45 protein-coding genes and 1 pseudogene (1 of these 46 running past the window's edge) are annotated in these 57,671 nt (G+C 64.3%); 28 read left to right on the forward strand and 18 right to left on the reverse strand.

Annotation, left to right across the window (positions count from 1 at the left end; all coding sequences use genetic code 11):
• Positions 1 to 305 (forward strand): aminotransferase class I/II-fold pyridoxal phosphate-dependent enzyme (locus DYI37_RS12125; RefSeq protein WP_116683534.1); only part of this gene is annotated, 305 nt, incomplete at its 5' end.
• Positions 306 to 400: 95 nt separating this feature from the next.
• On the opposite strand, the gene DYI37_RS12130 is transcribed toward DYI37_RS12125, so the two are convergent.
• From DYI37_RS12130 to wrbA, 3 genes are all read right to left on the reverse strand, one after another.
• On the reverse strand, positions 401 to 1,480 hold the full coding sequence (locus tag DYI37_RS12130) for an AbrB family transcriptional regulator (RefSeq protein ID WP_245413893.1): 1,080 nt from the start codon (positions 1,478 to 1,480) through the stop codon (positions 401 to 403).
• Entirely contained in the window at positions 1,459 to 2,628 is a 1,170-nt protein-coding gene (locus DYI37_RS12135) for a pyridoxal phosphate-dependent aminotransferase (protein WP_116683536.1), read from the reverse strand. Before DYI37_RS12135 ends, DYI37_RS12130 begins: the two co-directional genes overlap by 22 nt.
• Before the next feature lie 167 nt (positions 2,629 to 2,795).
• Positions 2,796 to 3,395: an NAD(P)H:quinone oxidoreductase gene (gene wrbA, locus DYI37_RS12140; RefSeq protein ID WP_116683537.1), complete on the reverse strand. Its 600-nt coding sequence runs from the start codon at positions 3,393 to 3,395 to the stop codon at positions 2,796 to 2,798.
• Between the two features lie 202 nt (positions 3,396 to 3,597).
• Here wrbA and DYI37_RS12145 point away from each other — a divergent pair, with 202 nt between their 5' ends.
• The gene (locus DYI37_RS12145) at positions 3,598 to 4,335 is read left to right on the forward strand and encodes a competence/damage-inducible protein A (RefSeq protein WP_245413894.1); all 738 of its coding nucleotides are present in this window, start codon (positions 3,598 to 3,600) and stop codon (positions 4,333 to 4,335) included.
• A gap of 111 nt (positions 4,336 to 4,446) precedes the next feature.
• Positions 4,447 to 4,944 carry a xanthine phosphoribosyltransferase gene (gene gpt / locus DYI37_RS12150; RefSeq protein WP_116683538.1) on the forward strand — a complete coding sequence of 166 codons (498 nt, stop codon included), beginning with the start codon at positions 4,447 to 4,449 and terminating at the stop codon, positions 4,942 to 4,944.
• Positions 4,945 to 4,994: 50 nt separating this feature from the next.
• On the opposite strand, the gene DYI37_RS12155 is transcribed toward gpt, so the two are convergent.
• Positions 4,995 to 6,134 carry a GAF domain-containing protein gene (locus tag DYI37_RS12155; RefSeq protein WP_342634942.1) on the reverse strand — a complete coding sequence of 380 codons (1,140 nt, stop codon included), beginning with the start codon at positions 6,132 to 6,134 and terminating at the stop codon, positions 4,995 to 4,997.
• Positions 6,135 to 6,713: 579 nt separating this feature from the next.
• Here DYI37_RS12155 and DYI37_RS12160 point away from each other — a divergent pair.
• The 3 genes from DYI37_RS12160 (at position 6,714) to DYI37_RS12170 (ending at position 13,883) form a co-directional block, all read left to right on the forward strand.
• Positions 6,714 to 10,697: a vitamin B12-dependent ribonucleotide reductase gene (locus DYI37_RS12160; protein ID WP_116683540.1), complete on the forward strand. Its 3,984-nt coding sequence runs from the start codon at positions 6,714 to 6,716 to the stop codon at positions 10,695 to 10,697.
• A 230-nt stretch (positions 10,698 to 10,927) separates the two neighbouring features.
• Positions 10,928 to 12,124 (forward strand): nucleotidyltransferase domain-containing protein, encoded by a 1,197-nt coding sequence (locus DYI37_RS12165; RefSeq protein ID WP_116683541.1) that lies wholly within the window; start codon positions 10,928 to 10,930, stop codon positions 12,122 to 12,124.
• On the forward strand, positions 12,117 to 13,883 hold the full coding sequence (locus tag DYI37_RS12170) for a ThiF family adenylyltransferase (RefSeq protein WP_116683542.1): 1,767 nt from the start codon (positions 12,117 to 12,119) through the stop codon (positions 13,881 to 13,883). Before DYI37_RS12165 ends, DYI37_RS12170 begins: the two co-directional genes overlap by 8 nt.
• Before the next feature lie 194 nt (positions 13,884 to 14,077).
• On the opposite strand, the gene DYI37_RS12175 is transcribed toward DYI37_RS12170, so the two are convergent.
• The 4 genes from DYI37_RS12175 to DYI37_RS12190 all read right to left on the reverse strand — a co-directional run bounded on the left by DYI37_RS12175 (position 14,078) and on the right by DYI37_RS12190 (position 16,867).
• Positions 14,078 to 14,371 (reverse strand): helix-turn-helix domain-containing protein, encoded by a 294-nt coding sequence (locus DYI37_RS12175; RefSeq protein ID WP_116683543.1) that lies wholly within the window; start codon positions 14,369 to 14,371, stop codon positions 14,078 to 14,080.
• 1 nt (position 14,372) lies between these two features.
• Positions 14,373 to 14,717, reverse strand: coding sequence for a type II toxin-antitoxin system RelE/ParE family toxin (locus DYI37_RS12180; protein WP_116683544.1), 345 nt, complete (start codon positions 14,715 to 14,717; stop codon positions 14,373 to 14,375).
• Between the two features lie 291 nt (positions 14,718 to 15,008).
• Positions 15,009 to 16,142: an SAVED domain-containing protein gene (locus DYI37_RS12185; RefSeq protein WP_116683545.1), complete on the reverse strand. Its 1,134-nt coding sequence runs from the start codon at positions 16,140 to 16,142 to the stop codon at positions 15,009 to 15,011.
• Between the two features lie 143 nt (positions 16,143 to 16,285).
• On the reverse strand, positions 16,286 to 16,867 hold the full coding sequence (locus DYI37_RS12190; protein WP_147307924.1) for a hypothetical protein: 582 nt from the start codon (positions 16,865 to 16,867) through the stop codon (positions 16,286 to 16,288).
• A 72-nt stretch (positions 16,868 to 16,939) separates the two neighbouring features.
• Between DYI37_RS12190 and DYI37_RS20230 the strand changes: the two genes are divergently transcribed.
• From DYI37_RS20230 to DYI37_RS12205, 3 genes are all read left to right on the forward strand, one after another.
• Positions 16,940 to 17,149, forward strand: a complete 210-nt coding sequence (locus DYI37_RS20230; RefSeq protein WP_210209333.1) for a cytidine/deoxycytidylate deaminase family protein — start codon at positions 16,940 to 16,942, stop codon at positions 17,147 to 17,149.
• A 500-nt stretch (positions 17,150 to 17,649) separates the two neighbouring features.
• On the forward strand, positions 17,650 to 17,901 hold the full coding sequence (locus tag DYI37_RS12200; protein ID WP_116683547.1) for a helix-turn-helix domain-containing protein: 252 nt from the start codon (positions 17,650 to 17,652) through the stop codon (positions 17,899 to 17,901).
• Positions 17,898 to 19,328, forward strand: a complete 1,431-nt coding sequence (locus DYI37_RS12205; protein WP_116683548.1) for a type II toxin-antitoxin system HipA family toxin — start codon at positions 17,898 to 17,900, stop codon at positions 19,326 to 19,328. The genes DYI37_RS12200 and DYI37_RS12205 overlap by 4 nt, the downstream gene beginning before the upstream one ends.
• 410 nt (positions 19,329 to 19,738) lie before the next feature.
• On the opposite strand, the gene DYI37_RS12210 is transcribed toward DYI37_RS12205, so the two are convergent.
• Positions 19,739 to 25,351: a DUF3320 domain-containing protein gene (locus DYI37_RS12210; RefSeq protein ID WP_116683549.1), complete on the reverse strand. Its 5,613-nt coding sequence runs from the start codon at positions 25,349 to 25,351 to the stop codon at positions 19,739 to 19,741.
• Between the two features lie 584 nt (positions 25,352 to 25,935).
• On the opposite strand from DYI37_RS12210, the gene DYI37_RS12215 reads away from it, so the two are divergent.
• The 3 genes from DYI37_RS12215 (at position 25,936) to DYI37_RS12225 (ending at position 28,715) form a co-directional block, all read left to right on the forward strand.
• On the forward strand, positions 25,936 to 26,337 hold the full coding sequence (locus DYI37_RS12215; RefSeq protein ID WP_116683550.1) for a hypothetical protein: 402 nt from the start codon (positions 25,936 to 25,938) through the stop codon (positions 26,335 to 26,337).
• Between the two features lie 69 nt (positions 26,338 to 26,406).
• Positions 26,407 to 26,748: a DUF6634 family protein gene (locus DYI37_RS12220; RefSeq protein ID WP_147307925.1), complete on the forward strand. Its 342-nt coding sequence runs from the start codon at positions 26,407 to 26,409 to the stop codon at positions 26,746 to 26,748.
• Positions 26,745 to 28,715: an AAA family ATPase gene (locus DYI37_RS12225; RefSeq protein WP_116683552.1), complete on the forward strand. Its 1,971-nt coding sequence runs from the start codon at positions 26,745 to 26,747 to the stop codon at positions 28,713 to 28,715. Before DYI37_RS12220 ends, DYI37_RS12225 begins: the two co-directional genes overlap by 4 nt.
• 363 nt (positions 28,716 to 29,078) lie before the next feature.
• Here DYI37_RS12225 and DYI37_RS12230 read toward each other — a convergent pair whose 3' ends face one another.
• Positions 29,079 to 29,321 carry a hypothetical protein gene (locus DYI37_RS12230; protein WP_116683553.1) on the reverse strand — a complete coding sequence of 81 codons (243 nt, stop codon included), beginning with the start codon at positions 29,319 to 29,321 and terminating at the stop codon, positions 29,079 to 29,081.
• 232 nt (positions 29,322 to 29,553) lie between these two features.
• On the opposite strand from DYI37_RS12230, the gene DYI37_RS12235 reads away from it, so the two are divergent.
• A complete protein-coding gene (locus DYI37_RS12235; protein ID WP_116683554.1) occupies positions 29,554 to 31,422 on the forward strand; it encodes a DNA cytosine methyltransferase in 1,869 nt (622 codons plus the stop codon).
• A gap of 630 nt (positions 31,423 to 32,052) precedes the next feature.
• Here the strand turns inward: DYI37_RS12235 and DYI37_RS20570 are convergent.
• Complete coding sequence (locus tag DYI37_RS20570) at positions 32,053 to 32,421, reverse strand: helix-turn-helix domain-containing protein (RefSeq protein WP_425365045.1); 369 nt, start codon at positions 32,419 to 32,421, stop codon at positions 32,053 to 32,055.
• Between the two features lie 420 nt (positions 32,422 to 32,841).
• On the opposite strand from DYI37_RS20570, the gene DYI37_RS12245 reads away from it, so the two are divergent.
• From DYI37_RS12245 to mbfA, 8 genes are all read left to right on the forward strand, one after another.
• Positions 32,842 to 33,447, forward strand: a complete 606-nt coding sequence (locus DYI37_RS12245) for a PIN domain-containing protein (protein WP_158555167.1) — start codon at positions 32,842 to 32,844, stop codon at positions 33,445 to 33,447.
• 779 nt (positions 33,448 to 34,226) lie between these two features.
• Complete coding sequence (locus DYI37_RS12250; protein WP_147307926.1) at positions 34,227 to 34,883, forward strand: hypothetical protein; 657 nt, start codon at positions 34,227 to 34,229, stop codon at positions 34,881 to 34,883.
• 62 nt (positions 34,884 to 34,945) lie between these two features.
• A complete protein-coding gene (locus DYI37_RS12255; protein WP_116683557.1) occupies positions 34,946 to 37,141 on the forward strand; it encodes a hypothetical protein in 2,196 nt (731 codons plus the stop codon).
• Positions 37,138 to 38,241, forward strand: a complete 1,104-nt coding sequence (locus DYI37_RS12260; protein WP_116683558.1) for an ATP-binding protein — start codon at positions 37,138 to 37,140, stop codon at positions 38,239 to 38,241. Before DYI37_RS12255 ends, DYI37_RS12260 begins: the two co-directional genes overlap by 4 nt.
• A 56-nt stretch (positions 38,242 to 38,297) precedes the next feature.
• The gene (locus DYI37_RS12265) at positions 38,298 to 40,154 is read left to right on the forward strand and encodes a TniQ family protein (RefSeq protein WP_280987315.1); all 1,857 of its coding nucleotides are present in this window, start codon (positions 38,298 to 38,300) and stop codon (positions 40,152 to 40,154) included.
• 180 nt (positions 40,155 to 40,334) lie between these two features.
• Positions 40,335 to 44,234, forward strand: a complete 3,900-nt coding sequence (locus DYI37_RS12270) for an ATP-binding protein (RefSeq protein WP_116683560.1) — start codon at positions 40,335 to 40,337, stop codon at positions 44,232 to 44,234.
• 485 nt (positions 44,235 to 44,719) lie between these two features.
• A complete protein-coding gene (locus tag DYI37_RS12275) occupies positions 44,720 to 44,917 on the forward strand; it encodes a hypothetical protein (protein WP_147307927.1) in 198 nt (65 codons plus the stop codon).
• Positions 44,918 to 45,186: 269 nt separating this feature from the next.
• Complete coding sequence (gene mbfA / locus DYI37_RS12280) at positions 45,187 to 46,164, forward strand: iron exporter MbfA (RefSeq protein ID WP_116683562.1); 978 nt, start codon at positions 45,187 to 45,189, stop codon at positions 46,162 to 46,164.
• Positions 46,165 to 46,292: 128 nt separating this feature from the next.
• Here mbfA and DYI37_RS20435 read toward each other — a convergent pair.
• A pseudogene (locus DYI37_RS20435) lies at positions 46,293 to 46,406 on the reverse strand (diacylglycerol kinase); the annotation flags it as partial.
• 460 nt (positions 46,407 to 46,866) lie between these two features.
• Between DYI37_RS20435 and DYI37_RS12290 the strand changes: the two are divergent.
• From DYI37_RS12290 to DYI37_RS12310, 5 genes are read left to right on the forward strand one after another with little or no spacing between them, the layout of a single operon-like run.
• A complete protein-coding gene (locus tag DYI37_RS12290; protein ID WP_116683563.1) occupies positions 46,867 to 47,214 on the forward strand; it encodes an ArsR/SmtB family transcription factor in 348 nt (115 codons plus the stop codon).
• Positions 47,215 to 47,227: 13 nt separating this feature from the next.
• The gene (locus DYI37_RS12295; protein ID WP_116683564.1) at positions 47,228 to 47,653 is read left to right on the forward strand and encodes a YeeE/YedE family protein; all 426 of its coding nucleotides are present in this window, start codon (positions 47,228 to 47,230) and stop codon (positions 47,651 to 47,653) included.
• Between the two features lie 3 nt (positions 47,654 to 47,656).
• Positions 47,657 to 48,115, forward strand: coding sequence for a YeeE/YedE family protein (locus DYI37_RS12300; RefSeq protein ID WP_116683565.1), 459 nt, complete (start codon positions 47,657 to 47,659; stop codon positions 48,113 to 48,115).
• The gene (locus tag DYI37_RS12305) at positions 48,112 to 48,912 is read left to right on the forward strand and encodes a sulfite exporter TauE/SafE family protein (protein WP_116683566.1); all 801 of its coding nucleotides are present in this window, start codon (positions 48,112 to 48,114) and stop codon (positions 48,910 to 48,912) included. The genes DYI37_RS12300 and DYI37_RS12305 overlap by 4 nt, the downstream gene beginning before the upstream one ends.
• Before the next feature lie 43 nt (positions 48,913 to 48,955).
• Positions 48,956 to 49,861 carry an MBL fold metallo-hydrolase gene (locus DYI37_RS12310; RefSeq protein WP_116683567.1) on the forward strand — a complete coding sequence of 302 codons (906 nt, stop codon included), beginning with the start codon at positions 48,956 to 48,958 and terminating at the stop codon, positions 49,859 to 49,861.
• An 88-nt stretch (positions 49,862 to 49,949) separates the two neighbouring features.
• Here DYI37_RS12310 and DYI37_RS12315 read toward each other — a convergent pair whose 3' ends face one another.
• The 5 genes from DYI37_RS12315 to DYI37_RS12335 all read right to left on the reverse strand — a co-directional run bounded on the left by DYI37_RS12315 (position 49,950) and on the right by DYI37_RS12335 (position 55,265).
• The gene (locus tag DYI37_RS12315; protein ID WP_116683568.1) at positions 49,950 to 51,335 is read right to left on the reverse strand and encodes a four-carbon acid sugar kinase family protein; all 1,386 of its coding nucleotides are present in this window, start codon (positions 51,333 to 51,335) and stop codon (positions 49,950 to 49,952) included.
• A 37-nt stretch (positions 51,336 to 51,372) separates the two neighbouring features.
• Positions 51,373 to 52,347, reverse strand: a complete 975-nt coding sequence (locus DYI37_RS12320; RefSeq protein WP_116683569.1) for an NAD-dependent epimerase/dehydratase family protein — start codon at positions 52,345 to 52,347, stop codon at positions 51,373 to 51,375.
• A gap of 33 nt (positions 52,348 to 52,380) precedes the next feature.
• Positions 52,381 to 53,673, reverse strand: coding sequence for a TRAP transporter large permease (locus tag DYI37_RS12325; RefSeq protein WP_116683570.1), 1,293 nt, complete (start codon positions 53,671 to 53,673; stop codon positions 52,381 to 52,383).
• Positions 53,670 to 54,197: a TRAP transporter small permease gene (locus DYI37_RS12330; RefSeq protein WP_245413896.1), complete on the reverse strand. Its 528-nt coding sequence runs from the start codon at positions 54,195 to 54,197 to the stop codon at positions 53,670 to 53,672. The genes DYI37_RS12325 and DYI37_RS12330 overlap by 4 nt, the downstream gene beginning before the upstream one ends.
• Positions 54,198 to 54,296: 99 nt before the next feature.
• Positions 54,297 to 55,265, reverse strand: a complete 969-nt coding sequence (locus tag DYI37_RS12335) for a TRAP transporter substrate-binding protein (RefSeq protein WP_245413897.1) — start codon at positions 55,263 to 55,265, stop codon at positions 54,297 to 54,299.
• A 202-nt stretch (positions 55,266 to 55,467) separates the two neighbouring features.
• Here DYI37_RS12335 and DYI37_RS12340 point away from each other — a divergent pair, with 202 nt between their 5' ends.
• Both DYI37_RS12340 and otnC read left to right on the forward strand, forming a co-directional pair.
• Complete coding sequence (locus DYI37_RS12340) at positions 55,468 to 56,166, forward strand: FCD domain-containing protein (RefSeq protein ID WP_245413898.1); 699 nt, start codon at positions 55,468 to 55,470, stop codon at positions 56,164 to 56,166.
• A 142-nt stretch (positions 56,167 to 56,308) separates the two neighbouring features.
• The gene (gene otnC / locus DYI37_RS12345; RefSeq protein WP_116683574.1) at positions 56,309 to 56,959 is read left to right on the forward strand and encodes a 3-oxo-tetronate 4-phosphate decarboxylase; all 651 of its coding nucleotides are present in this window, start codon (positions 56,309 to 56,311) and stop codon (positions 56,957 to 56,959) included.
• Between the two features lie 25 nt (positions 56,960 to 56,984).
• Here the strand turns inward: otnC and DYI37_RS12350 are convergent, their stop codons facing one another.
• On the reverse strand, positions 56,985 to 57,671 hold the 3' portion of the coding sequence (locus tag DYI37_RS12350; protein WP_245413899.1) for a ribulose-bisphosphate carboxylase large subunit family protein. It continues 558 nt past the right edge of the window; 687 of the gene's 1,245 nt are visible here — the last part of the coding sequence; its start codon lies beyond the right edge, outside the window — the gene reads right to left on this strand; it ends in the stop codon at positions 56,985 to 56,987.

Below are 57,671 nucleotides of genomic sequence, written 5' to 3' on the forward strand. Positions count from 1 at the left end.
CCGACACCCATATCGTGCCGGTTCTCGTCGGCGATCCGGACCTGTGCAAACGGGCCTCGGACCATCTTCTCCACCGTCACGGCATCTATATCCAGCCGATCAACTACCCGACCGTCCCGCGCGGCACGGAACGCCTTCGCATCACCCCGACGCCGCTCCACGACGATGCCCGCATCGATCACCTGAAGGCCGCCCTCGTCGAAACCTGGAACGCCATCGGCATCCCGTTCCAATCGGATCGCCCACACGCCCGGGAAGATGTCGTCGACGCCGTGCCGCTCGTGGTCTCCAAGGCCGGCGGCTGACCTGCCGGTCCGAACGACCCTGGAGCCATGGGTGAATCGCAAAAGGGTCTTCGGCCTGCTCTCGCCCGCTCTCAGCCTGACGCCGCCTTTATTGCCTATTGGTCTTCCAGCCTTGCGCGCCTTCGCTTCACGCGACTTGCGAGGAACGGCACGATCAAGGCGATGCCCATGAAGCGCACCACATGGTGGGCTGCGACATAGGCCGGATCGATATCGAACTGGAAGGCGAGGACCGTGAGCGCTTCGAGCGCCCCGGGCGAATAGGCGAGCGCCACCTTTCCCGGCTCCAGCGGCAGGGTCAGGACGGCGAGGAGACCGGCCAGCGCCGAAAAGGCGATCCCGATCAGGAAACAGACGATCGATATCGGCATCAGGGAAAGAAGCGCTTTTCGCTCGATCCCATAAAGACGCGAGCCGATCAGCGTTCCGAGAAGGACGAGGCAGGGCAGTGCGATCGCGCTCGGAACGGCAACCTCCGACACGCCGCTCGCATGGATCGCGGCACTGCCGATGAGGGCTCCGAGCATCAGGCCGCCGGGTATCCGGAGCATCCGTCCGAGAAGCGCGGCGACGAGGCTGACGGCGAAAAGAAGCGCATATTGCGACGGCGAGCCCGGTTCGCCACGTGTCGCCGCCTCCGTGGCCCCACCACCCTCCAGCCAGCCGAGAAATGGCGTCAGCGCTCCGATCAGGAGGAGGAGCCGCGCCGTCTGCACGATGAGCATCCGCTGCATATCGGTGCGGGTATCCTCGGCGGCAGCGACGACGAAAGCGAGCGCTCCGGGCAGGCTCGCGAAGAGGGAGGTCTCGTGGTTCCACTTCAGCCCGAAATGGAGATAGGCATAGGTCGCGAGCGTGATGAGACACACACCCACCATCTGGATCGCGAAGGAGAATGGCCAGATCGCGATCTGGCCGACCACGTCGGGCGTCACGCCGGAGCCGGCCTGAACGCCGAGGACGAAGAAGGCGACCTGGCTGAGCGCATTCGGCAGCCGCGTATCGAGACCTGTCGCACTTGCCACTGCGACCGCCACCATGGGGCCCAGCAGCCAAGCCACGGGAAGCGAGAGTGCGGATGCGAGGAGGCCTCCGGCGCCGGCGATCGCCAGCGTCGCCAGGACCTTTATGGTCTGATACCCGTCGAAACGCATCACGTGTTTCTGACGATCCATTCGGCGATCCGGTCGGCGGCCAGATCCACTTCGTCGAGCCGGCGGTGGAAGCAGGCGCGCAGGAATTGCGGTCCCGCAGGACCGAAGGCCGTTCCGGGCGCAAGACCGACCCCTGCCTCGTCGACGATGCGGAATGCGGCCGCACGGGTGTCGGTGACGCCGTCGATCGAGAAGAACGCGTAGAATGCACCGGCCGGCGGCGTGAGCGAGACCCGATTGGTCGCCATCAACCGCCTCGAGAACCGATCGCGCGCCTCGTGCGCCCGCGCGATCTGCTCCTCGACGAACGATTCTCCCTGCGTGAGCGCCGCGATCGCCGCGCGCTGCATGAAGGCGGCGACGCCGGAGGTCGAATACTGGATGAGATTGGCGAGGACCTCGTCGAGTTCCGCCGGCGCCTCGATCCATCCGACCCGCCAGCCGGTCATCGCCCAGTTCTTGGAGAAGGAGTTGACGAAGAGGACCGTATCGCCGTCCTCCATCACGTCATGAAAGGACGGCGCTCGCCGGCCTGCATAGTAGAAGCGGCTATAGATCTCGTCGGCGATGATCGCCGTATCGCTCTCGCGCGCGATCGCGAGAATGGCCCGCAGTTCCTCTTCGCTCGCCGTCCATCCGGTCGGGTTCGACGGCGAGTTGACGAAGATCGCCCTGGTCTTTGCGCCGACCGCCGAACGCAGCCTGTCGAGATCGAGCCTCCAGGCTCCGTCGACGGGTTCGAGCGGCACCTCGATCGCACGCGCTCCCGCAAGCTCGGACGCCGCCGCGAAATTCGGCCAGGCCGGCCCGAAATACACGACCTCGTCGCCGGCCTGAACGAGAGCCGCGATGGCGATCTGGATCGCCTGCATGCCCGATCCCGTCACGAAGAAGCGATCGGGCGACTGCGGCCGGCCGTAGAGGGTCTGCGTGTAGTCGGCGAGGGCCTGGCGCAGTTCGGGCAGGCCCCGTTGATAGGTATAGAAGGTCTCGCCCTTGGCGAGGCTCGCCGCAGCCGCATCGCTGATGAAGGCGGGCGTCGAGAGATCGCCCTCTCCCGCCCAGAGCGGAACGACACCCTCGCGCCCGAAGGCATGCTGCATGACGGCGACGATGCCGCTCGCGGGCGCGGCAAGAGCTTGGGCGCTGAGGCGGGAGGTGTGCGACATGGAACGATCTCCGGGTGACGGCCGATGGCATGTGGCGAAGCGTCTGCGGCCACGCTCGTGCTTGCTAGCTCAAGAGCCGGCCCACTCCAACGGCAGGATGAACGAAAAGCGGCGCGCCGACCCTGCCGGTCGGCGCGCCGCCTCGATTGCGACGAGAATGACGCAGATCAGTTCGCGAGCTTGGCCGCGATGCCGGCGATCCGCTTGCCCTGGAATCGTGCGCCGCCCAGGTCGATCTCGCTCGGCTGACGCGATCCGTCTCCGCCGGCGAGCGTCGAGGCGCCATAGGGGGTGCCGCCGATGACTTCGTCCATCACGGTCAGCTTGTCGTAGGAATAGGGAAGCCCGACCACGATCAGGCCGTGATGCTGGAGCACCTTCTGAATGGAGATCAGCGTCGTCTCCTGACCGCCGTGCTGGGAGGCCGTGGACGTGAATGCGCCGCCCACCTTGTCGATCAGCTGACCCTTGGCCCAGAGGCCGCCGGTGCGATCCCAGAAGGACTGCATCTGGGAGCTCATATTACCGAAACGGGTCGGCGAGCCGACGATGACCGCGTCGTAATTCGCCAGTTCTTCGACTTCACAGACGGGATGGGACGAGTCCGTCTTGAAGCCGGCCGCTTCGACCACTTCCTTGGGTGCCGTTTCCGGAACGCGCTTGATGTCGACCTCGGCACCGGCTTCGCGGGCGCCCTCGGCGACAGCCTCCGCCATCTTTTCCACATGGCCGTAGCTCGAATAGTAAAGCACCAGAACCTTCGTCATTGCCGTCACCTCTCGGTTGTGTTTTCGGTGTGTTCATGGCCGATCTAGCAGGCCGTCCCGGGCGAGATAAGGTCCGGTCGAGGGAACGCAACGTCACCTTTTCGAGGGCGAATCGAGGCTCGATCCCCTCAACTCCGTGATTGACGTTCGCCCGCCGAAGGCGATCTGTCGTTCCACGTTTCACCGAGCACCGGATCCTTCAATGAGCGACACAGACAGTTTCACCGCCGGCATGGTGGCGATCGGCGACGAGATTCTCTCCGGACGGACCAAGGACAAGAATATCGGTCACTTCGCCGAGGTTGCGACGCTTGCGGGAATCGACCTGATGGAGGTGCGGATCGTTCCCGATGTCGAGGCGCGGATCGTCGAGGCCGTCGACGCCCTGCGCGGGCGCTACGATCTGGTCGTCACCTCCGGCGGTATCGGTCCGACCCACGACGACATCACGGCGGATGCAATCGGCGTGGCGTTCGGCCTGCCCGTCGAGGAACATCCCGAGGCGGTCTCGCGGCTCGAGGCCTATTACGCCGGCCGCGACATGCCGTTCACCGAAGCCCGGCGCCGGATGACCCGGACGCCGAAGGGCGCGCGCCTCATCGACAATCCGGTCTCCACCGCACCCGGCTTCTCCGTCGAGAACGTCCATGTGATGGCGGGCGTGCCCCACGTCTTCCAGGCGATGCTCGACAATCTGATGGCGACTATCCCGCATGGCCGGCCGATCGAGAGCCGTTCGGTGCCCTGCCCTTACGGAGAAGGTGATATCGGCGATGCGCTCGCCCGCATCGCGAAGGCAAGAGACGGCGTCTCGATCGGCTCCTATCCACGCTTTTCCGAGGGACGGTACACGACGGAGATCGTTCTTCGCTCACGCGATCGCGATAAGCTCGACGAGGCCGAGAGCGCCGTGCGTGCGCTTCTCGCCGAAATGGGATGACGTCCGGCATACCGACGAACGGGGTCTTGCAACGGCCACCAAAAGACGACTATCGCTTCGATCTCGTTTTCGGTTCCAGCGAATTTTCAGAGGTCGGGACTTTAGTAAGCCATGTCGACAGTCGAGAAGTCCTTCCCCGTCTCCTGGGAGCAGTTCCACCGCGATGCGCGCGCCCTCGCCTGGCGGCTCGCCGGCATGGAAACCGATTTCAAGGCGATCGTCTGCATCACGCGTGGCGGGCTCGTGCCGGCAGCCATCATCGCGCGTGAACTCGGCGTGCGCATGATCGAAACGGTCTGCGTCGCATCCTATCACGAATACACCGAGCAGGGCCGGCTCCAGGTGCTGAAGGGCGTTTCCGAGGAACTGACCGCGGATGGCGGGCGCAATGTTCTGATCGTCGACGACCTGACCGATACGGGCAAGACCGCCAAGATCGTGCGCGACATGTTGCCCGAGGCTCATTTCGCAGCCGTCTACGCCAAGCCCATGGGCCGTCCGATGGTCGACACCTTCATTACGGAAGTCAGTCAGGACACGTGGATCTTCTTCCCCTGGGATCTCGGCCTCACGTTTCAGGCTCCGATCAGCAAGGACTCCAAGGGGTAACCCGCTCGGTATCCCAAGGAGCATGAGTCCCTGACTTGAGGGTCCCGCAGTCACGCGCTTTCGCGGCTATCCGACTGTTCTGTCGAACTGACGCCGGGTGCCGGCTTGAAGGGCCGCGACAATCTCAGTTCGAGCGCGATCGTCAATCCATCCGGCTTCGCCATCCGCTCGATCGAACCCCTCAGCTGGTTCATCACGAGGATATCCAGAAGTTCGGAGCCGAAGCCGCCGCGAGGCTCGTTCCCGCTCGGCTGCGCCGCCGCCAGATCGAGACCGCTCTCACGCCATTCGAGCGACAGGAGCTTTTCCTCGTCGCCCGGCTCTTTGTCCCAGGACAGATCGAGGCGCCCTTTCGAAGAGCTTCGCAAAGCGCCGTACTTCACGGCGTTTGTTGCCAGCTCATGGATGATCATGGAGAGGAAGACCGCCTCGTTCGCAGTCACCTCGACCGGCGGCCCCCATGCGTCGTAGCGATCCGGGGATGTGAACGGCGCGAGTTCGCGCGCGAGAATGGCGTCGAGGAGGATCGTCCCGCCTTCACTCTCGGCGATGAGTTCCTGGGTCGCCGCGACGCTGGAGATCCGATCGATGATTTCGAGCTTCAGCGATGTCAGCCCGGCATCGCGCATGGAAAGGGAGATGACCGCCTGGAGAATGGAGAAGGCGTTTCGCGAACGGTGCTGGAGTTCGCGCGCGACGAGACGTGTCTCCTCTTCGGCGGCCTTGCGGCGTTCCACCTCCGTGCGGAGCGCCACCTCGCGCATGATGATCTCCGAAAAATCCTGCATCAAGGAGAGGTCGTCCGCCGACCAGTCGCGAACCCGTGTATCCATGGCGCAGAGAGACCCGATCACGTTCCCCGATGAGAGGCGGAGGGGAACACCGATAAAGGCTCGCACGGACATCTCGCCGGTCGCCGGTTCGGCCCGCACCCAGCCGTCCCATGACATGTCCGCGATGACGACGACCTCTCCCGACCGGGTGACGCGCTCGCACAGGGCGCGGTTGGAGGGCGCCTCGAGCATCTGCGACCAGGCCTCCTCGAAACCCGCTTCGGGATCGACCGTCTTCCTCCGGTTTCCGGCAAGGGTGAGATAGGCGACCGGGACATCCAGCAATCGTCGGACGAGAGCCGTGACGCGATCGAACTCCCTCTCCGGTTCGGGTCCGATGATGCTCCAGTCGATCAGTGTCTCGTTCCTTCGTTCGAACCGTCCAGGGCCATCGCTTGGAAGCCCAAACTCTACGAGGAACCGGTTTGTGAATCACTGTTCACGCGAACTGGCCACCAATATGGCAAACCCGCCCTCTTGCGCACCCGCTATGCATTTCGCATCGAGAAGGCTTCTGCGCCGGGCTCGGCGGACGTCTCCCGGTCGCCAAATCGAAAAAGGCTCTTCCGAACCCGAGGCTAGCGCCCGAAGATATCCACAGACTTCTGCATGTCCCGGAAAGACTGGGGACAGTGCGATCTTTCAAATTGTCCGAATCGGCCCGCGAATCTATCCTTCGGGGCAGCTCTACAGGGGTTGTCCTCGTCCGCGATCGGCATTTCGCAGCTCGTGGACCGGAGATCGCCGAGGGTCCGGGGTTCGAGATTCAGACTCGATTAAGCACTCTCGATCTACTATATGTAGCGGCAAGGCCGTGACGACTGGATACATCTTGTAGCATGCCGATATCCCCTCGGCGGAGGGGTCGTCACATGCCGCTTCCTGCCGTTCATACGCCGCCGCCATTACTGAACATCTTAAGGGAATCGAGCCGTCATGGGCATCACTATCGAACGCCGCTACACCAAGGCCGGTGAAAGCGCATATGCGAGCATCGAATTCCGCAAGGCGACGAGCGAGATCAAGAACCCGGACGGATCCGTGGTCTTCAGGCTCGCCGATATCGACGTTCCGGCGCAGTTCAGTCAGGTCGCGTCCGATATCCTCGCCCAGAAATATTTCCGCAAGGCCGGCGTGCCGGCTCGCCTGAAGAAGGTCGAGGAGAACGACGTTCCCTCCTTCCTCTGGCGCTCCGTCGCAGATACCGATGCCCTCGCCGAGCTGCCCGAAGACGAGCGCTACGGCTCGGAGATGGACGGCCGACAGGTCTTCGACCGCCTGGCCGGCACCTGGACCTACTGGGGCTGGAAGGGTGGCTACTTCGCCTCGGAGGAGGATGCCGCCGCATTCCGTGACGAGCTCGCCTTTATGCTGGCCACCCAGAAGGTGGCTCCGAACTCCCCGCAATGGTTCAACACGGGTCTTCACTGGGCCTATGGCATCGACGGTCCCGGCCAGGGCCATCACTATGTCGACTTCCGCACCGGCGAACTGCGCGCGTCCGAATCCGCCTACGAGCACCCGCAGCCCCATGCCTGTTTCATTCAGTCCGTCGCCGACGATCTCGTGAACGAAGGCGGCATCATGGACCTCTGGGTTCGCGAAGCCCGTCTTTTCAAATATGGCTCGGGCACCGGCTCGAATTTCTCGCATCTGCGCGGCGAAGGCGAAAGCCTGTCCGGCGGCGGTCGCTCCTCGGGCCTCATGTCCTTCCTGAAGATCGGTGACCGGGCCGCCGGCGCCATCAAGTCGGGCGGAACGACGCGCCGCGCCGCGAAGATGGTCGTCGTCGACATCGACCATCCGGATATCGAGAAGTACATCTCCTGGAAGGTTCGCGAGGAGGAGAAGGTCGCCGCCCTCGTCACCGGATCGAAGACCGTCTCCAAGCATCTCAAGGCGATCATCGCGGCCTGCGTGAACTGCGAAGGGCCGGAAGGCGACTGCTACGAGCCGGCCAGGAACCCTGCCCTCAAGCGCGCCATCAAGGACGCCAAGAACGCGCAGGTTCCCGAGAACTACGTCAAGCGCGTGATCCAGTTCGCCCGCCAGGGCTATACCGACATCGAATTCCCGGTCTACGACACCGACTGGGACTCCGAGGCCTATCTCACCGTCGCCGGCCAGAACTCCAACAACTCGGTCTCCCTCACGGACGACTTCCTTCGCGCCGTCGAGAACGACGAGGAGTGGCAGCTGATCCGCCGCACCGACGGCAAGGTCGCCAAGACCGTCAAGGCGCGTGAACTGTGGGATCAGATCGGCTACGCCGCCTGGGCGTCCGCCGATCCGGGCCTCCACTTCAACACCACCATGAACGACTGGCACACCTGCCCGGCCGCCGGCTCGATCCGTGCGTCCAATCCGTGCTCGGAATATATGTTCCTGGACGACACGGCCTGCAATCTCGCCTCGCTCAACCTCCTCCAGTTCGTCGAGCGCACCGGCGAGACCAAGCGGTTCGACACGCCGTCCTTCGAGCATGCCACCCGGCTGTGGACGATCGTCCTCGAGATCTCCGTCCTCATGGCGCAGTTCCCGAGCCGCGAGATCGCGCGCCTGTCCTACGACTATCGCACGCTGGGTCTCGGCTTCGCCAATATCGGCGGGCTCCTGATGTCCGGCGGCATTCCCTATGATTCCCGGGAAGGCCGGGCCATCTGCGGCGCCATCTCCGCGCTCATGACCGGTATCGCCTACAAGACCTCGGCCGAGATGGCCGGTGAACTGGGCGCCTTCCCGGACTACGAGCGCAATGCCGAGGCCATGCAGCGCGTCGTGCGCAACCATGCAAGGGCCGCTCAGGGCATCGCCAACGGCTATGAGAAGCTCGCCGTCGACCCGGTCCCGCTCGACCATGCAAACCTTGCCGACAAGCGCCTTTCGGCCCGGGCGAAGGCTGCCTGGAGCGAAGCCGTCGAACTCGGCGAGAAGAACGGCTATCGCAACGCGCAGGTCTCGGTGATCGCTCCGACCGGCACGATCGGTCTCGTGATGGACTGCGACACGACCGGCATCGAACCCGACTTCGCGCTGGTGAAGTTCAAGAAGCTCGCTGGCGGCGGCTACTTCAAGATCATCAACCGCGCCGTGCCGGAGGCCCTTCGCACCCTCGGCTATTCCGAAAGCCAGATCGCCGAGATCGAGGCCTATGCGGTCGGCCACGGCAATCTCAACCAGGCGCCCGCGATCAATCCCGGCTCGCTGAAGGCCAAGGGCTTCACCGATGCGCTGATCGAGACCGTCAACGGCGCGCTGACCTCGGCCTTCGACATCAAGTTCGTCTTCAATCGCTATACGCTCGGCGACGACTTCATGAAGGACGTGCTCGGAGTCTCCGACGAGCAGCTCGCGGACTTCACCTTCGAGCTCCTGCCCTTCCTCGGTTTCTCCCGCAAGGATATCGAGGCCGCGAACGTCCATGTCTGCGGCGCCATGACCCTCGAGGGTGCGCCGCATCTCAAGACCGAGCATCTGCCGGTGTTCGATTGCGCCAATCCCTGCGGCCGTCTGGGCAAGCGCTATCTTTCGGTCGAAAGCCATATCCGCATGATGGCGGCGGCCCAGCCCTTCATCTCGGGCGCGATCTCCAAGACCATCAACATGCCGAACGATGCGACCGTCGAGGACTGCAACGCCGCTTACATGCTCTCGTGGAAGCTCGCGCTGAAGGCCAATGCCCTTTACCGCGACGGCTCCAAGCTCTCCCAGCCCCTCAACGCCTCGCTCATCTCCGATGACGAGGACGAAGACGACACGGTCGAGGAGGTGACCGCCGCGCTGATGGCAGCGCCCCAGCAGGAGCAGGCCGTGCAGATCGCCGAGCGCATCGTCGAGCGCATCGTCGAGAAGGTGGTTCGCGACCGCGAGAAGCTGCCGAACCGGCGCAAAGGCTACACCCAGAAAGCCATCGTCGGCGGTCACAAGGTCTATCTGCGCACGGGCGAGTTCGACGACGGTCGTCTCGGCGAGATCTTCATCGACATGCACAAGGAGGGCGCAGCCTTCCGTGCGATGATGAACAACTTCGCCATCGCCATCTCGCTCGGCCTGCAGTTCGGCGTGCCGCTGGAGGAATATGTGGAGGCCTTCACCTTCACCCGCTTCGAGCCGGCAGGCATGGTCCAGGGCAACGAGGCCATCAAGAACGCCACCTCGATCCTCGACTACATCTTCCGCGAACTCGCCGTCTCCTATCTCGAGCGGCACGATCTCGCCCATGTGCAGCCGGACGATTTCGGAGCCTCCTCGGTCGGCCGGGGCGTGGAAGGCGACAAGCCTGCCCCCTCGCCGATTTCGACCGGAATGGTGCGCGGCCAGACGTCCAAGTTCCGCGTCGTCTCCTCGAACGAGCCTCAAGGCTCGCTGAAGGAGGGCTCGCTGAAGGAGGGCGCGTCCAAGGATGCCGGGCAGGTCCGTCCGCTCGGAGCCCCTGCCCCGACGGCCAAGGCGTCGGCTCCGTCGAATGTCGCGCAGATCGGCACGAAGCCGGGCGCGGTCGCGGCCGCCAAGAGCGCCGGACCGGTTTCGATCGCTTCGGGCACGAAGGGCGGGCAATCGGCAGCGTTCAAGCGCGACTACGAGACGGCCCCCGTCTCCGACCCCGCGCCGATCGCCGACCGCTCGCCGGCCCAGGGTCTCTTCGACCAGCCCCTCGCTTTCGAGGCGACCGCGCGGGACCGTTCCAACCTGTCGGATGCCCCCGTCCGGCCCGCGGCCCGCGACACCTCCGGCGCACCGGCCGAAACCGCCAGCGCCGTCGCGCCGGCGGCTGCCCCCACCGCAGGCGAACGGCGAGCCGTCGCCATGATGAAAGGCTATACCGGCGACAGCTGCACCGAATGCGGCAACTACTCCATGGTCCGCAACGGCACCTGCCTGAAATGCGACACCTGCGGATCGACAAGCGGCTGCTCGTGATCTGTCAGCAGCGTGTCGGAAACACCAAAGTTGTGGAATCGGAACCAAAGTTGTAAGTGGCGTTGAGATGCTAGGAAGAAAAACCTAGTTCGATCAACGCTCGAAAGCGAAGCCTATAGAACAGCTTAACCTGCGCGGCACCTGTCGCGCAGGAATGCATAAAGGAACAAACAGGGATCAATGAAGCGCTGTCGGGGGACCGGCGCATCACGGCAGAAGGCTGAAAAGACATGAACGCCATCATCGGCATCATCACTCCGGAGGCCGAGCGCTTCCTCGAGGCCATGGCCCAGGAGCTCGAGATCCCCCGCTCCCGGTACGAGCATGCGGACTCCCGCTTCCACTCTCTCGGCGACTGGTTCGGCCGGCCCGAGTCGACCATCCGCCATTACGACCCCCAGATCTACGTCCAAGGGTCGTTCCGCCTCGGCACGGCCATCCGCCCTTGGACGGAGGCTGAGGACTACGACGTCGACTCGGTCTGCGTGCTCCGCCTACTCGACAAGGGCTCCCTTACCCAAGAGCAGCTCAAGTGGCTCGTCGGGTATGAGATCGAGCTGTACGCGAAGGCGCACGGGATGGCGAAGCCCGTCCGCGAGGGGCGCCGCTGCTGGGTCCTTGAGTATGCGGACGGCGCGCAGTTCCACATGGACATCGTGCCCGCTGTCCCGGACGAGGCGGACCAGCGCGCCCTGCTCCAGCGCCACATGCTCGACGCGGCCGTTGCCAAGACGGCGATCTCGATTACCGACCGTGAGGACAAGGGCTACCGCATCTTCACGCGTGACTGGCCGAGGTCCAACCCGAAGGCCTACTCGGAATGGTTCCGCGCCAAGGTCGTTGCCGTCGAGGTCAAGCGGCGGAAGGACGGCATCCGCGCCGAGGTCGAGAACATGCCGACGTTCAGGATCAGGACGCCGCTCCAGTCGGCGGTCATGATCCTCAAGCGGCACCGCGACCGGATGTTCGCCAAGCGTCCGGACGAGCGCCCGATCTCCGTGATCATCACGACGCTTGCCGCGCATGCCTACGGCGGCGAACTGACCATCGGCAAGGCGCTCGTCTCCATCCTCTCGCGCATGGACCAGTTCATCGAGACGGTGAACGGCGTCGACTACATCAAGAACCCGACCGACCCTTTGGAGAACTTCGCCGACAAGTGGGGGAAGCATCCGGAGCGCAGGGCGGCGTTCCACGAGTGGCTCAGACAGGCCCGCGCCGACTTCTACAACGCAGCCGTCATGACGGCCAAGCAGGACATGGCCAAGGCGGTCCAAGACGGGGTGGGCGTCGGCCTTGCGGAGAAGGCTAGGGCCCGAGCCGTGGGCATCGGCGCCCCGGCCTTCCTGTCGGGAACGACGATCGGTTCGGCGGCGGCGGCGAGCACCAGGTCGATCCGCGCCGCCGGCGGAGGCCGGAATGCCTGACAGAGCTGTCTTGGCGGAACGAAGGAGTTCCGCGGAAGGGGCGGTCGAAGCGTGGTTGCAGGCGAACTCCGCGGATGTCCGTCGCCTGCGCCCAGACGAGCTGTCGTCGCTTCGGACGAAGCCGGTCGCCGGTTGGCGGCTTCCGATCGAGCTGGCGGACGCGGTCAGGCTGGTGGACGTACTCTTGGGCGCGGGCTTCCCGTTCGATCCCCCGCGGATCCGCTTGGTCGACGAGCCGAAGTTCGGTGCCTGGCCGAACGTCGAGCGTGATGGCTACCTATGCTTGGCCTCCGGCACCACCACGTTCTCGCCGGACGATCCGGTCGGCATGGTGGCGAACGTCCTCGCGCTTGCGCTCGGCGTCGGCCATCTGGTCGGCACGCCAGCCGGCGACGAGGTCCACCGCGAGGACATCCTCTCCTACTGGTCGGCGACCAGGACATTGGGAGGCGTCCGCGTGCTGAGCCTGCTCGATCCGGAGCTGGGCTCGCGATGGGTGCGAGCTTGGAAAGGCCGCCACCTTCTCCTGGCCGAGGACGACGAGACGATCAAGCGCTGGCGGCGCAACCTCTACGGCAAGCCATCGCGCCGCGATGGCGAGACCGGCACTGCGTTCCTCCTGCGGCTGGACCGTCCGCTCGTGCCGGCGGAAATGCCGGATACAGCGGCAGACGTCCTCGCGCTCGCCGAGGAGGCGGGCTGCGGCGAGTTGCTGCGCAAGACGCTTTCGACCCTTCCGGACGCGCTTCCCGTGGCGATCGCGATGCCATCGACCGCGGGGACCGCCATCGCGCTGGTGTCGGTGCGGCGGCCCGACGTCGAACGGGGCCGCGATCCGCTGACCCAGGGCTTCCGACCCGACCGCGTCCCGCAGGCCCTCGCCCTCGGGCGGTACTTCGGCGTCACCCCCGTCCGCAGGATTCGAGCGCAGCGCGCGGATCCCTCCTGGATCCACGGACGGGACGGCGATCCGCGCTTGCGATGGCTGCGGGCCTCGCACGTCGTCGTCCTTGGTTGCGGCTCCGTTGGCGCCCCCGTCGCGGTCCTCCTGGCCCAGGCAGGCGTCGGGCGCCTGACGCTCGTCGACATGGACGTCCTCAAGGCGTCGAACGTCGGGCGGCACCCGCTCGGCATGGGCGAGGTCGACCTGCCAAAGTCCACGGCCCTCGCTGTGAAGCTCGGACGCGACCTGCCCCACCTCGACGTATCCTTCGAAGTTGCACGGAGCGACTGGATTCTTCGGGAGAAGGAGGATCTGCTGCTCGGATGCGATCTTATCGTTTCGGCGATGGGTGACTGGCCAGCGGAGGCGATGCTGGACGAGTGGCACCAAGCTGTGGGCGCCGCCGCTCCACCCGTAGTCTACGGATGGACCGAAGCACATGCCTGCGCGGGACATGCAGTCTGCATAGCCCCGGGTGATGCGCCGTTCAGGGTCGGGCTTGATGTCACGGGCCGCCCTTACGTTCGCGTCACCGAGTGGACGCGTAGCCCGACCGCCAGGCGGGAGCCTGCCTGCGGTGCCGTTTACGAACCGTACGGACCAGTGGAACTTGCGCCCATCAATGCACTGATCGCGGAATGTTCCCTCGACACCCTTCTGGCACCGCCGACACACTCCATTCACCACGTCCGGACCGGGTCCCGGAAGGTGCTAGAGTCGGCGGGGGGAGCGTGGTCGTCCGGGTGGCTGGAACTGGTAGGAGGTAGTGAACCCGGCTCGCGCTCGCTGACGAGGAGATGGGGAACGGGCCATTAGGTGGTCGAAGCCGCCCGGGGTTTGACCAAAGGCTTGGGGACCGCCCGGTGTCTGTCTACGACGTCACCCGTACTACGATCGCGCCGTTAGGCATGCCTTGCCACACGTCGGCAACCGCGTGAGGCGACGCGCAAACCCCAATCAGCACACTCCCGCACCTGACGGCTGAACATCCGGCGGGGCGTATCCACGAGTCAGGCGTCGACCAATTTCAACTCCAGTTTCTTGCCTACGGTACGCGCGGCACGATCAAGCGACTCTACCGAGACGTTCACGTTGGTGGGATCAAGGACACGGGACAACTGGGTTCGGCTCGTTCCCATGGCCGCCGCCATGGCCGCCTTGGTCACACCCTTGGAAACCCGCTCATTCTCGAGCTGCCACGCGATAACTCGCTTTATCGCCTCACCGTACACTTCCTCGTGGATGCCAAGCTCGTCGATAAAACTTTCGAAAGAAGTGTCCTGATGAACTTTAGTATCACTCATCTCATTTCTTCCTGCTTTTATGGGCTTTATGACGCGAAATGGCCAAGTCGATCGCTACGTCCTGGCCGGACTTACCTTCGTGACCGTGCAGGAGGAGCATAACGCCGCCCTCTATGGCGAAGTACACACGCGCCTCCACCTTGCCGGACTTGATCGTAGAACGAACCTCCCGCAGACCGCCACGCACAGGTTTGCAGGTCGGCATACCCACGGGCCAGCCGAACTCGACAGTCGCGATGTCGCGACCCACGATGCAACAGTCGGCCTCGTTCAGACCTTTGAGCCAGTCCCTTACGGGAAGGTTCCCGGCGTCGGTCTCAAAGAATTCTGCCTTGATGCGTTTCACTTGATGCTTTGTACCTTATAAGGTTCACCCAGCGCAAGCGTTCCAACCTGCCCCCGGAAAAGATTTTGCGTTCGCGTCCGCCACCGTACCGATCGACACTCATGCGGGCGCCGGGAACAAAGCATTAACTCCTCAACCCTGAAGGGTTTCCAAAACACGACGCACACGCGGGGACAAGCGGCACCACAAATACGTTGCTCAGCCACGAGTTCCTGTTGCCATGCCGGTCTCACCGTCGGAAATCCGCATCGTTACCGCGCGGAGACGCATTAAGTGCTTCCCAGCCGAACCTCAACGGATCCACAGCGTTGGGATGAATCCTCCGCGCGTCCTGTTCTGGTCCCAGATCCTCATCGGCAGGTCTGCCTTGGGCATCCGGACCCTGCCGAACTCGACCGCCGCCGAGTTCGGCAGGGCCGGGAAGACGTTGATCTCGGCGCCCTCTCCGTGGACAGCCTTGATGCGGTCGAGGAGGTTTCGGACGCGCCGCTTGAACTCCGACAGATCTTTGGGCCGGCGCATGATGTCGTTGTGCGGATCCTCGGCCGTCAGGGACCAGATGGCAACGTCGTCCCCGAGGACGGCTGTAATGCGATCGTCGATCACGGTCGCGCTGAGGGCCAGCTTGAGGGCGACCGGCGAGTGTCCGGCTACGTCCCCGGGCACGGTCTCCAGAAAGGGAATCGCGGGTTGCCCCGGCTGCCACCGCCAAGTCGCGGGTTCGCGGTGGCGCTGATGGACCACGGCGGGCACGATGTCGCCGATCAGACGGCCGAGTTCCATCAGGAGGGGCTGCGGCGCCAGCGCGAAGACGTTGAGGTTGCGGATCTCCTGCATCTCGACGCGTCCCCTGACCTTCGCGTCGAAGTGCCTACGCAGGTTCTCAGCCTGGAAACGCCAGTAGTCCTCCTCGTCGTCCTTGTACGCACACGACACGAGCGAGAGGTCGATGGTCTGCCGCGACGCCGGATGGTGGTCCGGCGGCATCGCGGAGAGGATCGCCTTCGTCGACACGAGGGATTCGCTCCCGCCGATGTCGGCGGCGAAGCGGACGACGTGCGAGGCCCGGTCGGCATCCAGGTCCGCGACGATCGCGATGCGCTCCTCGTGTTCGCGTTTCATCTCGAGGAGAATGTCCTCCGGGTGCTCGTCCACTTCCTCCACGTCGATGAGCTTGTGGTGGGTGGCGCAGAGCAGCATGAGGTTGCCGAGCTCCTTCGCGAGCTGCGGTGACTGCACGGGATCGCCGCGCGGCCCGTTCTCGGAGTCCGCCACGATGTGGGCGACGAAACCGAAGGTGCCGTCCTCGTTGCCCGAGACGAGGTCGCCGACGAGCTCCCGGTTGCAACCTCTGTACTGGCAACGACCCGCCGCGAGGGCCCACAGGGCAGCCTGCTTCTTCGGCCCGACGTTCGTCTTCGCCATCGATCCTCCCGCCCTCGGTCGTCTGAGTCGCCGATGGAGCCCAGAGTGTCAGTCTAACCACCGTTTGTCGACGCCGACGACGGATCGCTGGAGTCTCGTCCCGAGCGCGGCGGCCGGAAACGGCAACGCGGCGGGAACGCCCGTCAGTAGCACGTCGTCGGCGGTTCCGCCGTCTCGCCGCACGCCCGCCACATGCGGGCGTCCCGTTCCTCGATGACCGCCGCGTAGGATGCGGACTCCCTGCCCCGCGCCTCGTTGCGACTGCGTTCGGCGGCGTCCGATGGAATGACGATACCCGGGTTGAGCGAAAGTCGATGCACGTTCCCTGCCCGGAAGAGGGAGTCGTCGGGGACGATCAGCACCCGCAGCAGCGGCAACTCGATGGAAGCCTGCCCGGTCGCGAGCGTGACGTCGGCGGTGAGGTTCACCGTCCGAAGCTCGAAGGCAGTCCTGATCCCGTGCGAGGCGACGTTCGGGGCCACTAGGCCCCGGGCGAGGCGTTCGGCCTGCTCCGGCGTCCCGACGTAGTCCACGACGTACCAGTAGCCGTTCCTGCTCGAAACCAGCGACCAGCTGAAGGAATCGCGCCGGTCGGCGTCCGGGTTTCGGAGGATTTCGACCTCGTGGTCGTCCAGCACGACGCGCCGTGCCTCCCCTTCTCCGCCCGGTCGGTGCCTCGGCTGGTCGTGTCGGCCCAGTCGTCTACGTTCCCTGTCCACGGTCATGCCCGCCTCCCCGTTCATGGCAGGTTTCGGCGACGGCGTGCAACCGACAACATGACGACCGAAAGGGACACGATGATCGACGACCCTGACCAGAAGCATCTCGAACGTTGCGTCGAAGTGGCGTCCGACGCCTTGCGTGCGTGGAACGAACCGTTCGGGTCGGCTCTCGTGTCCAGGGACGGCGGCGTCCTTTTCAAGGCGTTCAACCAAGTCGGGGGCGGCGAGGCCAACCGTCGACACGTCTGGGGAACCCTGTCCGATGTGCTCCGCCGCCCACGCTAGGGTGGGACTGGGGCGGAGCGCCAACTTCTCCTCGGCATCGCAGCTATGGACATGCAGGCGGAACTGGGAGCAGCCCCGTTCCCGATGCGACCGCTCGCGATCAACGAGGTCGCGCCTGGCATCCAAGTGGACGGCCCCGTGGCCGACCTGGCGAATGGCAAGTCGCCGTCTAGGCGGGCCGTGGGGCGGGCTTCTCCCTTACGAGATGTGGCGGGCGGTTCCCCTGCAAGTAGCCGCACAGGAACCGTGACGTCGGCGCTCCCAGCGCCTGCTGCAACAGCTCGAAGGTCTGATAACGGTTGCCCTTTCGCCTGTAATCCTCCTTCCAGGCGAGGTCGTCGACGTACCAGTCGAGATACTTCACCGAGGGGTCATGCGGGACCGAGGAGTCATGCGGGCGGCATTGCGCATGGCGGCGGACGGACCGCCGATGGCGTATCGTTGATCATCGTATCAACTGGGCATTGATGAAACCCCTTCGTTGATTTAATGATCAACCTATGAGCTTGGAATCCACACTCGACACCATCCGCAAGGAAGCGAAGCGCCAAGGCCTGACCGGGTCCGAACTGGCGCGCCGGGCATCTCTCACCAAGGAAGCCTACTCACGCCTCGGCAAGCGCAACGGCGCACGCTTCGACACGATCGAGCGCCTCGCGGCCGCCGTCGGCATGAAAGTGATTCTGGTGCCAGACGACGACTACCTCGAAGCACTTGCCACGGGAACCCTCGGCGTCGGAGAGACCGAATGAGCGACCAGAGCGCGGTCGTCTGGACCGCCGCGTACGGCGAACCCCGAAAGCTAGGCCTGCTGCTGAAGGCGGCCGGCCGGGTCCGGTTCACCTACGATCCAGACAGCGGCGACCTCCCGGGCCTCTCAGTGGTCCACGACACCGCCAAGCTCGCGGGCCGGACGGTCGAGTACGCCTCCACCGACGCCAACCCCCTGCCGCCGATGCTCCAGGCGCTCGTGCCGCCGCGCGCGGAGGGCAACCTCCAGCGACGGGTGCTGACGCGCATCCTCGAGCGCGACGGCGCGGTCGTGGGAAGCGCCGCCGACGTCGAGTGGCGCATGCTCGTCATGGCCGGCCGGAACGGCATCGGGCACCTCGACGTCTTCGCCAGCGACGAGGCGGCTGCGGCGCATTACGGCACCCCGTCCGAGGGCCTCACCATGGAGCAGCTCGCCGACCGTTCGGTCGTCCGCCTCGTCTTGGAGGCGACGGCGCCGACTGCCGACGCCATCGCCATCGAGAAGGTCGCCGAGGTCATCAAGGAGCAGCCGAGCGTCATGGGCATGATGCCGAAGCTCCTCGTGCGCATCCTTCGGGACGGAGGGGGGACGGTCGACGCCCTCGTGAAGATCGGCTCGCCCGACTATCCCGAGGTGCTGGCCCTCGAGAACCTCGCCTACTCGGCCCACGCTCTCGCCGGGTTCGACGACGACCGGCCGCGCCGCCGCCACTTCGTGTCGGAGGACGGGATCGAGCTGCTCGCCGTCGAACGCTTCGACCGCAAGGACGGGCTGCCGATCCCGATGGAGAGCGCCTTCACTGCCCTGTACGCGGCCTCGGCCGGGAAGATCCAGGACCGCTGGTCGATGAACGGCCTCAAGCCCTCTCTGGAGGACCTCCTGTCGAAGATGTCCGACCCCCGCGCCGGGATTTCCGTCGACCCCCAAGCCGACAAGGACCGCCTGTTCACGCGGACGATGATGGGCCTGCTGACGGGCAATGGCGACAACCACCTCGAGAACCACGCTTTCCTCGGACGGCGCGGGCGCTCGCGGCTGTCGCCGCTCTACGACCCGGCGCCGATGCGGCAGTACCACCGCCACCAGATGGTCTCGTCGATGTCGTTCGGAGGCGTCGCCTTCAACGAGGGCGCCGTCCCGTCGACGCTTCCGGAGGCGATCCTCGCGTTCGGAAAGTCGTGCGGGCTCCAGAAGCGGGGCGTCGCCTCGCGCCTCGACCGTTGCCTGACGGCCACCGACGGCTTCGGCAAGGCGGCGGAGAACGTGGCCCCACGTGTCGGTAAGGTCTTGGCCGCGCGGATCGAGGGTATCCGGTTCAGGGTCGAGAAGGCATGGGCCGCAGCGGCGGGCGTCGACTTGGCCGCACGACCGAAGCCCGCCGATCCGGCACCGACGTTTGAGACGCAGGGACCAAGCTGGACGTAGGGCCTCGGCGCGGAGGATGTTGTCGGACCCACGGAGGAGAGGTCAAATGCCTGGACGGGCGGCGAGACGGCGCGTGCCAAGGCCAGGGAGGTCGCGATCTTCCTCATCGGGCCTCTCCGCTTGCCTGGTTTCTGAATCCACCGAGCGGGACGCCGCCGCCTGCGCGCCCGGGCAAGCGGCCGCCATCGCCCCCATGCAGGCGTCGGGAGTTGTCACGCCGACTTCGAGCACTCGGTCGTGTTTGGCCGCTGGCCCTGGAGAGGCAACGGCATCGCGGGACGCCTTCCCTTCAGCGGGAGGGGACCCTCGCGTCTGGTGGCATTTGCTGCCTAATGCCAGAAATTTTCGGGGCAGGATCCGATCGAAGGCCATAGCACGCGTGCCTTTTGTGAGGAACCATCTGCCTTGACCTAGGACGCCCCGGCACCTGGCCCATGGTCGGGCGGGGGTGTGGACGACGTGCCGGGCGTTAGCATCCGGTCCTGCCGCTGCAACCTTCCCTCGGTCAGCAGAACCTCGACGTACATTCCGATGACCGCCCGGAGTTGCGCGCTCGTAGCCTTGAAGCCGAGTTGGCGCGACAGCGCACCCACGACCTCGTCGTCCGTCGCGCCAAAGTTGTCGATGACGATGCGCAGGATCCCGACCTTCAGTTCGTCCGGCGGAAGCGTCTCCGGCCTTCGCAGACCTGGGGAGAGAGTGTCGCGCCGGTCACGGACCGTGGGCTCCGTGTCCGCCAGCGAAAGAAAGTCACCGTCTTGTATGATCCCGCGGTTCGCGACCGCCTGCTTGACGCCCTGTTCGACGGAGGCCTGGATCCGTGCCCCAGCCCGCTGGAGCCCGAAGGCGTCACGAATACGAGCCACGACCTCGTTGACGTGAACGGGCGTTTCGACCTGAACCACCTGTGCTACGAGATCAGCCATCTTCCCGACGGGGGTCTCGTGCAGCTCGTAAGGTCCCGGGCGGGTCAGCGTAGCCTCGACGTAGGCCGTAGCTGGCGCGCGATCCTCGGGGACAGCATCGCCGAGACCAACCTCGATGATCTCGCCTCGATCGACGGTAACGATTTCGATGGGGACCGCTCGGTGGGCAGCAAGCCCCTGTTCCATGCGCTCGTCCAGCTCCGCCTTCGCCGCCTCGATCGCCGCGACGGTGCGCTCGAGCTGCTCCTGCGGCCGCTGGAACCAGTCGGTGCTCCAGATGCGGTGGATGATCCAGCCATGGTCCTCGAGCACCGCCTGGCGAAGGCGGTCGCGGTCACGGGCCGACCTCGACGAGTAGTACGACGCGCCGTCGCACTCGATGCCGATCAGGTAGCGCCCCGGCCGTTCCGGGTCGGACACTGCGAGGTCGATGAAGAACCCGGCGATGCCGACCTGCGGATGGACCTGGTAGCCCCTCGCCTGGAGCGCGGTCGCGACCTGCTCCTCGAAGACGCTGTCAATGTCGCGGCCGGTGGCCTGCGCGATGGAGAGCCGCCCCGTCCGTGCGTAGTGGAGGAAGAGCTTGAACGCGAGGATGCCCGCGCCCTTTCCGCGCTCCAAGTCGATATCTTCATCCGTAATCGACGCATAGACCTCGCAGCGCCGCTTGGCGCGCGAGATCAGGACGTTCAGACGCCGCTCGCCGCCCTGCGCGCCAAGGGGGCCGAACCGCATTGCCATGTGTCCTTGGGCGTTCTTGGCGTAGCCGACCGAGATCATGATGACGTCGCGCTCGTCGCCCTGCACGTTTTCGAGGTTCTTGACGAAGAACGGCTCCGACGGATGGGCGTGGAAGAACTCCTCGGTGTCGGGGTTCAGGCGCCGGAGGAGTTCGACCTCGTCTTGGATCGCCCGCCGCTGTGACACGGAGAACGTCGCCACGCCGAGCGACTGCTCCGGGTTCGTCTTGGCGTGCCGGATTATCGCCCCGGCGACGGTCCGGGCCTCGACGGCGTTCACGGACGTGCCGCCCGAATCGAAGACTCCGTCGGGAACATGATGGAAGCGCAGCCCCATCCCGGCCTCGGCCGTGTAGGGGCTTGGCACGATGAAGAGCTTGTTCTGATAGAATTGCGTGTTGGAAACGGCGATCAGCGACTGGTGGCGACTGCGGTAATGCCAACGGAGCATGCGCTGCGGCAGGCCGCGGGCGGTGAACAGGCCGAGGATGCTCTCTATGTCACCCACGCGTGCGCCGTCCTCGTCGTCGTCCTCGTCGTCCCCGCCGGTCATCTTCGAGAAGAACTTCGTCGGCGGGAGCTGGCGCTCGTCGCCGACTACGACGACCTGCCGTGTCCGGGCGATGGCGCCCAGCGCGTCAACAGGTTGGATCTGCGAGGCCTCGTCCATGACAAGGAGGTCGAAGGCAAGCTTGCCCGGCGTCAGGAACTGGGCGACGGACAACGGGCTCATCATCATGACCGGCTTCAGCGCCTGGACGGCCGGCCCCGCCTTCTGCATGAGCTGGCGAATCGGCATATGGCGGCTGCGTTTGGCCATCTCGCCGCGCAGGATACCGACGGGACCGACGCCACCGTCACGCGGCGGGATGCGTCGGTGGTGCGAGCGCACCACCTCAAGGCTCGCCGCCTTGATGCGCTCTCGGTCGAGGTTGGCGAACTCGCGCACCTGCCGGCTGTGGAGGTTACCGTCGAAGCGGCCGAGCTCGGGGTTCACCCGGATAAGCTCGTCGAGGATCGCCTCGTGGTATGCGATCTCGAACGAGGGAAGCGTCTCCGATGTCGACAGGCGACCATCCTCAAGGTGGTCTACGAATACGGCCATGCCGTCCGCCCGGGCCCGGTCAGCGCGGTCACGGTAGGAGACCCACTTTGAGAGCTGCTCGGCATTGGCAAGCCAAGTTTCCATCCGTTCGCGGCAGCGGTCGAGCGCCACGTTGGCGCAGCCCTCGGCACCGAACAGACTCCGGGCGTCGGCCATGAGGAAGGAAGCGACCTCCGTCAACCTGCCCTGCGCCGCCTCGGACGCTGCAACAGCTCGTCCGGCCCGCTCGGCGACCACGGCACGGTCCGGTAGGCGCGCGGCGAGGTGCCGAAGGTCGCCATGCGCCCTGATCCACTCGACGGCTCCCGCCAAAGCATTCCAGTCCGAAGCCTTGCCTCGCCAGGCCGAACCGAATGCTCCCTCGCCGAGTGTTGCACGTTCATCGATCGACTGAGCGGCCGCTTGCCACTGAGCGATACGCTCGACGAGGCTGAGCCGCTCGGAGACGGTTTCGGGGACGGAGAGCATGACCTCACGACAGAGCCTATTGGCCCAGGCGAGGTTGCGGGCTCGGGCTTCGATAATATTCAACTGTGCGCGGTCGGCAGAGACGGCGTTCTCGAACGCGGGCCCCGCTGCTGTGCCGAGATCGGTCCAGAGCGTTTCGAGCAACGGCTTTATGGCGTCGACTTGACGGAGCACCAATGCGGCGTGCTCGCCAACGACCTGCCGTTCGGCGAGACGGCCGGCGATCAGACGAGGCTCGGCACCGAGGCCGCGCAGCGTCCGCATCCAGTCGACGAGGGCAAGGAGCGGAGAGGACGCCGAGCGTTCGCCACGCCAGTCCGCGCCGAACGCCAACCGCCCAAAAGCATCTTCCTCGCGCACGCGCCTCGCGGCCGCCTGTCCCTTCATCAGCGTGTCGAGGAGGTCGACGACCTCCTTTGTCGGCATGTCGGGGTTGCGCAGGATGGAGCGTACCAGTGCCTTCGCCTTTCGGTAGTCGCCATTGAGCGACTTCAGGAACCCGGTGTTCGTCGCAAGCGCTTGCCGCGCGGCCGAGACCTCGGTCGTCCAGGCCACGTCAAGGATCCGGTCGCCCATCGCCGCGCGCGAACGCTCGAGCATCTCGACGGCTTCGGCGAGGTCTCCCGCCTGCTCGACGCCCTGGTCCCACACGGTGGCCGCGAAAGCTTCGGGGCTGGCGTCAGGGGCGGCCGCGACGCGCTCGCCCGTGGTGACGAGGCGGGAGACGGCAGCGAGCGTGTCGACCGGGCCCGACACACCGAGTTCGGAGGCAAGCCGATCGGCCTCCGCGCGCAGGCGGGGAAGCAGGTCCGCGAGCTCGGCGGCCCGGTCGAACGCGGCCGCCGGGAAGTCTCGTGGCAACGAGACGAGCTGAGCTTCCAGCCCTTTGATGGACGTGTCGAGCGCCGACGGGTGGACGGCGTCTCTCAAGGATTCGCTCTGCCGCCAAAAGTGCGCGCCCGTCGTCACGAGGTCAGCAATTGCCCCGCGCCGGTCGTCCCAGGCCGCGGCCCGGAACGCCTCAGGCGGTAGGTCGGGCGCACGGGCCAAGATGTCCGCGCGCTCGTGCAGCGCGATCGCTCCACCGAACGCGGAGGGCTTCGGATCCAGCTCCAAAGTCGCTGCCAGTTCGCCGTACTCAGTCTCGAGTTCCGCTACGGCCGATCGGAGCGCCTCTATGCGCGGCAGCAGCCGCTCGAGAGTAGTCGGCAGGACGAGGTCGAGACCGACGCCATGCCACGGGTGAGAGACGGGCACGCCGATCTCGTCGACGCGCTGGATCAGCTCCATGATGAGCAGACGCCGCGACGACAGATCGTCGGGCGACCAACGCGTCGCGCCATCGAGTGTCAGGTCGACCGGGCGCTGCCCCTCTTGCCTCAGCTTCGTCAGCGCGCCGAACACTTGGTAGGGCGTCAGGCCGGACGCGGCGTGCGGCACGTGCATGCGCTCGGCGTGAAGGTTCAGGACGTCGCGCGCGTCGCGGAGCCTGCCCGCAAGGCTCGACGGGAACTCGCTACGCGGCGAGCCGAGTTCCCAAGTCCGGCGCAGCTCCTCAAGCAGGCCCCGCTTATTCGCCTTGTTGCTGTGGAGCTCGAGGCAGGCGTCGCCAACCCCGGCGTTGTCGAGGCGGCGCTTCACGACTTCGAGGGCTGCCATCTTCTCGGCGACGAATAGAACGGTCTTTCCGTCCGCGACGGCCGAGGCGATGACGTTGGCGATCGTCTGGGACTTGCCCGTCCCGGGCGGCCCCTGAATGACGAGATCACGTCCGCGTCTGACGTCATGGACGGCAAGCGTCTGCGACCCGTCGCTGTCGACGATGTGAAGCATGTCTGCCGGATCGATGTGGCGGTCGATCCGCTCGTCCTCCGACAGCAGGGGCTCGCCCGCATCGAACCCGTCGGACAGGAGCGATCGGATCGTGGACTGGTCGGTGATGCGCCCGTCCGCTGGCCAGTTCTCGGGATCGAGGTCCCGGTACATGAGAAACTTAGAGAACGAGAAGAAGCCGAGAACGATGTCGTCCGGCAGGACGGACCAGTCATCCTTCGTTGAGACTGCCGTGGTCACCTCGCGGAAGTAGGAGTCGGGATCGAAGTCGTCGCCGCCTTCGAAGGACGGCAGGCGAAGCTTGTGGACGCGGTCGAGATAGGCCTCGAGCGAGAGGTTCGACGTCTGGTCCTCGGGACGCACCCGCAGTCGGAACCGCTCGCCGGCCGTGCCGCGCTCAAGGCGCACGGGGACGAGGACGAGCGGGGCGTGCCGGATGTTCTCCTTGTTGTTGGGATCGACCCATTGGAGCATGCCGAGCGCCAGAAAGAGGACGTTGACACCTTGCTCCTCCTCCAGCGTCCTGGCGTCGTGATAGAGATCGAGAAGGCGTTTCTGAAGCCCTTTGGGCGTCATCCGGGTTTGCAATTTCGTGTCGAGGTGACGCTTCAGTCGACCTTCTTCGTCAGTGGTCTCGTCGAGATCGTCGGGAAGGGAGAGGTCAACGGACGGCTCCTCCTCTTCCGGAGAAGAAGGCTCGCTTCCATCGGCGGGGTTACGATCCGGCCGCCCTGCAAGGAAAGTGAACGCCTTGGCCTCTTTGACTAACAGCCGATAGACCTCGGCCGATCGCTCATCCACGACTTCGACTGATTTCGCAGATTTGGATTGTCGCGGAACGTTCAGGAGTCGGTTACGAGCCGAGAGATCAAGCAATTCAGTCCGTGCACGCTCGAGCTTCTCCTCGATTGGCAAGCTACTCTGATATAATGAACTGTTGGCTTCAGACATCGGCAACTCTCGGTTTCAGATCGCAGACTAGAGCTGAACGGATTGTCAAATTCAATCCTAGGCTTAGGGAATTTTCGAAGTCGCGCTTAGTATGATTGCTCTCGTTCGACTCGCCAGACGGAAGGTCGCATAACAGAGGCCAGCCGCGGTGTGCAGCACGGATCACCATTGACTCGCCGGTGAATGTTCCCTACTTGTTCCATCCATGGCGCAAAGATCGCACGAGTTCCGGATTGTAAGGCGCACGATGAGTGCCTCGGCCCGTTGCGTTCGCCTGATATCGATACGCTGATCCTCCCGAACCCATCCATATAGGTTCACGGCCCGCACGATCTGCGGCCCGGCACAGGACAGGCGCATCCATGTCCAGCGTTTCTCCCCAAATCCGCACTGCCATCCTTCGCCCCGGGCCCGACCGACGATGCCCTACCCCGCATCGGTTCGAGCCGAGGAACACCGTCCGGTGCGTCGGCGACCCGCAGTTCCGCACGCAGCTCGTTCGTGACGCCGCTTGCCTTCTCGACGTCGACCTGAACGTCATCTCGTGGTCGTGCGCACCTGACCCGGTCGACGTCCGCGGAACCGTGGTCCAGCCCGATCTCAGGGCCCTTCGAGATGACGGTACCGAACACATCCTCGTCCTCGACAACGATCAGAATCCACCGTTCCCGCCGAACGAGAACCGGGACGAGTCTTCGGCCCTTCGCATTCTCCGCCGTTCCGACGTCGAGGGCGACCGCCTCGAGAACGCGAGGGAGCTCCTGCGGTACGCCCGCTGGCGCGTTCCCCTTTCCGAACGGATCCGCCTTCTGGCGGCCCTCGACGCGGAAGGCTCCTTGAGCCTCGCGGAGTGCCTCTCCCTCGGTCGGCCGGGCTTCGACGCGATAGCGATGGTCGCCGCGCTTGCGCTGCACCGCTTCGTCGTCATCGACCTCGACAGTGGTCGCATCGGTCCCGAGACCCGGGTCACGCTCTACCGCGGCTGATGCCTTCCTCCAGCATTCCCCATTCCATCTGTCGCGCACCTTCGTGCGTGCGAACGAGGACTCATGTCCATGACCATTATCGTCACCGAAACGGGTGAACTCCTGAACCTCGACATCCACCTCGATCGTCTGCGTCGGCTTCTGGCCGATCTCGAACGCATTGCCTCGACGGGATCGCCAAAGCCCGCCTCACTCCGGAAGGCACCCATCCTGAACGACTGGACCGTGACCACTCGGCCGACGCCCTGCCTCGCGGGCACCTTTTCCGGTCACCCAAGGATCGGCGATCAAGCTGCCGGGATTACTTCGGATCTTTGGGTTCATGCCCCACACCACGGTTTCGCCCGCACGGTGAGCCGCTACTACCGACTGGGCACCCCCGCCGCCTCAGATGAGGGGACGGCGCTATGAGGCGGCCGCTCTACATGGTCGACGCCCGCGACTTTCGAGAACGGGATCGTGACGGCAGGAAACTGCTCTCGGCAGCCGTCGTCACAAGCGCCTTTCGCCGTGCGGGCCTCCACCACGTTCTGCTCGGACATCCGGGCGTCGTCGCGCTGACGGGCGTTCATCCGGAAGAGGTGGAAATCATCTCCGAGGCTATCCAGCACAAGATGCGACGGGACTACCGCGTAGCGGGCAAACGGGCGGCCGAGCTTCACGTTCACGACTGGACGAAGCACGACCCCAAGCGAGCCTACAAGGCGAAACCATTTCTCATCTCGAACGCCCAGGCGGAGTCGAGGGAGGTGGTCCTGTTCCAGAACCGGGACGAGGTTCCCTCGCTGTTCGAGACGGTTGCCGACGGTATCGCCGAGATCGTTCACCCCGGCGTCGAAACCATCCGCGCCGCGTTCAACGCTCGGTTCGGTCGGATCCCAAGCGAACGCGATCTGAATGCGGCCTGCGAGCTGCCGCTTCATCTACTCGAAGCCGCGTTCCGCAGAGGTTCCTCGGTCGAGCAAGTCATGAGGGCGGTCGGGAGGTTCGGCGCCCTCGCCGAGCCGCGAGATGCGACCGTTTCGAAGGGCCGGAACGCAGATCGAGAGGATGGACCGTCCCTGGACGACCTCCACGGCCTCGGCGAAGCCGCCGAGTGGGGACGCTCGCTCGCGGAGGACCTGCTCGACTACCAGACTGGTCGGATCGGATGGCGGGAAGTCGATCGCGGCGTCCTGGTGTATGGCCCGCCCGGGACCGGAAAGACGACGTTCGCGCTCGCCCTTGCGCGAACGTGTTCTTTGCCGATCCACGTACACTCGCTCGCCGCCTGGCAAGCCGCAGGTCACCTGAACGACCTGCTCAAACAGATGCGGAAGGCCTTCTCTGACGCTAAGGCGTCGACGCCTTCCATCCTGTTCGTTGACGAACTTGATTCCTTCGGAGATCGGCAACGCCTGTCCGGTCACAACGCCCAATACAGTCGAGAGGTCATCAACGGCTTCCTCGAATGCCTCGACGGTGCCGCCGACCGGGAGGGCGTCGTCGTGCTCGGTGCGACGAACTTTCCGGACCTCGTCGACCCAGCCATTAAGAGGCCGGGACGTCTGGACAGGCAAATCGAGATTCCCCTTCCGGATGCGGCGGCCCGCGCCAAGATCCTGCGGTACCATCTTGGGAGCCTCCTGCCGGACGCCGATCTGAGCGAGATCTCCGATCAGATTGAGGGTGCCTCCGGCGCCGAGATCGAACAGGTGGTGAGGGAGGCGAAGCGTCGGGCCCGGAAAGACAGTCGTCGTGTGATGCGGATCTCGGACCTCGAGGCCTCGCTCCCGCCTGCGATCGTCCTTTCCAAAAACGCATTCTGGCGCGGATGCGTGCACGAGGCCGGGCATTGGGTCGTCGGGCGGAAGCTCGCGGAAGAGTCTGGCGTCGTGCCGAAGCGGGCGCGCGTCTTCCGGAAGGTGCGCGATGGGGCGCGGGGCACGACGACGTTCGAGCGAGACCAGGGATTCGATCGAACGAAGGAGAGCCATCTCGCCGCAATCGTCGTCATGCTGGCGGGCGCGGCCGCGGAGGAGGTCATCCTTGGGTCTCGCGGCGACGGAAGCGGTGGAAGGATCGGCAGCGACCTCCAGTTGGCGACCGCCATCGCAACGCAGATCGAGTTGTCGTTCGGACTGGGCGACGATCTCGTCTATATCCTCGACGGAACAGCGAGCCGCTCGGGCGATCTGCTGTCGATCGATCCACTCCTGAAGCGACGGGTGGCGGCGACCCTTTCGGAATGCCTCGAGCGCGCACGATCCGAAGTTCGGTCCAGACGTCACGAGGTCGAGGAGTGTGCTCAGGCTCTGCGTTCGTTTGGAGCTTTGGACAATGAGCTGGCACGAGAGAGATCGGAAAACTTTTCCGTTTCATCGACGACGTCGACGTAGTCGATCCTGAGCGTCGTATCAGCACGACTTTCAGGGAAGCCGGACCGACGAATGACGCCTCATCAAGGGCAGCGGCGAGAACACAATGGCGGGATTGCCGTCTGGATCTCGACAACTGTTCTTCGCGACTATGCCCACCTCGTCGCAAAGACGATGGTCCATTCGCTGCTTGCAAAATTCGGAGAACTGCGCGCTGTAGGTGTCGTCTGACAGCGATAGCCTCGCACTCCTGTCCTGACTCGCCCCGCCGCCCCGACAATCGAACGCTCGAAGCCATTTGACAGCTTTCGACCCTTCCAAGCCGTTCTGGTCTGATCTCACGACACCGATAAGCGGACGTTCAAATCAGCGGCTCGGCTAGCTTCACCTGCCTGTCGCTATGATGAAGATGGCTAAGATCAGTAGCCACATGAAAACGCCGATCCAGCCTGCCATGGTCGATGTAAACACAAGACGGCGCTCGGCGTCCCGATAGCAGCCGAGCCAACCACCTGGCTCATCAGAGGTCAGGTCGGCGACCTTGATCCATCCTGCGCTCAGAATCGGAAGGAGCATCCTTGCAGTCTGGTAGCCGATCAAATCGACGATGACGTCTACGATGAACATCAGGGCAGTTTCCTAACCGAACGCCCGCAAGGTCATACCATACCGGCTCGGATGACATTCAAGCGAGATTGTCGGCTTTTGGTTAGGCCCTTTCCAGAAGCCGACGGTCGACTTTCCACCCAAACCAGACTTCCAATTAGGAAGCTTATCCCTAGAATTTTAAGCTCATCTTTCCCGGACCCTTCAACATCCAGCAGTTAGCTTCCCGCTGAACGCGATGGAGTGAATCGGTATGGCGAAAAGAACGGTGGAAGAGAAGCTCGCCCATGACCGGATGAACGGCCGACGTCTGGACAAGCTGAAGAGTACCGTCACCTCGATAGGCAAGCGCGGGCTGAAGGATACATTCGTCATCGGCGAAGCGCTCGAGGAGGCAGCGGTTCTGCTCCGCGGCGGGTTCACGGGATGGGTGCGGAGCGAATGCGGCCTCGACCCTCGAACCGCCCTCAACTTCCGGAAAACATTTCGCGTTCTCGCTCCTATGCAGGAATGGCTTCTTGATAAAGAGGTCGCCCCCAGCGTTGCTGTTACGATCGCAGCAGCTTCGCGTGAAGGCCGGGAGCGGGCGCTCAAAGAGATCGCATCCGGAAGAAAGCTAACAGCGGCCGACGCCAAGCTGATCGTCCGGAACGAAACGAAAGACCGCGCACATATCCGTCCTCATGGACTTACTTCACTCGAGCAAGCCGCTCGCGCCTTCTGCGCGCACGTGCTCGCCGAGGCGGAAAGAATCTTGGACGTCGCTTCCTGTTTGGACCCTAAGGACGAAGCGGCTTTGGCGAACCTTTCAAGCGCAGCACGCGACCTTCGTCCGTTCTTGGCGGCGGTCAACCAACATGCTGCCAGAGTTGGGAAATCCGAACACCACGAGTTTTCGGCAGCGATCAAAACGCTGGCCTGCGCGGCGCGTCACGACGATATTCGTGATGCAGCGAACGTCTTGGTCAGGGTAGCTCGCACTCGAACGCCGAGGGCAACCGAAGACGCAGCTCTCGGTTCCGTTGACGCTGACGGAACGCGCAGCTCGACTTCAAAGTCGGCCATCCGCTCCGTATCGTCGGCATTCAAGCACGGGTTAACGTGCTTCGAAGTCTGCGCGGGTGGTGGAGGACAAGCGGCGGGACTTGCGAAGGCAGGATTCCACCATGTGGGTCTGCTCGAACGTGAGACACAACCCTGCGACACATTGAGAGCTGCCTTCGGGTCACAATATGTCATCGAGGCTAGCTTGATCGGTTACGAACCGATCGATACCGGACCCATCGACCTTCTCGCTGGAGGGGTTCCATGCACTCCCTTTTCGCGCGCGGGTAAACAGAACGGAGAGTACGACGACCGTGACCTGTTTCCCGAGGCGCTGAGGCTCGTCGGTCGAATGCAACCGCGTGCCGTCATGCTCGAGAACGTCGCGGGCATCATGGATCCTGTCAACGACGGCTACCGCGCGCGAATCCTCTCCAAGTTATCGCAGATGGGCTATCGCTGGGATTGGTGGGTTCTAAACTGCGCCGATTTCGGAGTGCCCCAGCGCCGGCGCCGCGCAATCCTGATTGCCTTCCGGGACTCCGCTGCTTGGACCCGTTTTCGTCGTCTCGACTCCATCGGCAAGTATGCCGAGAAACCGATCACAACCGCGATGGCCATCGAAGCCCACCTCCGCTCGCGAGGCTACAATCCGACGCCGGAGCTTCTCGGCCGAATGAACCGAGTGTGTCCGACGATCATCGGAGGGAGTCTTCGAAAGCAGAGCTCCGACCTCGGGCAAGCGAACACCCGGAAGGAATGGGAAAAGATGGGTTTCGTGGGAAAGCGGTGGGGGATTGCCGCGCCCGGACACGAACACGTCGGCGACATCCTGCCGACGAATAGGATGATGGCAATTTTACAAGGCTTCCCTTCCGATTGGCCTTTCCGAGGCAAACCTCGCGACATCAATCGGCAGATTGCGAACGCCTTCCCAACCCCGGTTGCGTTCCATTTGGGTCTCGCAATTGCGGAGGCCCTCACGGGCGAGGAGTTTGACCCCTCGCGTCAGGTCTACCACGAGGCGATGCGCCGGAACCGTATCCCGCAACGAAATCGAAGCGCGAAAACTCAGTAAACCGTTAGGATCCCGGCTTCGTCGGTGGTGAAGGGCAAGCTTTGGACACCGCTCAAGGACTTACGTGATACCTCGTCGACGACTGAGTTCGAGGACGGGGGGCAATACGGTGTTGACCACGATATCGACTTCGACCGACTCCGCTTACGGTTCGGGCCTTGGCCAAAAGACCTTTGGAAACACCAAAGACAGTACGGCCCTCTATGAGAGTTGAGGTACCGATAGAGATCGGGGGAGCGTTACGAGTCGAGCGGGCAGTTACAGGAGGTTCGTCCCTGACAGAAACCATACGACCTCAACATCGACGTCGAAGCTTTCGCTTAGTTCGAGATCTCCGGGAGCAGATCCAGCTTGTCGAAACGGCGCTATCGATGTTCTGTCGGGCCGAACCGAGTTCAATCCGAAATGCATCGGTAGGGCCCGGCCCATTTGTGTTCGACCGTATTCGTCGGCACTCTTGAGAGGTCAGCTCGCTCGCTCGCGAAAATGTGATGTGATGTCAGGGCGTCTGGTTTTGCATTTCCCTTCGGTGAGCCGCGCAGAACACTGGCCTTCCAGTATGTCAGGCAACCCGGGCTAAACAAACAACTCAGCACTTCGGTTATTCGTCCCGGGTCTTACGACGCGAACCTATGACGTCTGGAACTTCGATTCACGCGCAGGGCGTATTCGAACGGCGACCGTTCCATCTGTCAACGCCAGAAACTCGGCCCCTGCTCGTTCAAGTTCCGATCTGAGCTTGTCCAGATTGCCAGATCGAGGCACCCGGGTTCCGGCTTCGAAATCATTCAGCAGGTTTCGCCCGACGCCCGACAGACGACACAGCTCACCCTGGGACAATCCCAGCATAGCCCGGGCGCCCCGACAGGACGCGCCGTCGATCTTTGAGGCAGGCCCTACAACAGATGGGACTGTCGTCACCGACGTGTCGCCCCCCTCCTCCGTACGATTTCGAGTTGACTCAAAACCAAACAAAATGATTGGTTTCCTCAACAGCATGCAAGCACAGGTAACAGGAATGACGTCGGCGGCTTCGGCTTATCGACGGCGGTAGACACTTTGTATCGAGTAAGGTCCCGTTCCATGCCCAGTTTCCAGTCCTCGCGCGAGAACGCGCAGCTCAGCGAATCCTTGTGGCGTAACGCCCGAGCTTCAGCCGCCCCCTTTGCATAGTGCATGAAGGGTGCATCGACGTCACCCATGCAGCACCCGGACTGATGGTTTCCTGATGACCGTTCTGGCGAGACGAGTGCCTCTCGTATGCATCGCCTCACCTGATCGACATTGCTGCGAAGGTCGATGAGGCTTCACCGAGTGCGTCCAACCAATTCTAGGTTCCGACGTGTGAACCCAGGACTCATCGGCGATTGCCCAAACGAGAATGTCCTGTCCTTTCCGCGACCCATTGGGGGCTACGAGATGCAATTTCAAACGTGTTTGAAGACCTCGATCTGCATTCGCCGCTCACGCGAGCTTTCGAAACCACAGCCTCGTTATCGACCTCTCGCTCTTAAGCCGACGCACGAGAACGTCGAACCGACTAGCAGGACGGCACATCTCTTCCTTATCGACACGAACATCGTTTCGGCACTCAAGAAGCCTTGGGCCTATCCTCGCGTCGTTTCCTGGATCGAAGCGGCGCCGATGGGATCACTCGCGATCTCTTGGAGCACGGTGTTCGAACTTCAGTATGGCGTTGAGAGGGCTCGCAACGCGGGTTCGCATCGAGCTGACGCTTATGAAGATGCACTATGCGACTTGATCGAGGATCCGCGCTTTCAAGTCCTGCATCCGACGACGGACGCTGCGAGAATTCGCGGGCGTATGCACGCCACGCCAGCGCTTAGGAACTTCTGGATCGCACACCCGGAATCACGGAAGCACGCGACGGGAGAAGACCTCACGATTGCAGCAACCGCCATTGCTGCGGGGGCGGTCATCGTCACCTTGAATGTTCGCGACTTCGTGCAGATCGGCAGGCACTTCCGATTACCCGGCCTCATAGAGCTGGAAGGCGGAGAATAGGTCCTCCCCCGGCCGCAAACGGTTCCGGCGTAAGAAGTCGAGCGGAAGACCCGACTGAGACACCGTTCTGGATCGACGATCGCTTGGCTTAAACGGCGGACCAATATTCGAGTTTGCATACACCATCGTGGCATCGGTGAGCGAGGAACCACCGATTCACCCCACCTAAGCTCATGTCCAAATCGAGAGGGGTAGTTTCGAAAAAATGGCCTTCATTAAATTTTTGCATTCGAGATCAACGCAATCGCAACGAGGCGGCAGGCATGTGGGCCCTTCCGGCGAGGGATCTGTGAAATCGAACGTATCGATCGGTTTTGATTGCCAGAGGATCGTCGGTCATGTGGCGGAACCCTTGGGTAGACTTTTCAACGAAGTCTCGGCGAAGAGCGAAACCCAAACCATGTCGGCAAACATGCCGCGAAACCAGGGAGGCAGTAAGATGAAAACCAGCATCGCGATCGCTTCCCAGTCCGTTTCCTGTCCCGCCAAACATCAAGGCTCCATAGCCGCCTGACGCGTCTCCCCGTTCCGGGGACCGATGCGCGCAGACGGTGGCCGGCCCTCGGGCCGCGTCGATTCCCGTCGCCATTCCGGCGGCGGTGACCCGGAGCCATTTTCATGTCCACGCACCAACCACTCTTGCGTTCCTTCTTGTCGGCAGCTCAGCCCGCGCAATTGCCCGGATCCATCGGCTCGCACGTCGCGGAGGTGGGCGGCCGCGCCACCTGGAGGAGCTGGCACATACCGACCTTCGAGCCGATGGACGCGCCGGAAAACCCTTGCGACGGATCAAGCCGAGTGTGGCGCACCGGATCCCACGACCGAAGCAACGCGGATCACGTACAGGGTCGATCGTCGACCCATTCCGTTGGGTGGTCATCTGGTTCGAGAGCGGCCTTGAGGAAGATGTGCTCTTTTCGTTGGTCGCCAGCCCTGACGTTCGAGCGGTGCGCGAGCAGCAGGTGATTCGTTACCGAGGCCCGAGCGGAGGTACGCCGGAGTACCACTCAGACTACGAGGTCGATTGGCGGAGCGGCACCGTCTCGACGATCGAGTGCAAGTACGAGGAAGACTCGGAGCGAAAGGCGGTGCCCGCGAAGATCGCCGGGATCGGCCGGAACGCTGTTTCGGGTAGCACGGACGACTACCGCGTCGTCACGCAATTCGATCTCGACGACGTCATGATCGCCAACGCGCGGGCGATCGTAGCCTGCGCCCTCGACGACGATCCAGAGGGTCTTGCGGCAGTGCGCCGCGCCCTGCCCTGCATGCCGCAGCGATTTGTCCTCGGTGACTTGGCGGAGACTTCCGGCTTCGGCTTCCGCGGCTACCGCGCGGCGGTCGCGCTGCTCCAGTCTGGCTCCCTTTCGCTTGAGCCTGGCGTCCGGGTCTCGCCGGACGCCGCCGCACGGGTTGCGCGACCGGCCGCATCTTGACGATGGCTAAAGGACTCGCCGCCCAGGCTAGCGATGGACCGAATCAAGGAGACATACGCGACATGTTCAGGCGTGCGTACAAGTTCGGGCGGCACGATCGCATCGTCATTGACGGGGCGCACCACCGCTGCGTCGAGTCCGACAAGGGGAGGCACGTCCTCCAACTCATGACGGGTTTCGTCTTCGAGGACCACTACGTCCCTATTGACGACGATGAGATCACTGAGCTGCTACGAGGGCCGTCGCCCCGCATGCGCATCGACGAGGGGCACTGGACAAAGCACCTCTCGATGCTGCGCATGCGCAACGACACATCGGACATGTTGCGCTGCTCGAAGGAGGATGCCCGCGACGCCGCTTGGAAGCTGGAATGGGTGCAACGATACCATCGTCGAAGACGTGACCTCTCCAAGCCGAGAATTGGCGTTGGCGCAGACCAGCTTGCCGCCTTCGTCTCGGAAGAGCGAGACTCGATGGACCGCTGGTACCTCGACAAGTACGGCGAGCGCCGCAAGCCCGGCCGCGTCTTCGAGGATCGGGAGCGCAAGGCCTTCGACTGGCCAAGCGCCAGCGGCCTCTACAAATGGCTGAGGATCTACCGCGAAAAAAAGGAGCGACAGGACTCCTTCCTTCCAAACTACGCCAAGTGCGGGAACCGCGACCAGCTCGACCCGCGCGTACGGCAGGCGATGGAACGCGCCGTCGAGCACTGGTGTACGCCGCTGAAACCGAAGATCAGCGACATTTGCGACCGCATAGAGCAGGAGTTGCTGCCTTTTAATAAGGGCCGCCCCCCCGAAGAGCGGCTTCGCGTCAGCGCCGCGACAGTTCGCAAGCGCATCGGGGAAATCGACCCTTTCCTGGCCGACGCCGGTCGTGAAGGCCTCGACCGGGCCTTGCGCCGCTACGCGCTCTCAGCCGTTGGCACCATGGTCACCCACCCGATGCAGCGCATCGAGATGGACGACTGGGACGTCGACCTTCATAAGCTCGCAGAGGGGTCCTCGGTCTGGAAGAAGATGACTTCCGAGGCCCGCAAGCGCATGCCCCGCGTCAGGTGCACCGTGACAGTGGCCATCGACGTCGCGACGCGGTGCGTTGTCGGCCTCCACCTGTATACCGGCGCACCGTCGACGGCCACGGCGCGCACCGCCCTGCGCAGCACCCTCGTCGATAAATCAGCTCTCGCCGCAGCCGTGGGATGCACCAGCACCTGGCACATGTACGGGCGCGGCGAATTCTTCGCGTTCGACGGCGGTCCCGCTTTCGGTGCCGAATTCCAGGCCTCCGTCCACCGGTGCCGCGCGGGGACAAGCGTACCCGACCAGGACCCCCGCATGCGCGGGACGATCGAGGCATTCTTCCGGACCCTGAAAAGGCTCTGCCGTCGCTTCGCGGGATACGCCTTCTCCAACGTCGTAGAACGAGGCGAATACCCCGCGCAGGAGATGGCGTCGCTGACCGTCGCCGAGTTCCATTCCCTACTCGTGCGCTTCATCGTCGATAGCTATCACAACCGCCAGCACAAGGGCTTAGAGGGGCGCTCGCCGCTGAAAACATGGAATGACCTCATCCGGAAGGAGATGGCTCCCGAATTGACCGAGGAGCAGATGAAGCTCGCATTCGGTTTCCGCCGAACCCGCAAGCTTTCACCGTCCGGCGTCGAGTTCATGAACGTGCCGTTCGTGAGGGGAAAAGGCCTTCAGGAACTTTTCAGGGCGGTCGGTAGGTCCGAGGTCGGTATCATTGTCGACCCGGCTGATGTTAAGTCGATCCTTATCGAGGTGCCAGAGCGCTTGAAGGGTCGCGAGTGGTGTCCTGACGGCACTGACTACATCCAAGTCCACGCGCCCGAGGGCATGTTTCCGGACAAGGTCGAGTCCTCGCTCGACAAGCTGCTCTTGGTGAACAAGCAGGTGCGCGAGTTCGTGCGCGCAGAGGCCGAACAGGGCCGTGAGATTCGCCTTGAGGCGGACCGCCACTTCTACCAAGCTGGGCTGGAGGCGATGCGGCGCTGCGGCATTCCTGTCTACGGCTACACCGAGAAGCAGTTCAACGCCATGGTCGATCACGCCGAGCGCAAGTCGCTGGCGGCTACAGAGCGCGTCGTTCACGCGTCCGAGCCCAAGTCCGTCGACGAGGCCTCCTTCGGTACCGTCGTCCATCGCAACCCGAAGACCAAACCGTCCGCTCCCGAAAAGAACGGCAAGGGCAAGCCGTTCGGCGGCTCGATGAACACATACGGAGATGACGGATGAGGCGGCAGCCAAACGTCCAGCCATCGAACCGCAAGGTCACCGACGACGATCGGGATGGGGCCGACACCGCGCCTTTCAACGATAGTGCGGACGCCGCCGACAATTTGTCGGACGACGACGAGTTCCTCGACGATTTCGTCTCCGGCTTGGGCGAGGACGCCGTCAGGATCGTGGGGTCCCTCGAGCGCGTGAAGGACGTCTACGTAGCCTGCGGCCGCGATAACCTCCTGAAAGCCAAGTTCGACAAGTTCCTGCACCTCGTCGCCTCCCGCCGGGATGGGCGCCGCGACGACGGACGCTGCTTCTTCCTTACCGGAGAAAGCGGGGCCGGGAAGACAGCGCTCGCCCGCCACCTCCTCGCCCAATACCCGAACCTCCAACCCCGGGTCCAGCCGTGGGGGAAGACGTGCCCGGTCGTATCGGTCACTCTCAAGGGCCCCGTGATCATGAAGACGCTCGGGCACAATATCCTGAGGGGCACCGGATACCCGCTCGTCCAAGACCTCGAGGAGAACAAGGTGTGGGACATGCTCCCCGAGCAGCTTCACCTGCGCAAGGTGATGCTCGTCCATATCGACGAGCCGCAGCACCTTCTAACGGAAACCCCGACGGGCAAAGAGCGCAAGAAGGTCGCGAAGGCCTTTAAGGGCGTCATGAACGACCCGACGTGGCCAGTGAGCTTCCTGCTCACCGGAATGCCGAACACCACAGAACTTGCCCGCCTCGACGAGCAAATCGAGCGACGCGGCTTCCAGTTCCCGCTTGTTGACGTCGCGCTGCCTGAAGAGCGCAGACTTGTGGTGCGCATTCTGACAGAGATGGCGTCGGCGGTGGACATCGACGTCGCGGGGATTGTCGCCTCCGACATTCCGGAACGCGTCGCGCATGCCGCGGCCTACCGTTACGCGCGCATCGCGCAGGTCGTCCTCGCCGGTATCCACGAAGCCTTAGTCGGCGAGGCAGCGGAACTCACCAGGGAACATTTCGCGACCGCCTTCATCGAGCATTCGCATGCGCGCGGCAACGACGACATGAACCCGTTCCTCGCGCACGACTGGGTCCGCCTCCCGCCCGGGGCGTTCATCGTAAAGCCTGACTGATGGCTGCCTCGTCCTCTACGACCAGACGCCTGGCGTGGGCGCACCCCCTCGAACCCATGCAAGGGGCAGTCAGCTTCACGTCCCGCGTCGCCGCGCTCAACGGTCGCCCGATGCCCAACTTCCTGCGCGAAATGGGGATTCACCCGAATGATATCGATCGCGGTCGCTCCCCTGCCGTACGGCATCTTGCCGAGATCGCAGGCGCAAATGCCGAAAACCTCGTCCGCGCCACGCCCGTCCGATCCAAAGACGAGGCCTTTACCGACCTCTGTGGCGAACGCCTGCGCCGATTGTCGGTCCACCGGACCTACTTCCGGTATTGCCCGATGTGTGTGGCCGATGACATCGCGACGTTCGAGGGCCCCATAACCGCCCGGCCCTGGCTCAGGACAGAATGGATTGTCTCTCACGTGCGCTCCTGCGACCGGCACGGCATCATCCTTGCGAACGCATCACCCGAGCGTAGGCGCTTCGAGGCGCCGGACTTCAACGGGACCATGGCGGAAGACCTCGGGCACCTCGACGCAATCCGAGCAGGATGCCCGACCGTCCCGTACTCGCCGTTCCAGCGTTGGCTACTGGGCCGCCTTCGCGGCGAGCGCGACGCCTCGAATTGGCTTGACGGCCTCGACCTCTATGTCGCGATCGGCGCCTGCGAGGGCTTGGGTGTTTCGGCCCTGCACCCGCCGAAGGTCAAGGCGAGCACCCTGACCGAAGCCGACTGGGCGGCGGCGGCCGACGAGGGCTTCGCCCATGCGTCCGGCGGGCCGGCGGCGGTGGAGAAGCTCCTTGGCCGCCTAAACGCAGTGCAGATGCAGACCAGGGGTGTATGGGCACCGCGGGACACGTTCGGTTACGGTTACGTCGTGCTCGAGCGCGACCCCGGCGACACCGCGTGGGATCCCGTCCGCGACGTCCTCGTGGATTTCGCGATGCGAGAGATGCCCCTGAAGGCGGGCATCAAGGTCCTCGGGCGCGTGGTTGAGCGGCAGGCTGTCCACACGATCAGGACCGCAGCTCATGCCTCGGGTGCCCATGCCCTCACCGTGCGCCGTCTCTTCGAGCGCGAGAACCTCGGCGCGGACGCGCTCGCCGCCGGCCTCATGGACCACCGCGTCACGGTCGACGCCGAAAGGATCGAGGCGACGGTCCGCGAGCTGAAGGGTGCCTTGTCCACGCCGAGGGTCCAAAAACTGACCGGCTTCCCGCTCACTTGGCTGAGGGCCATCATCGCGGACGGGCACCTGCCGACCGTGACCGGATCGAACGACCGGGAGTTTGCAAAGCATAGGTTCACACGTCAGGCAGTCGACGGGATGCTGGAGCGGATGTTCGCCGGAGCCGAGACCGTCGCCGCCGAGACCGACAACCGCGTCGGCGTCATGAAGGCGAGGCGCCGGACCGGAGCGACGATGTCCAAGATTTTGGAACCTGTGTTCAGCGGGACCCTTCGGTGGAAGGGACTCTTGGCCGGAGCCAAAGGACTCGACGCTCTGCTTGTCGATGTCGGCGAGGTCTTGCCTCTCGTCCGGAACGAAGAGCGCGGGGACGGCATCACCTTGCTCGACATCCTCGAGTTCCTGCCAGGCATAGGGCGCGATAGCCCGAAAGCACTGTTGGCGTGTGGCCTGCTCAGGTCGGAAATGCAGTTCAATCCCGAGGCCCGACGCATGGTGCCGGTCATCACCCGCGAGAGCGCTGAGCGGTTCCGGGCCGCCTACGTGACGCTCGGCGAGTTATGCCAGCGTACGGGCATGCATCACAAGCAAGTCCGCAAGCGATTGCGGGAGGCCGGGGTCTCTGAGGCAATGACACCGGAGAACCACCGTTGCTTCGCTTACGATCGGGAGCGGGCCAGCCACACATTGTGCCCCAAATCAAACTCGGTGCCAGACACGAGAACAAAGGCGTAGTGTGCATCTCGCCTTCTGCGATGTGGCTCCGCCGAGTTCACTACCCTTATCGATGATGCAAGAACGGCATGGTGAAGCTCTTCTGGCCTCTCCCGCTTTCCAGTTGGGTCTGGGTAACAGTTCGCGCGGTAGACACGCCACAACCCAAAGCAGAAAATGCCGCCCGAAAGGGTGATTCGCATGAATGACGTCCGGCAGCCCGTAGGCGGCCTGCACCTACTCACGATCGAGACGTTGCTGGACGACCTGATCGGCGGCCGGACTGTGGCCCTGGAGGACGGCCAAACGCTGTCGCTCGACAACGACCCACGCTCGGTCCTGGAATGGTATCGCAGCAACGTGGACAGGTGGTCAGGCAACCTGCGGGGCGACGATATGGAAGCGATCGTGGACGCAGTGGGTGCGCCCCCGCCGCCTGTGCGAGCCGAACGAACCGCCGCGACAGCCCGCCCCGCGAAGCTCCTCACGCTCGTCAGGGTCCGCGCACATCGGTTTGCGGGCCTTCACGCGTTCGGCTGCTCCGACGACGCGACCCACTTCGTGTTCGAACCCGAAAAGCGGGTCACGCTGATCGAGGGCATCAACGGATCAGGCAAGACATCGATCGCCAACGCCGTCATGTGGTGCCTAACAGGACACCTGATCCGCTCTCAGCGACAGCCGGGGCCCGGGACGGCCGAATACCCCTGCGAGGTCGACCGCGGCGGGACGACCACTACACACGAGTGTTCGTCGGTCACCCCGATGCCGAGGGCCGCGGACACCCTGCCCGCCGACGGGGCTCCCCTACCCGCCGACACATGGGTCGAAGTAACGTTTGCAAATGCGGACGGCGAGGTCCTCGCGCCCTTGCTGAGGGCGCAGACGCGCAACTCCCGCGGTAAGCTCGTCGAGGTGAAGCCCGACCTCGAGGCGGTTGGCCTCGACCCTGTGGCCTGGCGCATCCCGACGGTGATGCCGGCCCTCATACCGCACTTGGCAGTCGGTAATGCCTCGGAGCTAGGAGAGGCAGTCGCGCGCCTCACCGGCCTCGCATCGCTCGTTGACCTCTCCAAGCATGCGGGGAAGGCCGCAGACCGTATCAGCAGGAGGATGGTCAAGGAGCTGTCTCAGGAGCTGGGAGAGATCGACCAGCTCCATGCCGAGTCCGCGAGCGACCTTGACAGGATTATCGAAGGGTCGCCCCCGATGCGGCGATGGGGAGGCATTTCGCAGCCGGCCGACGCCGACGCCCGGGATCGTCTTACGGCAGCCGCTGAGTTCTTTGGTTCACTAAAGGCGACTGCCTTCGCGAACGCCCGCAGTGTCCTCGGCTATGAATTTGATCCCGAGAGCAAGGCGGACCGGGACGGGCTCGAGAAGGATGTGGGCCCGGCAGCCGACCAGGTTGCCAGGTTCGCGGACCTCCCCTCCATCAAGCGACTGTCGTCCCTTAAGGTCAACGAGGCGGCACGGAACGAAACGCTGGCTCTGCTTTCAAAGCTGGAAGACCAGGCAAGAGCCATAGACGAAATGGCAGCGAGTCCGGACCGCGCACGAAGAGCACAGCTTTACGCCCGCGTCTCCTCGTGGATGCGCGAGCACGGGCATGCCGGTGACACCTGTCCCGTTTGCATCCGGTCGCTCGACGGCGTCATCGATCCTGAGAGCGGCGCGGCAGTAGGATCGCATCTTGCGAAAGCGGAACGCGAGTTCCTATCCCATGCCGTGGCCGACTGGGGTGAATACTGGCGGGGTGCGCTAGCAGACAGGCTGCCGGAGGCATTTGCATCTGAGGCGAAGAAGTCCCTCCCAGCCTCACCCATAGAACTCCTCCGCATGGGCTTCGTCGACGAGTTGTTCGCGACCGATGGCTTCCGGGGAGTCCTTTCCTCGCTGCGGACAGACAACGCAGGCCTAGTCGAGGAATGCTTGGAGGCGCTTCCGCAGTTCGTCGAGCCTAAGCAGTGCCTGCTGCCGAAAGCGGTGGCGAGCCGCGCAACGACGTTGCAGAAGACAGTCGACGCGATCGTACGTGCTATGGCCTTCGCGAACTGGCTTGCGACCAACACGGCCGCCGTTCGTTCGGCCTGTATCGCCATACGCGATGGAACTGAGCGCGCGGACGACCCATCAAAAGCGATCGGCCAGCGACTGACCGCTCTAAGGGACATGGTGCGAAACGCCGGCCCACTCACTTCGGCAATCGGTCTTGTCGACCGGCTAGCAAGGATTCAGGAGAGACACGAAGCGAAACGCGGCAGAATCGCAACCTGCGAACGTACAGCAACAGCTCTCGCGGAACTCGTGCCGCTCGGCGGCCTGGCACAGGCGCAGGTCGATCTCTTGCGCGAGCGGCTACATCAGCGTGCGGATTACTGGCGCCGCAAGTTCTTCATGGACCCAACGACCTTCTCGCCCTCACTTGCGGACACGAGGATGGACGCAAGCGGAATCCTAGCGTTGCAGGCGGGACGTCTTGGTGTCACTGCGCCCGCCCAACACGTCTCCAACGCGTCGTCGCTTCGTGCTGCGATCCTCGGGTTCTTTATAGCTTTTCGTGAGCACGTTCTGGCGACGCGCGGCGGCTTGACGCTCCTCTGCCTCGACGATCCGCAGGAACTTCTCGACAACGATAACAAGGAACGCTTAGCACGGGGCCTGTCCTCGCTCGCCGCAGACGGCGCGCAGATCCTCGTGACGACGCACGACCGCAAGTTCGCCCGCTCACTGGTTGCCGAGTGCCGCAGCGAAGATCTCGTTCAACATCTATCAGTTCATCCAGTGAACGCGAACAGGCTCACCGTCGCCCTTTCGCCGGCAATTGAAGAGGTCGATCGAAAACGGCAGGCCTTCGATTCCAACCCGGACTCAGCACGCGACGCACAGGACTACGCTTCCGATCTGCGGGTGTTTGTTGAGGTCAGGCTCGGCGACCTATTTGACAATGCGGTTCATCCCGCGCACGCGGGGGCAACGAGGGCTCCGACGCTGGCCACGCTCGTGGACCGTCTGCGCTCTCTTGTCGCGTCGGGAAATGACGAGCTATTCACCCATCCCGTCGTGCGCCGGTTCGCGAAGGATCCGGCTCTCGCTGAAGGCGCAACTCCGCGTCGGATCCTCAACCAGTCCCACCACGACAAGGTTTCGATCGGCTACACTGACGTCTTGTCGGTGCGTGACGACTTTCAGCGACTGAGAACCGAGGTGGAGAAGGTACACGAGCAGTTCCGGCTGCATAGGTGGCGCGAGCCCTTGGATGCGTTCGAAGGCGGCGCCGGACCGATTGTTTCGTTCCCATCTATGCCCCGACCGACGTTCTCCGTGTTTGTATGTCCCGACCTCGCGGCCTTCTCTGCAAGCTTCGGTCCCGAGGGATCGCAAGACGCCCCCACCGAAACGATTGATGGGAGCTGGTTCGACGGAAAGGCTCTGTTCTACGTCCGCGGAGATTCACTCGGCTTTGCTGTCCCGTCTGGATCGGTTGTGATCGTGGAGGCCGAGCCTTATCCGGGCCGCGACCAAAACCTGGTCGTGGCGAAGACCAAGGGTCAGTTGATGGCGCGGCGCATGGTGAAGGCGTCTGGCGGCACGGGTGTGTCTCTGTCCGCGCAGATGCCGGATCCGCGGCGAAGCCGCGCCACCATGACCTTCGACGAGAGCAAGGTTCGTCTGCACCGGATCGTTGGCGCGATGTTCACTGATATGCCACCGCCGGAGGGCGCGCGCAACGAGGCAGCCCCGGTTGACAACGTGCCCGAGCTCCGACGCGTGCAGATTGCCTACCGAGTTAAGGAGGAGAGTGCCGTACCGCTGGTGTTGCCGGGTCAGATAGTCCTCGGCGGCGCCGAACTTTCCTCAGCCGACCTCGATCGGTACGAGGGGAAGTTCGTCGCGGTGATGCTCGACGACGGGAAGAACATCATCAAACGCGTCGGATCGCGACTGCCAGGGTCGCTATCGCATCTTAGGCAGTTCGAGACAATCGGCGGGTTCGGGGGATCTCTGGTTGTCGCGACTGAGATGGCCGCTGGATCGCGAGACATTCCCCTCATGGTGAGCGCACGTCAAATCGTGGGTGTGTTATACGACGCCGGTTGACTGGTCGACGACCAATCAGCATGGCCAACGAGAACGCGAGGGGCATTCGAATGCCTCTTTAAGGCTCGCGGATCTCAAGAAACGGTTGGCAAAGCGTCCTCGCACGATCGACGAACATTCCATGATACTTTAACTGCTCTTCGGAATTTTTTCCTACACGGGAGGCGGCACCGCTTACAACTTTGATTTTGTGCACATCCCAACTTTGGTTTCAGTTTTGCCGTAGTTCTGAAACCCTTATATTATTCAGTGTTTTGAAGGGATGCGTTTTTACAACTTTGGTGATTCCGACACAGCGGGTCTATCCGTCGAGACGCGACGCATAGATCGCCCGAACGACACGAAGTCCGCCTTTTTCGATCAAATTGGACGGACTCTTCGGGAGCCAGACGCATAAGCCCACCCGCCTTCCCGGCGGGTGGGGGTCTACTCGAGAACGGAACATGTCGGCATCTTTGGCGCCCAGGGGCAAGATCAGCCATGGTATGGATAGCTGCATCGAGACTTTGACCTCCATCCTCGCCGAAGCAGGTCACGATGTCGCCTCGTTGAATACGCAGATCCGTCTGCCGCGGCGGGACTTCGGGGACGCCAGGCGCGTCCACGTCCTCGATCGCGTACAAACGCTGCGCTCGGGCGTTCGCATCCACGAGGCGGTGACGCCGGAAGCGCTCCCAGAGTGATCGGGCATTAACGACCTGATCGCTGCCTCCCCCTTGCCGCGATCCTCGGATGCTGTTCCGAGTCGACATGCTGCCTCGCTGACGCGCCGCGAACGCCATGCTAATGCCGAGGCTCGCGGCCGCGTGGCCGGAACTCTTCGTATCGGTAACACCCTCGAAATTCGCCGATGACGATCGAATTATCGGTGACGGACGCCGACGGATGGGCCGGGAACGATTCCTTCCGGGCAGGCGTGTCGCTGCGTTCTCCCCATTCGGAGGTTTGACCGATGTTGTCATCGCTCTCTGGACGTCGCCGGTTCTCCGACCTGTCGGAGCGAGAGATCCTCGCTCTGGCGATCTCGGCAGAAGAAGACGACGGACGGATTTACGGGAGCTATGCCGAGAGGCTGGAGGCCGACTATCCGGCTTCGGCGGAGATCTTTCGCGAGATGGAGCGGGAGGAACAAGGCCATCGGTGGGCATTGATCGCCGAACACGAGCGTCGGTTCGGCCCGACGATCCCGCTGATCCGGCGCGAGCATGTCGCGGACTATGTGTCCCGCCGGCCGGTCTGGCTCATCGCCAATCTGTCGATCGAGCGCATTCGCGCCGAGGCGGAACGCATGGAAAAGGACGCTGCGCGCTTCTACGGCGAAGCAGCCAAGCGGACGAGCGATACCGGAACGCGTCGCCTTCTCGTCGATCTGGAGACGGCCGAGCGCAAGCATCGGAGCCGCGCCCACGACCTCGCCGACAGCACAGTCACCGACGACGTTCGCAAGGAGGAGGCGACGACGGCGCGGCGCCAGATGATCCTCACCTATATTCAGCCGGGACTGGCTGGCTTGATGGACGGATCGGTCTCGACCCTCGCGCCGATCTTCGCGACGGCCTTTGCGACACGCGATCCGCAGACGACCTTGCTGGTCGGTCTCGCGGCGGCCGTCGGCGCCGGGATTTCGATGGGCTTTACGGAAGCAGCCCATGACGACGGCAAGTTGTCGGGTCGCGGCTCCCCGCTCAAGCGGGGCCTCGCTTCCGGATCGATGACGACCGTCGGAGGACTGGGACATGCACTTCCCTATCTCATTCCGGACTTCTGGGTCGCGACGTTCGTGGCGTTCTTCGTCGTGTTTCTCGAGCTATGGGCGATTGTCTGGATCCAGAATCGTTTCATGGAGACCCCGGTTCTCAGGGCCACCGTGCAGGTTGTGGTGGGCGGTGCACTCGTTTTGGCTGCCGGCATCCTGATCGGCGGAGGCTGAGTGCGGGCTCGTTGAAGTGACGGGATCTCGAAAACGGCTGGAACTTCTCGGAACCTGTCAGAACGCCCCGCCGACACGGTTCGGTACGCTCCGGAGCGGTCGAGCCAGCGCAGCGTCACAACGAGGCCATTGGCGCCGAGGAGAAAGAAGACGGCGGCCGAACCGAGGTCCCTCGCCCTCTTCGCAAAGAGACTCCATTTTTTCGAGAGATGATCGACGATCGTCTCGATCGCCGTGTTCAGGGCTTCGGTGGCAGCTGACGCTCATGGCGCGAGAAGCAGTTCGCCCGCCCTGCCGTCCGTATCAATTCCAGGCCGGCGGAGGTCGCGAGGCATCGCGTGTCTGTCAGGATGTCGACGGGCACCCTGGCGGCGCATGGGGTGCCGAACCGTTTGGCGGACACGATGCGAGGCGCATGCGAGCCATGCCGAGCTCATGCGGTGCTAACGCCAGCTTCGCCGGCGACACCTCAAACTGATCCGGCGGGACAAAGATCGCGGGCACGTCGGAGGCACGGCCGACAGCCATTCATCGCTCTCCGGAAATCCCCCGCATCCATAGCAAGCCGATGGATGGCGGCGCTTCGGACTCCCGTCGGCGAAGAGGCCGATCCGACCCAAGAAAAATTGCTGACCTGTCCGACAGACAGTCTTGAATATTAGCAAATACTAAATTAGATTTCTCTCACACAAGGAGGCGCTCATGGACGGCATGCAGGAATTCGAAGCCAAGGCGAACGAGGTCGCCACGATCTTGAAGGCGGTCGCCAACGAGAAGCGTCTGATGCTGCTTTGCAGGCTTCTCGACATGGGCGAGGCGAATGTCGGCACGCTCGCAGAGGCCGTCGGCCTGTCACAGTCGGCGCTTTCCCAGCACCTCACCGTGCTGCGCGAGCAGGGCATCGTCGCCTATCGGCGCGAGAGCCAGACGCTCTGGTACCGCATAGCCGATCCCCGGATCGAAGCGTTGTTCGGGACGCTTCAGGGGCTTTTCTGCCCGCCGCAGGATGCGCCCGCCACTGCCGCCGCCTCGCCGGCAACCGTTCTTTGAGGCCGCTTCCACCATGGACCAGTTCACCCCCGTATCCGCCCTCGCAGGCGGCCTCCTGATCGGTCTTTCCGCCGCGATCCTCCTGCTTGCGAACGGACGCATCGCCGGCATCAGCGGCATTCTCGACGGGGCCCTGAAGCCCGCCAAGGCCGAGACCGGATGGCGCCTCGCCTTTCTCGCCGGGCTGCTTTGCGCCGTCCCCGTTCTGGCGCTCGCCGGCTATGCCCTGCCGGCCGTGCGCGTCGAGGCGACGCTTCCTCTCGTAGCATTCGCCGGCGTCCTCGTCGGCTTCGGCACGCGCCTCGGCTCGGGCTGCACCAGCGGCCATGGCGTCTGCGGCATCGGCCGCGGATCGGGCCGCTCGATCGCCGCGACGCTCACATTCATGGCGAGCGCCGGCGCCACCGTCTTCGTCGTCCGCCACATCCTCGGAGCCTGACCCATGGCCCGCATTCTCCTCGCCCTCCTGTCCGGTCTCGTCTTCGGCATCGGGCTCGTCGTCTCGCAGATGGTCGTTCCCGAAAAGGTCCTCGGCTTTCTCGACGTGTTCGGGAACTGGGACCCGAGCCTTGCTTTCGTGATGGGCGGCGCAATCCTCGTTTCCGCGCCCGCCTTCGCTCTCGCCCGGCACATGGGGCGTCCGCTGGCCGCCCCGCGCTTCGAGATCCCGACGCGTCGCGACATCGACGCCCGGCTTCTGTCGGGCGCTGCGATCTTCGGCCTTGGCTGGGGTCTCGTCGGCCTCTGCCCCGGTCCCGCGCTCGTCGCGATCGGCTTGAACCTCACGCCGGCGCTCGTCTTCGTCGCGGCGATGGTCGCCGGCATGCTCCTTTTCCGCCTGACGCTTGATCGGAACGCCGCGACGTCGTCGGTCGCGTCGGGCCGGGAGGCGGACGCATGACCGCCGCTCCCGCCATGCTCGCCGCCGCGACAGGCTCGGGAAGCCTCGTCGGCCTCGTCCTCGGTCTCTTCGGCGGGGGCGGCTCGATCCTTGCGGTCCCGCTTCTCGTCTACGTCGTCGGCATCGCCTCGCCGCATGTGGCGATCGGAACGAGCGCGGTCGCGGTCGCGGCCAGCGCGCTCGGCAACCTCGTTCCCCATGCGAGAGCCGGGCGGGTGAAGTGGCGCTGCGCCACCGTCTTCGCCCTCGCCGGGGTCGCCGGCTCTCTGGCGGGCGCGGCGGCGGCCAAGGCCGTCGATGGCGAGCGCCTCCTCGCCCTCTTCGGCCTCGTCATGGTCGGCGTCGGCCTCGCCATGATGCGCCGCCGGGACATGGCGGGCGATCCCGCCGTCAGGCTGACGAGGGAGAGCGCCACCCGCCTCCTGCCGATGCTGATCGGCATCGGGTTCGCGGTCGGCCTGTTCTCGGGCTTCTTCGGGATCGGCGGCGGCTTCCTGATCGTGCCGGGCCTCGTGCTGGCGACCGGCATGCCGCTCGCCTACGCCATCGGCACCTCGCTCGTCGGCGTCGCCGCCTTCGGCGCGGCGACCGCAGGAAGCTACGCCGTCTCCGGGCTCGTGGACTGGCCCGTCGCCGCCCTCTTCGTCGCTGGCGGTCTCGTCGGGGGCTTCGCAGGGTCCGCGCTCGGCGCGCGCCTCGCCAGCCAAAAGCAGGCGCTCGGCCTCGCCTTTGCCGGCCTCGTCGTCGCGGTCGGCCTCTTCATCCTCGCCAAGGGGTTCCGCGCTCTAGTCGCCTGATCCTCGGAATTCGAAACCCACGCCCACCGTCAGGAGAACCACCATGTCGTCCCAGACACCTGCCCGCCTCGCCGGCACACCCGTCGTCACCGGCTTCTTCGACAAGCGCACGTCCAGCGTCCAGTACGTCGTCGCCGACCCCGAGACGCGCGCCTGTGCCATCATCGACCCCGTCCTCGACTTCGACCCGAAGTCGGGAGCGACCGCCACGACCTCGGCCGACGAGATCCTCGCCTTCATTGAGCGGGAGGGCCTGCGCCTCGAATGGATCCTCGACACTCATCCGCATGCCGACCACTTCTCGGCGGCGGGCTACCTCAACGACCGCACCGGAGCCCCGACGGCGATCGGCGAGAAGGTGCGCGGGGTCCAGAAGCTCTGGCAGGGCATCTATCACATCGAGGGCTGCTGCCCCGCCGACGGTTCGCAGTGGAGCCGCCTTTTCGCGGACGGCGAGCGTTTCCGGATCGGCAATCTCGAGGTCGAGGTCCTGTTCACGCCGGGGCACACGCTGGCCTCGATCGCCTACCGCATCGGCGATGCCGTCTTCGTCCACGATACGCTGTTCATGCCTGACGGGGGCACGGCGCGAGCCGATTTTCCCGGCGGCAGCGCTGCGGCGCTCTGGGACAGCATCCAGCGCATCCTCGCCCTGCCGGGCGACACCCGCGTCTTCACCGGCCACGACTACCAGCCGGGTGGGCGCGAGCCGGCCTGGGAATCGACCGTCGACGAGCAACGCCGCACGAACATCCATCTCGTGAAGGCGCCAACCCTCGAAGACTTCGTCACGCTCCGCGAGGACCGCGACCAGGAACTCTCGATGCCGAACCTCATCCTCCATTCGCTCCAGGTGAACATCCGGGGCGGCCGCCTGCCGGAAGCCGAGGATGACGGCCGGCGCTATCTGAAGATCCCGCTCGACGCGCTCGAGGGTGCGGCCTGGTGAGGGCAACGGAGAGAACCATGACCATGCATAGCGCAAAGGACGTCGTCGCAGCCGCCCGCGCGGGCGAAACGAACGGAGCGAAAATCGCTTACTGACGGGGGTTCGGTGCCGGCTCGGCTCCCCTCAGGGCCTCGACGAAGAGATCCGGGCCGCCGAGTTGGCCACCCTTCAGAACCACCTGCAGTCCGTCGAAGGCAGGCTTGCTGCCGTGGCACCGGCAGATCGGGGCGCCCTTGCCGAGGGGGTGGGCGACCTCGAGGGCCGTGACCGGGACCGTTTCCAGAACCCGGCCCGCGGTATCCCCGCCGGCGACGACGATGCGGCGAAGGTCCAGCCGAGGAACGAGATCCGCCGCAAGACGCCCGAGGGCCAGTCCGATGTCGTCCTGCGCCTTCGTGAAGGTCTCCCGGTCGGAGCCGTATTCCTTCTGCAGATTTGCGAAGGCCGGATCGTCGACCGTACGGGCCGCGTAGACGAGAACCCCGTCATGGTCTTCGAACGCGGCGCGGACGTCCCTGCCGATCCGCTCGATCTCGCCCGCGACGCGGTCGGGATCCGCAGCCGCCAAGACATCGAGGCGGATCGAAGCGAACCCCGCCTTTTCCGCTCGTTCGATCTGCTGGGCGGTCACCACCGAGCAGCTGCCCGACAGGACGAGAAGCTTCTCCACCGGCGCGACGGGCGGAAATGCGGGCGCCCTGCTCGAAAGGATGCCGTCCGCGCGCCAGTGGGCGACGAGGGCGTATTGCAGGCCTGACGACGAGGCGCTGAAGACCTTGCCGTTCGCGCGCTGCCAAACGAGCCGCCCCGCCTCTTCCTGCGAAGCGTCGTGGACGACATCGATGAAGGCGACGGACCCCTCGGACAATGCCTTGTCGGCGGCCGCATCCGCGTGACCGGATGCCATCATCGCCACGTCGATCGAGACGATGGCTCGCTCGGTCTGCTTTGCGAGATGGCGCGTGAGGTCGCCCTCGGTCATCGGGGTGACCGGATGGCGCGACATCGACGGATGGCGATCGATGCGGAAATGCTCGCCGCCGGTCGCGGCGAACAGGTTGCCGAACACCTGCCAGCGACCAAGGTGAGGCGCACCCACGATCGAAGGCGCCCAGGTCGCCTCGCACACCCCGCATCCGATATCGATCGCCTTGCCGATCGAGCCCGTCTCGGGTGAGGAGTCGAAGGTCGAGCAGACCTTGTATTGGATGAGCCGGGGCTGGAGCGCCGCCAGACGCTCGAAGACGGCTGGCAGATGGGCCTCCATCCAGTCCGGGCCCTTGGAGCGGGCGGTCCCCGCGATGCCCACGACCGGATAGTCTTTGAATCGCTCCAGAGCCGCATCGTCCGGCGTCGCGGTGAAGAGCACGGTCTTCAGTCCGGCGAGCGCCGTCACTTCCATCGCGTCGGTCGAACCGGTGAAGTCGTCACCGTAGAAGGCGAGAAGAACGCCGTTCGGAAGAGATCGGGTCATGAGATTCGGGTCCGGTTGCCGTTGTGTCTTGGAAGGGTCAGGCGCCTTGGGACCGGCTGGCCTGGTGCCGGCGGCCGATCCACTCGGCATAGTCCTGCAAGCCCTCCTCGATCTGCGTGAAGCGCGGCGTGAAATTCAGGCGCGTCCTGGCTTTCGAGATATCGAGCGGAGCGCCGCGCGAAAAGTAGGAGCCGGGTCCGATCGACATGCCGTGGTCACCGCCGGCAATCCGGGCGGCGGCCCGCATGATGTCGCGATGGTTGATCGCGACGCCCGACGAGATGTTGAACGCCTCGCCCGAAACATCCCGGGCATCGAGCAGGGCCACGATCCCCCTTGCCGTATCGCGCACATGGGTCCAGTCGAGAGCCTGGTCGCCGCCGGAGGGCGAGGCGACGTCCCTCAGACCTTCCAGAGCGCCGAACATCGCCCTGTAGAGCGGATGCATCCGCGAGGGCATCCGGCCCGGACCATAGACGAAGTAGAGGCGCGCATTGCGCACGTCGATGCCGTATGTCTCGCCGTATTGCAGCGCGAGCGTCTCGTTGGCGACCTTCGTCGCGCCGTAGAGATCGGTCGCCTTGGCCGGCAGATCCTCGGTCTGTCCGCCCGGCAGATCGCCATAGACCGCGCCGGAACTGAGGTTCAGGAGCGTCCCGATCTCGAAGATGCGCGCGACTTCCAGCGCATTCAGCATGCCGACGGTGTTGATCTGGATGTTGCGGAACGGGCGCTGCGCGAAGGTCGGGCCGGCGATCACGGCGACGCCCCAGACGATCGCCTCGATACGGCCCTGATGCGCCCTCACCCGCTCGAACAGCGTGTGAACGTCGAGGACGTCGACCGGCTCGAAGGTGAGCCTGTCGGAGACCGCCACCAGATGATCGAGGCCGAGGGCGGCATAGTCACCGGAACCGGCATCGAAGATGACGACGTCCTGGCCCCGCGACGCGAGTTCGTGGGCGACCCACGATCCGACATGGCCGAGGCCGCCGAAGATTGCGATGGACATTGAGTTTCCTTTGGACTTGGCCCCGCAGAGCGCTCAGCGCAGCAGCACGCTCGGCACGAATGTCACCAGCCAGGGAATGAAGGTGATCAGGATCAGCGTGCCGAAGAGGGGAATGTAGAAGGGCAGGATTTCACGGATGAGGACCCCGAACCGTATGTCCGCCACCTTCTGGACGGTGAACAGCACGGTTCCGACCGGCGGGGTGATGAGGCCGATCATCAGATTGAGGATCATCACGACTCCGAAATGGATCGGGTCGATGCCGTAGGTCTGGATCAGCGGCACGACGATCGGCGTCAGCAGGAAGAGTGCCGGAACCGAGTCTATGAAACAGCCGATCAGGAGGATGAACAGGTTGAGGACGATGAGGATGACGACGACGCTCTCGATATTGGCCGAGAGGAAATCGACGATCTGCGACGTCACCTGATAGCGGGCGAGCACCCAGGCATAGAGGGCGGAACCGGCGATGATGACGAGGAGCGCCGCGGTGTCGACGGCCGTCTCCCGGCAGATGCGCCAGAAGCTCGCAAACGTGAGCGTGCGGTAGACCAGGGCCGCGATCAGCGCGCAGTAGACGACGGCCACCGCCGACGCCTCCGTCGGCGTGAAGATGCCGGAGAGGATGCCGCAGATGATGATCAGCGGCGTCAGGACGGGCAGGAAGCCCGCGACCAACGCGCGTCCGAAATCGGAGATCGAGGCGCGTGCGGCGACCGGATAGCCGCGACGATGGGAGATGAAGGCGACGAGCGCCATCATCATCACACCCATCAGGATGCCTGGAATGATCGATCCGAGAAAGACGGCCGCGATCGAGACATTGGCGAGTGCGCCATAGATGACGGCGGGGATCGAGGGCGGGATGATCGGACCGATCGTCGCCGAGCTCGCCGTGACCGCGGCACTGAAGCCCCGGTCGTAGCCGTCCCGCTCCATCGCCTTGATCTGCACCGGTCCAAGGCCGCCGGCATCGGCGACGGCCGAGCCCGACATGCCGGCAAAGATGAAGCTGGACAGGACGTTGACATGGCCGAGGCCGCCGCGAAGGTGGCCGACCGCGGTTCGCGCGATGTTGAAGACGCGCTCGGAAATGCCGGACTCGTTCATCAGCCGCCCGATCAGCAAGAAGGCCGGGATCGCGAGAAGAGTGAAGCTGTTGACGCCGTAGAGCGTGCGCTGTGCGACCATCTCATAGGGCACCATCTCGAAACCCCGGTTGAGGGCGAGGACGCAGATGGACGCGCCGATCATGGCGAAACCGACGGGGACGCCGATGAACAGGAGAATGAGGAGGACGCCGAAAAGCACCAGGAAGATCGTCATGACCGGGCCTCCGAGCCGCGAATGCCTGCGATGCGGACGCCGATGTCGCGCAGCACGAGGAGAACGAGCAGAACGAGGCCGGTCGCCTGCACGTAATAGAGATAGGAGAAGGAGATCGGCAGCGTGCTCGCCGTCACCGCGGTCGTACGCTGCGCCATGCCGACGGCGCCGTAGGCGACCAGAAGCGCGATGACCGCCATGAGGATATCGGCGAAGATTTCCATCGCGCGGCGCGCACCGTCCGGCAGAACGTCGAGGAGGACGGTGATCCGGATCTGCGCGCCATAGCGCTGGGCGATCGCGGCGCCGAAAAAGATCTCGCCGATGAAAAGGAAGCGGGACGTCTCGTCCGTCCATGGGACGCCGACCCCGAGCGCATAGCGCGATGCGACCTGGATGAACATGACGACGAGCATGCCGACGAACATCGCGATGACGAGAGCATCGAGCGCCCACCAGAACGCTCCGGCGGCGCGCAGAAATCCGGACGGACCGCTCTCGCGGCCCTCTCGCTCATTGACCACGACGCTTCCTCCCCCGCCGCGATGGATCGAAGGGCGGTCGCGACGTCGCAAGACGTCAGGCGCGACCGCCCGGCATGAATTGGACCCTTTCGCCGCGTCCTAGTCGAACTGCGACATCACGTAGTCGCGCACGCTCGGCGCGAAGCCCTCGGCGATCTGCTTCACCGCCGGCTCGGCCTTCGCACGGAAGGCGGCCACATCCGGCTCGACGATTTCCATGCCCTCGGCCTGAAGCTCTTCGTAGAGCTTGGCCTCGTTGCCGGTGACGAGTTCGTTGCCGTAAGCGACCGACTCGTCGATGGCCGTCTGGATCAGCTCGCGATCCTCGTCCGAAAGACCCTGGTAGAAGTCCTCGTTCATCAGCCAGTGGAAGAACGAGTGCACGTGCTCGGTCTTGTTGACGTAGTCCTGAACCTCGAAGAGCTTGCCGGCATAGATGTAGTCGACCGGGTTTTCCTGCATGTCGATGACGCCGGTCTGCAGCGAGGTATAGACCTCGGGCCAGGCGATCGGGGACGGCAGGGCACCGATCTCGGTCCAGATCTGCACCCATGGCGCGATTTCCGGAACGCGCATGCGCACGCCCTGGATATCCTCGGGCGTCTTGACCGGCCGCTTGGAGGTCAGGTTTCGCGGATTGCGGACGGACAGGCCGACGAGACGAAGATTGCCGGAAGCGATCAGAGCCTGCCGCAGTTCCTCGCCGGTCTCACCCTCGTAGACCTGACGGGCTTCCTCGCTCGAATCGAAGGTGAAGGGAAGGTCAGCGGCGGCATATTGCGGGGCATAGAGGCTCATCGGCATCGAGCCGCCGAGGGCGATCTGATACTCGCCGAAGCTCGCGCCCTCCAGATGGTCGCGTTCACCACCCACCTCGGTTCCGAGCAGCGTCACGGTGTGCTCGCCATTGGAGCGCTCCTCGATCAGCTGCTTCAGGCGCTCGCCGACCTGGAACATCTCGTGGGTCGGCTCGACGTGGAGCGCGATCGCGATGTCCTCGGCGGTGGCGGGAAAGGCGATGACCGACGCGGTCAGAGCGAGGGCGGCGATCCTGCTGCGATTCTTCATATTGGGTCCTCCCATGGACAGTCACGCCTCCTCCGGCGCGACGTTGAAGCCAACTTGTCAGATGTCTGATAAGCTGGCAAGTCTCTTCTTGCGGTGAAAGTCCGTCCCATGGCAAGACTGCGCTTCCCGGTTCGAAACAGCCACTGGAGTGTCGATGTCTGAGATAACCCGCCGTCCGCGACGCCCGATCAAACGGCGGCGAATGCACGAAGAGATGGTCGAGCTGATCTCCCACGACATCCGCGAAGGCGTCTATGTGATCGGAGACGAGCTTCCGTCCGAACGCGAGCTGATGGAAGAATTCGGAATTTCGCGGCTGACGGTGCGCGAGGGTGTCGCCGCGCTGGAAAGCCGGGGGCTGATCCTCACGCGCCAGGGCATGCGTGCGCGGGTCGCAGGCCCCAAGCCCGGCTTCGTTCTCGATCGCCTCTCCGATATGGCAAGGCTCTATCTCGTCGATCCGAAAGGCCTCGATGCCTTCATGGACGTGCGCGAGATCGTCGAGGTCGGCACGGCCCGCAAGGCCGCAAAGCTCGCCGACGAGACGGCGATCTTGAGGCTTCAGGACGTTCTCGAGCGCAACAGCGCGGCACGGGGCGATGTGGCCGAGTTCGGCAGGACCGATATCGAGTTCCATCGCGTGATCGCCGACATCACCGGAAATCCGATCCTCGTCAGCTTCTATCAGGCAGCGGCCGAATGGCTGGAAGAAGTCAGGTCGACCAGTCTCAAGGTTCCCGGGCAGACCCAGCGCGCCTTCGAGGCCCACGAAAAGATCTTCGCCGCGATCAAGGCGCGCGACACGGCGGCGGCCGGCCGTGAAATGTCCGAACACCTTCTGCAACTCGCCAGCATCTATCCGCCGCGCGAGCCGAACGACCCGTCCGAGCCGCTGCACTGAGGGGTGTCCGGCTCTTCGGCCAGATCATTGGCCGCGCAGAGCAGAGCATCGGGCAAAACGTGGACCGGGATTGCGGATCTCCGATGCGTCGGCACGAGACCCGGTCCGAGATTTTTCGAGACAAGGAGGACGAAACCAGACCATGAGCCCCGAAGCTTCGCTGCGCGAGTCGATCTGCACCTTCGCCCATTCCCTGCATGCGAGGGGACTGACGCACGGATCGACCGGCAACATCTCGGCGCGCACGGAAGACGGCGGGCTGATCGTCACCCCGACGGGCTCTTCGTTTCTCGATCTCGATCCCGCCAGACTCACGACATTCGACGCGAGCGGCAACCAGATTTGCGGCGACAAACCGACCAAGGAACTGCCGCTCCACCGCGCCTTCTACGAGACGCGGCACGGGTCCGGCGCCATCGTCCATCTCCATTCCTGCCATTCGGTCGCCCTCTCGATGATGCCGGATACGGACGAGGACGATTTTCTTCCGCCGCTGACACCCTATCCGATCATGCTTCTCGGCAGGGTGAAGCTCCTCCCGTTCTTCGTGCCGGGGGATCCCGCGATCGGCGATGCGATCCGTGGCCTGGCCGGCAAGCGCTCGGCGGTCATGCTCGCCAATCACGGCCCCGTGGTTTCGGGCAAGGACCTGCGCGCCGCCGTCAACGCCATCGAGGAACTGGAAGCCGGCGCGAAACTCGCAATGCTGACGCGGGGGCTGCAGCCACGACAGCTCACCGACAGTGACGTGCAGAAGATCGTGACGACCTTCGACGTGGAGTGGCCGGACTGACGATCGGGATAGGCGGACGCGCCGGTCAGCCGTAGGTTTCGATGGCTTTGGCGAGCGCCGCGCTGTTGCGTGCGGCCTCGCCGAGGGGAATTCCGGCGACCGCGGCGTCCCACGCATCGCGCAGGGACCGAACCCCGGCAGCCACGCCCTGCGGATGGGCGACGATGCCCCCGCCTGCGGTAAAGATGAGGTCGTCCGCACCCAGACGCTCGAAGGTCGGATGAGCGGTCATGACGGTCTGCCCCGAGGAAAACACCGGCATGACGCGGTCCGGCCGGTCGGCAAACAGCGGCTCGAGGCAGGCTTTCGCCGATACGACGACGCTTTCGTCGGGCTCCCAGAACTTGTTGGCGATCCCGTTCACATGCATGTGGTCGGCCCCGGCCAGCCGCCAGATCTTGTGCCATGCCCTGTAGGACCAGCCATTGTCGGGTGAACGGCCGAGATAGCCCCAGCCGTTGCGATGGGCGTGGATCGGCAAGGACGAATGACGCCGCAGCGCGGTCAAGCCGGTCGGCCCCACGGAATTGAGGCTGACCATGACGCAGGTTCCGCCGGCCTCGACGACGAGGTCGTGCCGGTGGAGCATCTCGTCGATCTCCCCGGTCAGGTTGACGGCATACATCACCTTGCGGCCGAGCCTGTCGGAATGCCTGTCGATGACGGCCATCACGGCACGCAATCGATCCTCGAACGGGCAGTGCGGGCCGTC

It is taken from the genome of Fulvimarina endophytica, assembly GCF_003403015.1.
Lineage (GTDB): Bacteria > Pseudomonadota > Alphaproteobacteria > Rhizobiales > Rhizobiaceae > Fulvimarina > Fulvimarina endophytica.

Excerpts from the sequence above, each read along its gene's own strand:
- mbfA (WP_116683562.1), top strand. The coding sequence starts at position 45,187 with ATGTTGTCATCGCTCTCTGGACGTCGCCGGTTCTCCGACCTGTCGGAG.
- DYI37_RS12225 (WP_116683552.1), top strand. The coding sequence starts at position 26,745 with ATGAGGCGGCCGCTCTACATGGTCGACGCCCGCGACTTTCGAGAACGG.
- DYI37_RS20230 (WP_210209333.1), top strand. The coding sequence starts at position 16,940 with ATGATCGACGACCCTGACCAGAAGCATCTCGAACGTTGCGTCGAAGTG.
- otnC (WP_116683574.1), top strand. The coding sequence starts at position 56,309 with ATGAGCCCCGAAGCTTCGCTGCGCGAGTCGATCTGCACCTTCGCCCAT.
- DYI37_RS12205 (WP_116683548.1), top strand. The coding sequence starts at position 17,898 with ATGAGCGACCAGAGCGCGGTCGTCTGGACCGCCGCGTACGGCGAACCC.
- DYI37_RS12190 (WP_147307924.1), bottom strand. The coding sequence starts at position 16,867 with ATGACCGTGGACAGGGAACGTAGACGACTGGGCCGACACGACCAGCCG.
- DYI37_RS12235 (WP_116683554.1), top strand. The coding sequence starts at position 29,554 with ATGGCGAAAAGAACGGTGGAAGAGAAGCTCGCCCATGACCGGATGAAC.
- DYI37_RS12315 (WP_116683568.1), bottom strand. The coding sequence starts at position 51,335 with ATGACCCGATCTCTTCCGAACGGCGTTCTTCTCGCCTTCTACGGTGAC.
- DYI37_RS12325 (WP_116683570.1), bottom strand. The coding sequence starts at position 53,673 with ATGACGATCTTCCTGGTGCTTTTCGGCGTCCTCCTCATTCTCCTGTTC.
- DYI37_RS12165 (WP_116683541.1), top strand. The coding sequence starts at position 10,928 with ATGAACGCCATCATCGGCATCATCACTCCGGAGGCCGAGCGCTTCCTC.
- DYI37_RS12300 (WP_116683565.1), top strand. The coding sequence starts at position 47,657 with ATGGCCCGCATTCTCCTCGCCCTCCTGTCCGGTCTCGTCTTCGGCATC.
- DYI37_RS12340 (WP_245413898.1), top strand. The coding sequence starts at position 55,468 with ATGCACGAAGAGATGGTCGAGCTGATCTCCCACGACATCCGCGAAGGC.
- DYI37_RS12170 (WP_116683542.1), top strand. The coding sequence starts at position 12,117 with ATGCCTGACAGAGCTGTCTTGGCGGAACGAAGGAGTTCCGCGGAAGGG.
- DYI37_RS12275 (WP_147307927.1), top strand. The coding sequence starts at position 44,720 with ATGGATAGCTGCATCGAGACTTTGACCTCCATCCTCGCCGAAGCAGGT.
- DYI37_RS20570 (WP_425365045.1), bottom strand. The coding sequence starts at position 32,421 with ATGCTGTTGAGGAAACCAATCATTTTGTTTGGTTTTGAGTCAACTCGA.
- DYI37_RS12245 (WP_158555167.1), top strand. The coding sequence starts at position 32,842 with ATGCAATTTCAAACGTGTTTGAAGACCTCGATCTGCATTCGCCGCTCA.
- DYI37_RS12270 (WP_116683560.1), top strand. The coding sequence starts at position 40,335 with ATGAATGACGTCCGGCAGCCCGTAGGCGGCCTGCACCTACTCACGATC.
- DYI37_RS12335 (WP_245413897.1), bottom strand. The coding sequence starts at position 55,265 with ATGAAGAATCGCAGCAGGATCGCCGCCCTCGCTCTGACCGCGTCGGTC.
- DYI37_RS12255 (WP_116683557.1), top strand. The coding sequence starts at position 34,946 with ATGTTCAGGCGTGCGTACAAGTTCGGGCGGCACGATCGCATCGTCATT.
- DYI37_RS12290 (WP_116683563.1), top strand. The coding sequence starts at position 46,867 with ATGGACGGCATGCAGGAATTCGAAGCCAAGGCGAACGAGGTCGCCACG.
- DYI37_RS12135 (WP_116683536.1), bottom strand. The coding sequence starts at position 2,628 with ATGTCGCACACCTCCCGCCTCAGCGCCCAAGCTCTTGCCGCGCCCGCG.
- DYI37_RS12265 (WP_280987315.1), top strand. The coding sequence starts at position 38,298 with ATGCAAGGGGCAGTCAGCTTCACGTCCCGCGTCGCCGCGCTCAACGGT.
- DYI37_RS12200 (WP_116683547.1), top strand. The coding sequence starts at position 17,650 with ATGAGCTTGGAATCCACACTCGACACCATCCGCAAGGAAGCGAAGCGC.
- DYI37_RS12160 (WP_116683540.1), top strand. The coding sequence starts at position 6,714 with ATGGGCATCACTATCGAACGCCGCTACACCAAGGCCGGTGAAAGCGCA.
- gpt (WP_116683538.1), top strand. The coding sequence starts at position 4,447 with ATGTCGACAGTCGAGAAGTCCTTCCCCGTCTCCTGGGAGCAGTTCCAC.
- DYI37_RS12185 (WP_116683545.1), bottom strand. The coding sequence starts at position 16,142 with ATGGCGAAGACGAACGTCGGGCCGAAGAAGCAGGCTGCCCTGTGGGCC.
- DYI37_RS12210 (WP_116683549.1), bottom strand. The coding sequence starts at position 25,351 with ATGTCTGAAGCCAACAGTTCATTATATCAGAGTAGCTTGCCAATCGAG.
- DYI37_RS12230 (WP_116683553.1), bottom strand. The coding sequence starts at position 29,321 with ATGTTCATCGTAGACGTCATCGTCGATTTGATCGGCTACCAGACTGCA.
- DYI37_RS12260 (WP_116683558.1), top strand. The coding sequence starts at position 37,138 with ATGAGGCGGCAGCCAAACGTCCAGCCATCGAACCGCAAGGTCACCGAC.
- DYI37_RS12220 (WP_147307925.1), top strand. The coding sequence starts at position 26,407 with ATGACCATTATCGTCACCGAAACGGGTGAACTCCTGAACCTCGACATC.
- wrbA (WP_116683537.1), bottom strand. The coding sequence starts at position 3,395 with ATGACGAAGGTTCTGGTGCTTTACTATTCGAGCTACGGCCATGTGGAA.
- DYI37_RS12130 (WP_245413893.1), bottom strand. The coding sequence starts at position 1,480 with ATGGATCGTCAGAAACACGTGATGCGTTTCGACGGGTATCAGACCATA.
- DYI37_RS12145 (WP_245413894.1), top strand. The coding sequence starts at position 3,598 with ATGAGCGACACAGACAGTTTCACCGCCGGCATGGTGGCGATCGGCGAC.
- DYI37_RS12305 (WP_116683566.1), top strand. The coding sequence starts at position 48,112 with ATGACCGCCGCTCCCGCCATGCTCGCCGCCGCGACAGGCTCGGGAAGC.
- DYI37_RS12310 (WP_116683567.1), top strand. The coding sequence starts at position 48,956 with ATGTCGTCCCAGACACCTGCCCGCCTCGCCGGCACACCCGTCGTCACC.
- DYI37_RS12295 (WP_116683564.1), top strand. The coding sequence starts at position 47,228 with ATGGACCAGTTCACCCCCGTATCCGCCCTCGCAGGCGGCCTCCTGATC.
- DYI37_RS12175 (WP_116683543.1), bottom strand. The coding sequence starts at position 14,371 with ATGAGTGATACTAAAGTTCATCAGGACACTTCTTTCGAAAGTTTTATC.
- DYI37_RS12320 (WP_116683569.1), bottom strand. The coding sequence starts at position 52,347 with ATGTCCATCGCAATCTTCGGCGGCCTCGGCCATGTCGGATCGTGGGTC.